This is a genomic window from Serratia sp. YC16, assembly GCF_009707615.1.
GTDB classification, from domain to species: Bacteria; Pseudomonadota; Gammaproteobacteria; order Enterobacterales; family Enterobacteriaceae; genus Serratia; species Serratia surfactantfaciens.
Genome location: NZ_WLYN01000001.1, coordinates 1,248,242 through 1,305,912, shown reverse-complemented (window position 1 = coordinate 1,305,912; position 57,671 = coordinate 1,248,242). Strand labels below are relative to the sequence as shown.

46 protein-coding genes and 1 tRNA gene (2 of these 47 running past the window's edge) are annotated in these 57,671 nt (G+C 60.4%); 19 read left to right on the top strand and 28 right to left on the bottom strand.

The genetic code is table 11. The annotated features are described in order from the left end of the window. A protein-coding gene (ttrA, locus tag GKN89_RS06115) for a tetrathionate reductase subunit TtrA (RefSeq protein WP_154746541.1) crosses the window boundary here: on the top strand, window positions 1–2,720 show its 3' portion. It extends 352 nt beyond the left edge of the window; only the last 2,720 of its 3,072 coding nucleotides appear in the window; its start codon lies off the left edge, out of view; the stop codon is at window positions 2,718–2,720. A 1,004-nt stretch (window positions 2,721–3,724) separates the two neighbouring features. Here ttrA and GKN89_RS06110 read toward each other — a convergent pair. The 3 genes from GKN89_RS06110 to GKN89_RS06100 form a co-directional block, all read right to left on the bottom strand. After that, window positions 3,725–3,801, bottom strand: a tRNA-Pro gene (locus GKN89_RS06110). 78 nt (window positions 3,802–3,879) lie between these two features. Then, entirely contained in the window at window positions 3,880–5,661 is a 1,782-nt protein-coding gene (gene yejM, locus GKN89_RS06105) for an LPS biosynthesis-modulating metalloenzyme YejM (protein WP_154746540.1), read from the bottom strand. Window positions 5,662–5,670: 9 nt separating this feature from the next. Further along, window positions 5,671–5,898: a YejL family protein gene (locus GKN89_RS06100; RefSeq protein ID WP_004935782.1), complete on the bottom strand. Its 228-nt coding sequence runs from the start codon at window positions 5,896–5,898 to the stop codon at window positions 5,671–5,673. Between the two features lie 210 nt (window positions 5,899–6,108). Between GKN89_RS06100 and yejK the strand changes: the two genes are divergently transcribed. Next, complete coding sequence (yejK, locus tag GKN89_RS06095) at window positions 6,109–7,116, top strand: nucleoid-associated protein YejK (protein ID WP_019453646.1); 1,008 nt, start codon at window positions 6,109–6,111, stop codon at window positions 7,114–7,116. Window positions 7,117–7,200: 84 nt separating this feature from the next. Here the strand turns inward: yejK and rplY are convergent, their stop codons facing one another. Then, a complete protein-coding gene (rplY, locus tag GKN89_RS06090; RefSeq protein ID WP_019453645.1) occupies window positions 7,201–7,485 on the bottom strand; it encodes a 50S ribosomal protein L25 in 285 nt (94 codons plus the stop codon). 162 nt (window positions 7,486–7,647) lie between these two features. Continuing rightward, the gene (locus GKN89_RS06085; RefSeq protein WP_154746539.1) at window positions 7,648–9,405 is read right to left on the bottom strand and encodes a DEAD/DEAH box helicase; all 1,758 of its coding nucleotides are present in this window, start codon (window positions 9,403–9,405) and stop codon (window positions 7,648–7,650) included. Window positions 9,406–9,725: 320 nt separating this feature from the next. Between GKN89_RS06085 and rsuA the strand changes: the two genes are divergently transcribed. The 3 genes from rsuA (at window position 9,726) to GKN89_RS06070 (ending at window position 12,616) form a co-directional block, all read left to right on the top strand. Continuing rightward, window positions 9,726–10,442 (top strand): 16S rRNA pseudouridine(516) synthase RsuA, encoded by a 717-nt coding sequence (gene rsuA / locus GKN89_RS06080; protein WP_019453643.1) that lies wholly within the window; start codon window positions 9,726–9,728, stop codon window positions 10,440–10,442. 38 nt (window positions 10,443–10,480) lie between these two features. After that, entirely contained in the window at window positions 10,481–11,677 is a 1,197-nt protein-coding gene (locus tag GKN89_RS06075) for a Bcr/CflA family multidrug efflux MFS transporter (RefSeq protein WP_019453642.1), read from the top strand. Window positions 11,678–12,271: 594 nt separating this feature from the next. After that, window positions 12,272–12,616 carry a YejG family protein gene (locus GKN89_RS06070; RefSeq protein ID WP_025160182.1) on the top strand — a complete coding sequence of 115 codons (345 nt, stop codon included), beginning with the start codon at window positions 12,272–12,274 and terminating at the stop codon, window positions 12,614–12,616. Window positions 12,617–12,624: 8 nt separating this feature from the next. Here GKN89_RS06070 and yejF read toward each other — a convergent pair whose 3' ends face one another. From yejF to GKN89_RS06030, 8 genes are all read right to left on the bottom strand, one after another. Continuing rightward, window positions 12,625–14,226 carry a microcin C ABC transporter ATP-binding protein YejF gene (gene yejF / locus GKN89_RS06065; protein ID WP_154746538.1) on the bottom strand — a complete coding sequence of 534 codons (1,602 nt, stop codon included), beginning with the start codon at window positions 14,224–14,226 and terminating at the stop codon, window positions 12,625–12,627. 1 nt (window position 14,227) lies between these two features. Beyond that, window positions 14,228–15,253: an ABC transporter permease gene (locus GKN89_RS06060; RefSeq protein ID WP_019453639.1), complete on the bottom strand. Its 1,026-nt coding sequence runs from the start codon at window positions 15,251–15,253 to the stop codon at window positions 14,228–14,230. Further along, the gene (locus GKN89_RS06055) at window positions 15,250–16,344 is read right to left on the bottom strand and encodes a microcin C ABC transporter permease YejB (RefSeq protein WP_063919745.1); all 1,095 of its coding nucleotides are present in this window, start codon (window positions 16,342–16,344) and stop codon (window positions 15,250–15,252) included. Before GKN89_RS06055 ends, GKN89_RS06060 begins: the two co-directional genes overlap by 4 nt. Before the next feature lie 9 nt (window positions 16,345–16,353). Next, window positions 16,354–18,165, bottom strand: coding sequence for an extracellular solute-binding protein (locus tag GKN89_RS06050; protein WP_019453637.1), 1,812 nt, complete (start codon window positions 18,163–18,165; stop codon window positions 16,354–16,356). Window positions 18,166–18,254: 89 nt separating this feature from the next. After that, on the bottom strand, window positions 18,255–19,841 hold the full coding sequence (locus GKN89_RS06045; protein ID WP_019453636.1) for a cyclic di-GMP phosphodiesterase: 1,587 nt from the start codon (window positions 19,839–19,841) through the stop codon (window positions 18,255–18,257). A gap of 412 nt (window positions 19,842–20,253) precedes the next feature. Continuing rightward, on the bottom strand, window positions 20,254–20,829 hold the full coding sequence (gene mepS / locus GKN89_RS06040) for a bifunctional murein DD-endopeptidase/murein LD-carboxypeptidase (RefSeq protein ID WP_025160183.1): 576 nt from the start codon (window positions 20,827–20,829) through the stop codon (window positions 20,254–20,256). Window positions 20,830–21,239: 410 nt separating this feature from the next. After that, complete coding sequence (locus GKN89_RS06035) at window positions 21,240–21,950, bottom strand: phosphatase PAP2 family protein (protein WP_063919743.1); 711 nt, start codon at window positions 21,948–21,950, stop codon at window positions 21,240–21,242. 78 nt (window positions 21,951–22,028) lie between these two features. Further along, on the bottom strand, window positions 22,029–23,003 hold the full coding sequence (locus GKN89_RS06030; RefSeq protein ID WP_154746537.1) for a GTP-binding protein: 975 nt from the start codon (window positions 23,001–23,003) through the stop codon (window positions 22,029–22,031). A 318-nt stretch (window positions 23,004–23,321) separates the two neighbouring features. Between GKN89_RS06030 and GKN89_RS06025 the strand changes: the two genes are divergently transcribed. Then, window positions 23,322–23,630 carry a type 1 fimbrial protein gene (locus GKN89_RS06025; protein ID WP_019453631.1) on the top strand — a complete coding sequence of 103 codons (309 nt, stop codon included), beginning with the start codon at window positions 23,322–23,324 and terminating at the stop codon, window positions 23,628–23,630. A 62-nt stretch (window positions 23,631–23,692) separates the two neighbouring features. Here GKN89_RS06025 and GKN89_RS06020 read toward each other — a convergent pair whose 3' ends face one another. After that, a complete protein-coding gene (locus GKN89_RS06020) occupies window positions 23,693–25,165 on the bottom strand; it encodes a mannitol dehydrogenase family protein (protein WP_154746536.1) in 1,473 nt (490 codons plus the stop codon). A gap of 293 nt (window positions 25,166–25,458) precedes the next feature. On the opposite strand from GKN89_RS06020, the gene uxuA reads away from it, so the two are divergent. Then, window positions 25,459–26,649, top strand: a complete 1,191-nt coding sequence (uxuA, locus tag GKN89_RS06015; RefSeq protein ID WP_154746535.1) for a mannonate dehydratase — start codon at window positions 25,459–25,461, stop codon at window positions 26,647–26,649. 42 nt (window positions 26,650–26,691) lie between these two features. Here uxuA and yeiP read toward each other — a convergent pair whose 3' ends face one another. Together yeiP and mtr are read right to left on the bottom strand one after the other, a co-directional pair. After that, the gene (gene yeiP / locus GKN89_RS06010) at window positions 26,692–27,264 is read right to left on the bottom strand and encodes an elongation factor P-like protein YeiP (RefSeq protein ID WP_004935725.1); all 573 of its coding nucleotides are present in this window, start codon (window positions 27,262–27,264) and stop codon (window positions 26,692–26,694) included. Window positions 27,265–27,390: 126 nt separating this feature from the next. After that, window positions 27,391–28,635: a tryptophan permease gene (mtr, locus tag GKN89_RS06005; RefSeq protein WP_019453628.1), complete on the bottom strand. Its 1,245-nt coding sequence runs from the start codon at window positions 28,633–28,635 to the stop codon at window positions 27,391–27,393. Between the two features lie 269 nt (window positions 28,636–28,904). Here mtr and GKN89_RS06000 point away from each other — a divergent pair, with 269 nt between their 5' ends. Continuing rightward, window positions 28,905–29,159, top strand: coding sequence for a YkgJ family cysteine cluster protein (locus GKN89_RS06000; RefSeq protein WP_019453627.1), 255 nt, complete (start codon window positions 28,905–28,907; stop codon window positions 29,157–29,159). Here the strand turns inward: GKN89_RS06000 and GKN89_RS05995 are convergent. The 4 genes from GKN89_RS05995 to GKN89_RS05980 all read right to left on the bottom strand — a co-directional run bounded on the left by GKN89_RS05995 (window position 29,156) and on the right by GKN89_RS05980 (window position 34,790). Continuing rightward, on the bottom strand, window positions 29,156–30,331 hold the full coding sequence (locus tag GKN89_RS05995; RefSeq protein ID WP_025160184.1) for a sugar efflux transporter: 1,176 nt from the start codon (window positions 30,329–30,331) through the stop codon (window positions 29,156–29,158). The genes GKN89_RS06000 and GKN89_RS05995 overlap by 4 nt on opposite strands. A gap of 155 nt (window positions 30,332–30,486) precedes the next feature. After that, window positions 30,487–32,961: a trimethylamine-N-oxide reductase TorA gene (torA, locus tag GKN89_RS05990; RefSeq protein WP_154746534.1), complete on the bottom strand. Its 2,475-nt coding sequence runs from the start codon at window positions 32,959–32,961 to the stop codon at window positions 30,487–30,489. Between the two features lie 12 nt (window positions 32,962–32,973). Beyond that, a complete protein-coding gene (locus tag GKN89_RS05985) occupies window positions 32,974–34,134 on the bottom strand; it encodes a NapC/NirT family cytochrome c (RefSeq protein WP_060559953.1) in 1,161 nt (386 codons plus the stop codon). Between the two features lie 233 nt (window positions 34,135–34,367). Beyond that, the gene (locus GKN89_RS05980; protein ID WP_019453623.1) at window positions 34,368–34,790 is read right to left on the bottom strand and encodes an NUDIX hydrolase; all 423 of its coding nucleotides are present in this window, start codon (window positions 34,788–34,790) and stop codon (window positions 34,368–34,370) included. Window positions 34,791–35,038: 248 nt separating this feature from the next. On the opposite strand from GKN89_RS05980, the gene fruB reads away from it, so the two are divergent. The 4 genes from fruB (at window position 35,039) to GKN89_RS05960 (ending at window position 39,559) form a co-directional block, all read left to right on the top strand. Continuing rightward, window positions 35,039–36,172, top strand: a complete 1,134-nt coding sequence (fruB, locus tag GKN89_RS05975) for a fused PTS fructose transporter subunit IIA/HPr protein (RefSeq protein ID WP_019453621.1) — start codon at window positions 35,039–35,041, stop codon at window positions 36,170–36,172. Continuing rightward, window positions 36,169–37,110 (top strand): 1-phosphofructokinase, encoded by a 942-nt coding sequence (gene fruK / locus GKN89_RS05970; protein ID WP_004935702.1) that lies wholly within the window; start codon window positions 36,169–36,171, stop codon window positions 37,108–37,110. The genes fruB and fruK overlap by 4 nt, the downstream gene beginning before the upstream one ends. A gap of 11 nt (window positions 37,111–37,121) precedes the next feature. After that, window positions 37,122–38,804 (top strand): PTS fructose transporter subunit IIBC, encoded by a 1,683-nt coding sequence (fruA, locus tag GKN89_RS05965; protein WP_154746533.1) that lies wholly within the window; start codon window positions 37,122–37,124, stop codon window positions 38,802–38,804. A 161-nt stretch (window positions 38,805–38,965) separates the two neighbouring features. Beyond that, window positions 38,966–39,559 carry a DJ-1/PfpI family protein gene (locus GKN89_RS05960; RefSeq protein WP_370520167.1) on the top strand — a complete coding sequence of 198 codons (594 nt, stop codon included), beginning with the start codon at window positions 38,966–38,968 and terminating at the stop codon, window positions 39,557–39,559. 19 nt (window positions 39,560–39,578) lie between these two features. Here GKN89_RS05960 and nfo read toward each other — a convergent pair whose 3' ends face one another. Further along, window positions 39,579–40,418, bottom strand: a complete 840-nt coding sequence (nfo, locus tag GKN89_RS05955; protein WP_016926988.1) for a deoxyribonuclease IV — start codon at window positions 40,416–40,418, stop codon at window positions 39,579–39,581. Between the two features lie 89 nt (window positions 40,419–40,507). Further along, window positions 40,508–41,581 (bottom strand): YeiH family putative sulfate export transporter, encoded by a 1,074-nt coding sequence (locus GKN89_RS05950; protein ID WP_154746531.1) that lies wholly within the window; start codon window positions 41,579–41,581, stop codon window positions 40,508–40,510. A gap of 194 nt (window positions 41,582–41,775) precedes the next feature. On the opposite strand from GKN89_RS05950, the gene GKN89_RS05945 reads away from it, so the two are divergent. From GKN89_RS05945 to GKN89_RS05935, 3 genes are all read left to right on the top strand, one after another. Then, entirely contained in the window at window positions 41,776–41,973 is a 198-nt protein-coding gene (locus GKN89_RS05945; RefSeq protein WP_019453615.1) for a hypothetical protein, read from the top strand. A gap of 104 nt (window positions 41,974–42,077) precedes the next feature. After that, complete coding sequence (gene yieE / locus GKN89_RS05940) at window positions 42,078–42,944, top strand: DNA-binding transcriptional regulator YeiE (protein ID WP_063919734.1); 867 nt, start codon at window positions 42,078–42,080, stop codon at window positions 42,942–42,944. A 221-nt stretch (window positions 42,945–43,165) separates the two neighbouring features. Next, complete coding sequence (locus GKN89_RS05935; protein ID WP_025160186.1) at window positions 43,166–44,644, top strand: amino acid permease; 1,479 nt, start codon at window positions 43,166–43,168, stop codon at window positions 44,642–44,644. A 45-nt stretch (window positions 44,645–44,689) separates the two neighbouring features. Here GKN89_RS05935 and GKN89_RS05930 read toward each other — a convergent pair whose 3' ends face one another. Beyond that, window positions 44,690–45,790, bottom strand: a complete 1,101-nt coding sequence (locus GKN89_RS05930) for a GGDEF domain-containing protein (RefSeq protein ID WP_154746530.1) — start codon at window positions 45,788–45,790, stop codon at window positions 44,690–44,692. 362 nt (window positions 45,791–46,152) lie between these two features. Between GKN89_RS05930 and GKN89_RS05925 the strand changes: the two genes are divergently transcribed. Together GKN89_RS05925 and GKN89_RS05920 are read left to right on the top strand one after the other, a co-directional pair. Then, window positions 46,153–47,235, top strand: coding sequence for an iron ABC transporter permease (locus GKN89_RS05925; RefSeq protein WP_025160187.1), 1,083 nt, complete (start codon window positions 46,153–46,155; stop codon window positions 47,233–47,235). After that, complete coding sequence (locus GKN89_RS05920) at window positions 47,232–48,020, top strand: ABC transporter ATP-binding protein (RefSeq protein WP_019453610.1); 789 nt, start codon at window positions 47,232–47,234, stop codon at window positions 48,018–48,020. The genes GKN89_RS05925 and GKN89_RS05920 overlap by 4 nt, the downstream gene beginning before the upstream one ends. Window positions 48,021–48,053: 33 nt before the next feature. Here GKN89_RS05920 and GKN89_RS05915 read toward each other — a convergent pair whose 3' ends face one another. The 5 genes from GKN89_RS05915 to puuR form a co-directional block, all read right to left on the bottom strand. Continuing rightward, a complete protein-coding gene (locus tag GKN89_RS05915; RefSeq protein WP_074055859.1) occupies window positions 48,054–49,001 on the bottom strand; it encodes a siderophore ABC transporter substrate-binding protein in 948 nt (315 codons plus the stop codon). 55 nt (window positions 49,002–49,056) lie between these two features. Beyond that, a complete protein-coding gene (locus GKN89_RS05910; RefSeq protein ID WP_063919731.1) occupies window positions 49,057–51,045 on the bottom strand; it encodes a ligand-gated channel protein in 1,989 nt (662 codons plus the stop codon). Window positions 51,046–51,289: 244 nt separating this feature from the next. After that, the gene (locus GKN89_RS05905; protein WP_019453607.1) at window positions 51,290–52,285 is read right to left on the bottom strand and encodes an ABC transporter permease; all 996 of its coding nucleotides are present in this window, start codon (window positions 52,283–52,285) and stop codon (window positions 51,290–51,292) included. Beyond that, the gene (locus tag GKN89_RS05900; protein WP_063919729.1) at window positions 52,282–53,793 is read right to left on the bottom strand and encodes a sugar ABC transporter ATP-binding protein; all 1,512 of its coding nucleotides are present in this window, start codon (window positions 53,791–53,793) and stop codon (window positions 52,282–52,284) included. The genes GKN89_RS05905 and GKN89_RS05900 overlap by 4 nt, the downstream gene beginning before the upstream one ends. Window positions 53,794–53,950: 157 nt before the next feature. Further along, window positions 53,951–54,508 (bottom strand): HTH-type transcriptional regulator PuuR, encoded by a 558-nt coding sequence (gene puuR, locus GKN89_RS05895; protein ID WP_055317221.1) that lies wholly within the window; start codon window positions 54,506–54,508, stop codon window positions 53,951–53,953. Window positions 54,509–54,903: 395 nt separating this feature from the next. On the opposite strand from puuR, the gene GKN89_RS05890 reads away from it, so the two are divergent. Further along, complete coding sequence (locus GKN89_RS05890) at window positions 54,904–56,322, top strand: glutamine synthetase family protein (protein WP_154746529.1); 1,419 nt, start codon at window positions 54,904–54,906, stop codon at window positions 56,320–56,322. A gap of 535 nt (window positions 56,323–56,857) precedes the next feature. Then, window positions 56,858–57,671 carry the 5' portion of an APC family permease gene (locus tag GKN89_RS05885; RefSeq protein WP_019453602.1) on the top strand. Its footprint extends 554 nt past the window's final position, so 814 of the gene's 1,368 nt are visible here — the first part of the coding sequence; the start codon lies at window positions 56,858–56,860; the stop codon falls past the right edge of the window.

Below are 57,671 nucleotides of genomic sequence, written 5' to 3'. Positions count from 1 at the left end.
CCTTGCCGCTGCAGGAAGCGCTGGCGCAGCTGGGTGGCGAAAGCGGTCTCGATGCCCGTTCCACCGCCTGTGCGCGCGGCGCCACGCTGCTGGAGGGCCTTTACAGTCCGCTGCGCGTACTGGAGCCGATGAAGCGCGTCGGCAAACGCGGCGAAGGCAAGTGGCAGCGCATCAGTTTTGAGCAGCTGATCGAGGAAGTGGTGGAGGGCGGCGATCTGTTCGGCGAAGGACCGGTGGACGGTCTGCGGGCGATCCGCGATCTGGAAACGCCGATCGACGCCCGGCAGCCGGGGCTGGGGCCGAAAGCCAATCAGCTGCTGGTGACCAACGCCGGTGACGACGGGCGCGATAGCTTCCTGCGGCGCTTCGCCCAGAACAGCTTTGGCAGCAAGAATTTCGGCGCGCACGGCGCTTACTGCGGGCTGGCCTACCGCGCCGGCTCCGGTGCGTTGATGAACGATCTGGATAAGAACCCACACGTGAAACCAGACTGGGAACAGGTTGAATTCGCGTTGTTTATGGGCACCTCACCGGCGCAGTCCGGCAACCCGTTCAAGCGCCAGGCCCGGCAACTGGCTAGCGCCAGGCTGCGCAGCGAGTTCCGCTATGCGGTGGTGGCGCCGGCGCTGCCGCTGACCACTACGTTGGCGGACGATCATGGTCATTGGATCCCGGTGTTGCCGGGCACCGACTCGGCGCTGGCGATGGCGATGATCCGTTGGATCCTCGACAACCGGCGCTATCAAGCCGACTATCTCGCCATCCCGTCAGAGGTTGCCATGCAACGCGCCGGCGAGAAGAGCTGGACCAACGCCACGCATCTGGTGATCGCCGAGAGCGAGCATCCGTTGGCGGGCCAACATCTGACGCTCGCCCATCTGAACGGCGCAGGGTCGGCATCGCCGCTGGTGGTCAACGGTGCAGGCGAGCTGGTGGCGGCCGAGACGTGCGACAGCGCTGAGCTGTGGGTCACGCGCAGGGTGACGCTGCACGACGGTGCGCAGGTGGCGGTGAAGAGCGGCTTTCAGTGTTTGAAAGAGGCTGCCGACAAGCTTTCGCCAGAGGCGTACAGCCGAGAATGCGGCGTGCCGGTGGCGCGCATTGCGGCGCTGGCCGAGGCTTTTACCGCCCATGGGCGCAAGGCGGCGGTGATCGCTCATGGCGGGATGATGGCGGCAAACGGGTTTTATAATACCTGGTCGGTGATGATGCTCAATGTGCTGATCGGCAATCTGAGCCTGGCGGGCGGGGTGTTCGTCGGCGGCGGTAAATTTAACGGCTTCGCCGAAGGGCCACGCTATAACCTGGCTGAGTTTCCCGGTCTGGTGAAACCAAAGGGGCTGAATATCGCGCGCAGCAAGGCTGCCTATGAAGCCTCGGACGAATATCGCGAAAAAGTGGCGGCGGGCATTTCGCCCTGGCCGGCCAAAGCGCCCTGGTATCCGTTCGTCGCCGGGCAGTTGACCGAGCTGCTGACCTCGGCGTTGGCGGGGTATCCCTACGGGCTGAAAGCCTGGATCTCGAACATGACCAATCCCTTGTACGGTATCGCCGGTTTGCGCGGCGTAGCGGAGGAACGGCTCAAAGATCCGGCGCGTTTGCCGCTGTTTATCGCTATCGATGCGTTTATCAATGAAACGACGGCGTTGGCCGACTATATCATCCCGGATACCCATAACTTTGAGAGTTGGGGATTTAGCGCTCCCTGGGGCGGCGTCGCCAGCAAGGCCACCACCGCGCGCTGGCCGATAGTGACGCCGGCGACCGCTAAAACGGCGCAAGGGCAACCGATCTCCATGGAGGCGTTTTGCATCGCCGTCGCCAAACGCCTGGCGTTGCCGGGCTTCGGCGATCGGGCGATCGGCGACGGCCAGGGAGGGCTGCTGCCGCTCAACCGCGCCGAGGATTATTATCTGCGCGCCGCCGCCAACGTCGCGTTTGCCGGCAAGGCGCCGGTGCCGGCTGCGAGGGCGGAAGAGCTGGCGCTAAGCGGCGTCGATCGCTTGTTGCCGCAGCTGGCGCAGACGCTGCGCGCCGATGAAATCGACCGCGTAGCGTTTATCTACAGCCGCGGCGGCCGGTTCGCCGCTCATGACAGCGGCCGCCGCGACGGCAGCGTGGGCAATCGCTGGGAGAAACCGCTGCAGATCTGGAACGCGGAAGTGGCGAAGCACCGGCATGCGATCACCGGCGAGCGTTTCAGCGGCTGCCCAACCTGCTATCCGGCGCGTTTGTCGGATGGCCGCGCGGTGGAAGAACTCTACCCGCAACGGCAGTGGCCACTGCGCCTGATGTCCTTCAAATCCAATGTGATGAGCAGCTCCACTGCGGTGATCCGGCGCCTGCACGACGTGAAACCGGTGAACCTGGTGGCGTTAAACCCGGCGGATGGGGCGCATTTCGGCATTCAACACGGCGACCGGGTGCGCATCAGCACGCCGGGCGGCAGCCGGGAGGCGCAGATCAGTTTACTGGCGGGCGTGATGCCCGGCGTGATTGCGGTGGAACACGGCTACGGTCACCGCGAGATGGGGGCCAGCCAGCACTATCTGGACGGTGAGCCGCTGGCGATGGATGAGCGCATCGCCGCCGGCATCAACCTCAACGATCTGGGGTTTGCCGATCCGACGCGCGAAGTGCCGAATACTTGGCTGGATTGGGTGACCGGCGCGGCGGTGCGGCAGGGCATCCCGGCGGCGATCGTTAAACTGCCCGCGTAAACGGCAGGCGAAAAACTGAATTAGCGAGGGTTAATTTATAGTTAATTCTATTCTTTAACCCAAAACTGAACGTCATGCCTGTGTTATGGATTTTTTTATGGGTTTATTTTTTAAGTTTTCTATAAATACTTAATGCGGCGTAAACAAAGGAGCAGTAGGTGACAACGATAATCACAAGTTTTGACAAATTCTCGGGTGCAGAAAACCACGGTTGGTAACCTATTACCCCGGCGCCACTCAGAAAAAAAGAACCGGCCAGGATGGATAAAAAGACAATTAATGAACTGATAATCCTTGTCACCGTTTTAGTCCTGTCTGATATTGTAATGTTATGCTCTTGAAGGTAAAGTCAAACCTTACAAGAACCGCCTATTGAATTCTTGCAGTTTTTTACTGCCAGAATGACTATTCTACCTGTCGTTGTCAACACGGCTGCCGCCATTATTGCCACGGCCACCAGCAATGTAATCCAGCATTGAAGAATCAATGGTTTTCATAAATAACTCCTTTTGATTATTTGATTGATACTATGTAAGCCTTCGTAAGGCTCTTTATAATTAGCTCTTTTCCACAATCGAATCAATGTTTATATTAATGACTGTTTACTCTGTTATGTGACATATTAAAATGTTTTGGAATAGGGACATCCCATGAAGAAAACTTTTTGGATAAAAGCTTGGTTCTCTGGGGCTACGACTTACACATGCCTCGATCTCAGCAAGCATATAGGGGACGATTTCCTTTGTGGCGCAATTTGGCCGTAGTTGGTAGGTATTGTATTCATATTTATCATTTGCTTCAGCGCGCGTACAAAAATGAATGAATTAAGTTAGGCAACCGCCTTAAAGGGAGGCTTAAAAGTAACAAAAGGGAATTCGCACTCATTATGCTACGGAGGGGCCTCGCGCTCTGTCTACGCTCGGCTCAAACCTCCTTCGGAGATTCTCATCCTCTCAATTCGCAGGCGAAAAAAAACCTGCTGTAACAGCAGGTTTTCTTAAATTTGGTCGGCATGAGAGGATTCGAACCTCCGACCCCCGACACCCCATGACGGTGCGCTACCAGGCTGCGCTACATGCCGACGCTATGAAAAATCATACTACCGATTCCCGATGTTAATGCAAGCGCCTCGCCACTTGATTGCTTTAGTTTTAAGCAGTTAGTTGGCGATAAAGCGTTTTACATCGGTCAGCACCTGCAGCAGCAGAGCAAGCTGCGGTTTCTCGTCTTTTATTTCCTCGCCGTTCTGATCGTAGACGCGATAGTTGCCGCTGTTGTCCAGCATCAGCGTCTGCGTCGGCGTGGTGATCACCAGCTGGTTGTTGTCACCGGTGGCAATCCAGTTGTTGCGGCGCTGGGCGGTGAACAGATCCTCGCCCTGCGAATAGTCTTTTGGCGTGGTCTTCACGTGCAGCAACCGTTGCATCAGGGTACGCATCACGTCGTTATGGCCAGTCAGCTTGTTGATGGTCTGCGCCGGCGTACCCGGCCAGTGGATCACCAGCGGCACCTGCAGCTGCGCCTGATTGAAGGCGGTGCCGGCGCCCCATTGCCCTTTGCCGCTGTCGTTGAACTCGACGCCATGCTCGGCGGTGATCACCACCACGGTTTTATCCAGCAGGCCGCGTTGTTTCAGGGTGTCCAGAACCTGGGCTATCTGAGCGTCCACGTCTTGCGCGCCGGTGCGATAACGCTGGATAAAGTCGGCCGGCGCCGGAGTTTTGTCGCCTTCGACCGGCTCTGCGCCGCTGAAGTTGATATAAGAGAACCATGGCTCTTTATCGCCCTGATCCGTCAGCCAACGTTGCCACTGCTGCGTGGTCTGCGCGTCGCTTTGCGGCGCCGGCGTCGGCAGCGAGAAGTCGGTCAACAGAGCCTGACGGTACAGGCTGGCGTTGAAGCCGTCGGACGAGAACAGCCCCAGTTGATAGCCCTGATCGCCGAGCGCGTTGATCAGCGCCGACGGTTTGCGGCCGGCGAGCACGCTGTCCAGATAGGTCGGAGAAATGCCGTAGAACAGGCCGAACAGCCCGGTGTCGGCGTGGTTGCCCGAGCTATAGTGATCGCTGAAGCGCACGTTTTCCTGGGCGAAACGCGTCAACGCCGGCATATCCTGCGCCACGTCTTTGGCGCGAATGCCGTCCACCACGATCATCAGCAGATTATAGTCGCTGCCTTTATCGCTGTAGCTGAGATCGCTGAGCGGATACTCGACCGCCACCGCTTCCGGATTGCCCTGTTGCACCAGGCGGCGCTCATATTCTTGCTGGTCGAGCAGGCCGTGTTTCTCGAGGAATTTGCGCGCGGTCATCGGGTACGAGAGCGGCAGGTTGGCCCGCTGCATGGTGATCGGGCGATAGAAGTTGGCGTCGGCCCAGATGTAAATCAGGTGCGAAGCGAAAAAGGCGCTGATAAACAGCGCCGCCAGCGGCTTGCCGAACCGGCGTCGGTTCAGGCTGCGCAGCTTCTGCCAGCTCCAGGTGCCGAACAGCATCTCCACCAGGAAGATCACCGGCACGCAGATAAACATCAGTTGCCAATCGCGCGACAGCTCGCTTTGGTCCGGGTTGACCACCAGATCCCACACCACCGGATTGAGGTGCAGGTGGAAATGAGAGAACACCTCGCTGTCAACCAGCAACAGCGTGAGCCCGGCGGTGGCCAACGCGGCGGAAATAAATCGCAACAGCCGCTGCGACATCACCACGAAGGTGAGCGGGAAGATCACCAGCAAATAGCCGGCGAACACGATAAAGCTGAAATGCCCCAGCAGGCTGACCAGAGCATAGACCCGGCCCAGCAGGGAAGCGGGCCAGTCGGTGACAAACAGGTAGCGGCTGCCCAGCCCGAGGGCGAGCAGGATGTTGAATAAGGCGAACCAGTGCCCCCAGCTGATCATCTGGGAGACTTTTTCACGATAACGCTGACGGTTTGTCACCATAAGTCAATATTAATGCGCTTTATCTTCACGGACAGAAGCCTGCAGGGCTTCCGCGAACGATCTCGCCAGGGTTTTCCGCTGCGCGGGGGCAACGCTGGTGTTGATCAAATTAGTGACCATGTTGCCCAGCACCATCAGGGAAAGATCGGTGGGGGTATGGTGTTTTTCCAGAACATTGACCAGCTCTGAGAGCAGTTGTTCAACGTGTTCGTCACTGTAACGGGATGATTGTGGCATAAAATTGCGCTTAGTAATCTGCAAAGTGCTCTATCTTACCGTATAGGACAGTGATTTTCCGCTCTTTTATCACTTCCTGTCATTCGGATCCGCGATTGTCGACGGCGAGGCGGCCCATCGCCGCGCCTTTCCGGTTTGCCGCGGTTTTTAGTATTGCAGGGCGGGGCCTTCAGTGTTTGAATACGCGCCTAAAGAACAGGAGGATTTACCATGAGTCTGGATATCGACCAGATCGCTCTGCATCAATTGGTGAAACGCGACGAGCAAACGCTGGACGTGGTGCTGCGCGATTCCTTGCTGCCCAACAACGCGGCGGTGGAAGAAATGATGGCGGAACTGCATCGCGTTTACAGCGCCAAGAGCAAGGCTTTAGGCCTGTTCAACGAAGGCAGCGAGCTGGCGGAGGCGCTGCGCACCTGCCGCAAGGACGATAAGGACTTTCTGGCCTTCAGCCGTGCGGCAACCGGCCGCCTGCGCGACGAACTGGCGAAGTATCCGTTCGCCGAAGGCGGCGTGGTGCTGTTCGGTCAATACCGTTATCTGGCGGTGGAGTATCTGCTGATCGCGGTGCTAAACAGCCGCAACAGCATGCGCGTCAACGAAGAGCTGGATATCAACACCACGCACTATCTGGATATCAACAACGCCGATATCGTCGCGCGCATCGATCTGACCGAGTGGGAAACCAACCCGGAATCGACCCGCTATCTGACCTTCCTGCGCGGGCGCGTGGGCCGCAAGGTCGCCGACTTCTTTATGGATTTCCTGGCGGCCTCCGAAGGGTTGGACACCAAGGCGCAAAACCGCGGGCTGCTGCAGGCGGTAGACGACTACTGCGCCGATGCGCAACTGGACAAGAATGAGCGCCAGTCGGTGCGCCAGCAAGTTTACAGCTACTGCAACGAACAGTTGCAGGCAGGCGAAGAGATCGAACTGCAGGCGTTGTCGCAGGAGCTGTCGCCGGTCGGCGAGAAAGACTTCATGCAGTTTTCCAGCGAGCAAGGGTATGAGCTGGAAGAGAGCTTCCCGGCGGATCGCGGCACTTTGCGCCAGCTGACCAAATTCGCCGGCAGCGGCGGCGGCATCAGCCTGAACTTCGACGCCATGCTGCTTGGCGAGCGCATTTTCTGGGATGCGGCTACCGACACGCTGACCATCAAAGGCACGCCGCCGAACCTGCGCGATCAGCTGCAGCGCCGGACCGGCAGCGGCAAGTAAGCTTGCCGAATCGCAGACAATAAAAAACGCCGCAATTGCGGCGTTCTTTATTTCGGCGTCCCGAAAGGTTCGAAAACGTAGCGATTAAACGCGAACGAAGTCGATGTGAGCCAGTTTTGGCTTGAACGGGTGACGCTGTACAGCCTGAACCTTAACTTTGGTTTCTTTACCGTCGATAACCAGAGTTACTGCTTCGCTGTAGAATTCTGGTTTAGCTTCCATGTTCTTAACAGAATCATGGTCCAATTCGATGGAAACTGCAGCTTCTTTGCCACCGTAAACGATAGCTGGGAATTTGTTTGCTGCACGCAGGCGGCGGCTCGCACCTTTACCCTGGTCTTTACGTACTTCTACATTGATAGTGAACATTGTTTTTTCTCTTAAAAGAAAATTTACCCTGCTACAGGCGACCCAAGTAGCAAGTTCGGAAACCCGCTTTAACGCTGGGCAGGCCCAGGTAAAGCGCGCGGCATTTTAACGGAAAGCCATCCGCAGGGCAATGAAAACCTGCCCAGATTGGGGACAGTTCGCTCAGGCCAATTGATTGGCGCGGCGAAAACGGCCTTGATAATCGAACACTTTCTCGCGCACCTGCCAAAACTGCCCGCGTTTGCGCGCCACCACGAAATCCGGATGGCGCAGCGCCTGCTGTTGCGCCAGCACGTCGGCGGCGGTGTGCCAGGCGAACGGCACGCCCGGCGCGCGCTGGTGCGGGCGCAGGAACAGCATCTCGAACGCTTTGCGCTGCGCCGGCGTCTGCAGGCGGAAGCGCTCGCTGGTGCTGGTGCCGTCCTCATCGTAATAGGTGGCCTTCAGCCATTCGCCCTTGTCGTCGCGGCCGCTCTGTAGCTCCATACCGCCGCAGCGCAGCACCAGCGCGTCTTTCAGCTTCAGCGCCGCTTTCAGCATATCGTCGGGATCGACCAACACTTCCTGGCACTGATGGCAGCGGCGCGCTGCGATGTCGTTCTCCGCGCCGCAGTGCGGGCAGCTCTTGAACCGGAAGCGGTAGTCGCACTGCTCGCGGTGGCCGTCGTCGTCCTCCAGCCAGCCCTGACAGCGGCGGCCGTAGTGCTCGATGATGTCGCCGTTTTCGGTGCACTTGCCCCAGAACAGGTTGGCGAAACCGCAGGCCGGGCAGAACACCTGCACCGGCTGGCTGTCGCCGTGCGGCTTGCTGACGCCGACCTCCGGCGTGAACAGGTCGTGCGGGTTGCCGGCATAGTCGAGGATCAGACAATCCTCTTTGCCGGGCGCCAAACGCAGCCCGCGTCCGACGATCTGCTGGTACAGGCTGACGGACTCGGTCGGGCGCAGGATGGCGATCAGATCGACGTGCGGCGCATCGAAGCCGGTGGTCAACACCGCCACGTTGACCAGGTAGCGCAACTGCTGCTGTTTGAACGCCTCGATCAGCGCATCGCGCTCGGCGGGCGGCGTTTCGGCGCTGACCAGCGCGGCTTCGCCGTTCGGCAGCAGGTCGTGGATCTCGCGGGCGTGCTCGACGGTGGCGGCGAAAATCATCACCCCTTTACGATCTTCGGCGTACTCCACGATCTGGCTGATGATGTGCGGCGTGACGCGGTTTTGCCGCTTCAGCTCGCGGTTCAGGTCCGCTTCGCTGAACAGGCCGTTGCTCCTGGCCTCCAGCCGGCTGAAATCGTACTGCACGATCGGCATGTCCAGCCGCTCCGGCGGCACCAGAAAGCCGTGTTTAATCATATAGCGCAGCGGCAGCTCGTAGATGCAGTCGCGAAACAGGCTGGCGCCGTCGCCGCGGGTGAAACCGTGGTAGTGATATTGGTAAATCCAGCCCTTGCCCAGCCGGTAGGGGGTGGCGGTCAGCCCCAGCAACCGCAATTGCGGGTTGGTTTTCTGCAAGTGCTGAATGATTTGCTGGTACTGGCTGTCGTCGTCGTCGCTGATGCGATGGCATTCATCGACAATCAGCAGCGAAAAGGCGCCGTCGAACAACGGCAGGTTGCGCGCCACCGACTGCACGCTGCCGAACACCACCTTGCCGGCGCTCTCTTTTTGCTGCAGGCCGGCGGCGAAGATGTCCGCCTCCAGGCCGTAGGCGCAGTATTTGGCGTGGTTTTGCGCCACCAGCTCCTTGACGTGCGCCAACACCAGCACCCGCCCGCGGGCGCGCTTCGCCAGCTCGGCGATCACCAGGCTTTTGCCGGCGCCGGTCGGCAGCACGATCAGCGCCGGTTCGGGATGCCGCCGGAAATGGTTAATGGTGGCTTCGACCGCTTCCAGTTGGTAGGGGCGTAGGGTAAAGGCCATAAATGAACGCCGTAGGTTGGAATGGGCCGCCGGGTGCCGGTTTTGTCACCGCTGTTCCCACAGAAATCGTGACATTTTACGCGCTGGGCGGCCGAAAAATTTCTATTATTATGCCTTCCCGGCGCGCGCGGTGCGAGAGGCGTGAAAATTACCCCTGTCGGGCAACGCGTTGTGTCGCTATACTCGTGCGACAGCAATCGCTGTTCCCCCACGCGATTTCCCCCTTGAACCTGCCATTTGCACCCGGTGCAACGGCGGGGGCGTCATATTTTGGCAATACGATCAATGCGATCATAACAACGACAGGCAAAGCAGATCCCATGCGACTGGACAAGTTTTTATCTCAGCAGTTAGGCATCAGCCGTGCGCTGGTAGCGCGCGAACTTCGGGCTAAACGCGTTACCGTGGACGGTGAAATAGCGAAGAGCGGGGCGCTCAAACTGACCCCGGAGCAAGAGGTGGCGTTCGATGGCAACCCGCTGCAGCAGCAGAACGGCCCGCGCTATTTCATGCTCAACAAACCGCAGGGCTACGTTTGCTCCACCGACGATCCCGATCATCCGACGGTGCTGTATTTCCTCGATGAGCCGGTCGCGTACAAACTGCACGCCGCCGGGCGGCTGGACATCGATACCACCGGGCTGGTGCTGATGACCGACGACGGCCAGTGGTCGCACCGCGTCACGTCGCCGCGTCACCACTGCGAGAAAACCTATCTGGTGACGCTGGAGCACCCGCTGGCGGAAGACACCGCGCAACGTTTCGCCGAAGGGGTGCAACTGCACAACGAGAAAGATCTGACGCGGCCGGCGACGCTGGAGCAGGTTGACGAGCATGTGGTGCGTCTGACCATCAGCGAAGGGCGCTACCATCAGGTGAAGCGGATGTTCGCCGCCGTTGGCAACCGGGTGATCGAGTTGCACCGCGAGCGCATCGGCGGCATCGTGCTGGATGACGACCTGGCGCCGGGGGAATACCGCCCCCTGACCGAAGAAGAGATCGCCAGCGTGGGCGCGCCGCACCTGCAGGGCGGATAAACGATCATTGATTGCGGCCGATTAAGGAGTCGTAGAACGTGCAACAGAACCGAACCTCTCATCTCGGTTTGATTTTCATTCTGGGCCTGTTGTCCATGTTGATGCCGTTGGCCATCGACATGTACCTGCCCAGTATGCCGGTGATCGCCGCCCAGTTTGGCGTCGAGTCTGGCAGCGTGCAGATGACGCTCAGCGCTTATATGCTCGGCTTCGCCTTCGGTCAGCTGTTCTATGGGCCGATGTCGGACAGCATCGGCCGCAAACCGGTGATCCTGTGGGGGACGCTGATCTTCGCCATCGCCGGTTGCGCCTGCGCCATGGCGCAGTCGATCGATCAGCTGATCGGGCTGCGTTTCCTGCACGGCCTGGCCGCCGCCGCCGCCAGCGTGGTGATCAACGCCTTGATGCGCGACATGTTCACCAAGGACGAGTTTTCGCGCATGATGTCGTTCGTCATTCTGGTGATGACCATCGCGCCGCTGCTGGCACCGATGATCGGTGGTGCGCTGCTGCTGTGGTTCAGCTGGCACGCCATCTTCTGGACCATGGGCGCCGCGGCGTTGATCGGTTCACTGCTGGTGGCCTTGTTCATCAAGGAGACGTTGCCGAAAGAGCGGCGACAGCGCTTCCACCTGCGCACCACGCTGGGCAACTTCGGTTCGCTGTTCCGACACAAGCGGGTGCTGAGCTACATGCTGGCCAGCGCCTTCTCGTTCGCCGGCATGTTCTCGTTCCTCAGCGCCGGGCCGTTCGTCTACATTGAACTGAACCACGTTTCGCCGCAGCACTTCGGTTACTACTTTGCGCTGAACATCGTCTTCCTGTTCCTGACGACGCTGATCAACAGCCGCAACGTGCGGCGATTCGGCGCGGTCAAGATGTTCAAACTGGGGCTGTTGGTGCAGCTGGCGATGGGGCTGTGGCTGCTGGCGGTGAGCGCCATCGGGCTGGGTTTCTGGGCGCTGGTGATCGGCGTTGCGGTCTATCTGGGGTGCATCGCGATGATCTCGTCCAACGCCATGGCGGTGATCCTGGACGATTTTCCGCATATGGCGGGCACCGCCTCTTCCCTGGCCGGCACGCTGCGTTTCAGCATCGGCGCGCTGGTGGGCGCGGTGCTGTCGATGGCGCCAGGCAAAAGCGCCTGGCCTATGGTCACTTCGATGGCGCTGTGCAGCATTGTGGCGGTGCTGTTCTACCTGTACGCCAGCCGGCCGCGCGATCGCGCGGTCTGACGTTCTCCGGGAGCGGGGCGCGCAGCCCCGTTTCATCATGAGGTTGCGCCCTGCCATTTCATCGTGCAACCGGCAATGAAAATTTTGTTGCTAAATATACGCTAGCTAATCAATTGGCCATTTTCTCACCTGTGTGCTTTTTGTTAAAAATAACCGCTGTCGCGCCGCCCGATATCGGCCGGGCGGCGCGGCGTTCTACCGGCTGGCTGAAGTGGGTGATTTGTATTAGGGGCAATGTAAATCAACCTATTAGCGCCATGGTGTGCGCTAATTAGACAGGGGAAATGTTTCCTCAATGTAAAAATATGGCGACGAAAAAGTAGTCGCATTGCAAGAAAAAAGAGTTGAGATCGCGGCGGGAAAGGGTTACATATAACGCAAAAATGCGAGCTGAGTCGCAAAATGCCGTGAAATAACACCGCACGGCGCGCCAGAAAATGGCACGGCATCGGCTCGCACGGGGTAATGTTAATGGCTTGCGGCAAAATTTACATTTAAATAACATTTGTGCGCGGCAGAGTCGGGAGTCAACGGCTATAACTTAGTTACCCTGTCAGGTAAACGTGTTTCACCTTTTCAAACTAGGGATTTCATGTGGAGAGTATCCAACTTTCGGTAGTGCATCGCTTGCCGCAAAGTTATCGTTGGCTATCCGGTTTCACCGGCGTGAAGGTCGAACCGCTTCCGTTTAACGGAATAGACGAGGATAACAACCTGATTGGGCTGAAGTTGCTCAGCCATGAAGGCGCCGAGGCCTGGCAGGTGATGCAACAGCTTAATCTGTCGTTGCAGGAGATTCAGGTCGACTGCGCGATCGTCGAATGGGAAGGGGAACCTTGCCTGTTCGTACAGCGCAGCGACGAGAGCGCGACGATGTGCCGCCTGAAAAACGTCGGCGCCGCCATCGCCGAACCGCTTAGCGCACAATACCCCTTCTGACTTCGCCGCTAATCCGCCAACTGCAGCAGTTGTCGGGTATAGTCGGCTGCAGGCGCCGCGAAAATGGCCCGGCAGTCCCCTTGCTCAACCACTTCCCCCTGTCGCAGCACGATGACCTGGTGGCACAGCGAACGCACCACCTGCAGGTCATGGCTGATGAACAGATAAGCCAGCCGGTGGCGTTGCTGCAGCGATTTCAGCAGCGTCAGGATCTGCGCCTGCACCGATTTATCCAGTGAAGAGGTCGGCTCGTCGAGGATCAGCAGCTGCGGCTGCAGGATCAGCGCGCGCGCGATGGCGATACGCTGGCGCTGACCGCCGGAAAACTCGGTAGGGTAACGATGGCGCAGCTGCGGATCCAGGCCGACCTCCTGCAACACCTCGATCACGCGCTGCTCCCGCTGCTCGGCGCTAAGCCGCTGGTGCACTTCCAACCCTTCGGCGATGATCTGCTGCACGTTCAGGCGCGGGTTCAGGGCGGAGTAGGGATCCTGGAAGACGATTTGCATCCGGCTGCGGTAGGGCAGCATCTGCTTCATCGTGAGCGGGTGCAACGGTTCGCCGTCGAACCAGATGGCGCCCTGCGAGGCCAGCAGACGCAATAGCGCCAACCCGGTGGTGCTTTTACCCGATCCGGATTCCCCCACCAGCCCCACGCTTTCCCCGGCGCGCAACTCGAAGCTCAACGATTTCAGCGCATAGTGATAATCCACCGTGCGGCGCAGCAGGCCGCGCCGGATGGGGAAGCGTACCTGCAGACCTTCCACCTTGAGCAGCGGCCGCTCGTCGCCGGGGTGCGCGGTGGGCAGCGGCAGCGGTTCGCCGACGTCTTCGGCGGCCAGCAGCTGCTGCGTGTAGGGATGCTGCGGCCGGCTGAACAGCTGTGCGCGGCCGTTTTGCTCCACGCAGCGCCCCTGGCGCATCACCGCCACGTTGTCCGCCAGGCGGCGCACGATATTCAGGTTATGAGTGATGAACAGCAGCCCCATGCCCATTTCTTGTTTCAATTCTTGCAGCAGCGTCAGGATCTGCGCCTGGATAGTCACGTCGAGCGCGGTGGTGGGCTCGTCGGCAATCAGCAGTTTCGGGCGGGTCAATACCGCCATGGCGATCATCACCCGCTGGCGTTCGCCGCCGGACAGCTGATGCGGGTAGTCCTGCAATCGGCTCTTGGCCTGGCGGATGCCGACGCGCTCCAGACACTCGACGATCTCGGCGCGCGCGGCTTCGCGCCGCAGGCCGCGGTGCAGCATCAGCACTTCCGCCAGTTGCTTTTCGATGGTGTGCAGCGGGTTGAGTGACACCATCGGCTCCTGAAAGATCATCGCGATCTGGTTGCCGCGCACCTTGCGCAGCGCCGCTTCCGGCGCATGCAGCAACGAGTCGCCGTTAAACAGGATATCGCCGGCAGGATAGACCACCGGCGGCGCGGGCAGCAGGCGCAGTATCGACAGGGCGGTGACGCTTTTGCCGGAGCCGGATTCTCCCACCAACGCCAGCGTTTCCGCCGGCGCTATTTGCAGCGACAGTTCATTGACTACCGGCGTGAGGCTGTCGCCCTGGCGGAAGGCGATGCTGAGATCCTGGATAGCGAGCAGAGGAGTGGCCATATCAATGCGCCTTGCTGGGGTCAAAGGCGTCGCGCACCGCTTCGCCGATAAAGATTAATAACGACAGCAGTACCGCCAATACCAGGAAGGCGGTGATGCCGAGCCACGGCGCCTGCAGATTGTTTTTGCCTTGCAGCAGCAGTTCGCCGAGCGACGGCGAACCTATTGGCAGGCCGAAGCCGAGAAAATCGAGCGACGTCAGGGTGGTGATCGAGCCGCAGAGGATAAACGGCAGGAAGGTCAGCGTTGCCACCATGGCGTTGGGCAGCATATGGCGGGACATGATGACCCGATCCGACACGCCCATGGCGCGCGCGGCGCGGATATAGTCATAGTTGCGAGTGCGCAGAAACTCGGCGCGCACCACGCCCACCAGGCTCATCCAGCCGAACAGGATAGTGATGCCTAGCAGCCACCAGAAATTGGGCTGAACGATGCTCGACAGCAGAATGATCAGAAACAACGTCGGCATGCCCGACCACACTTCGATAAAGCGTTGCCCCCACAGATCGAAGCGCCCGCCGTAATATCCCTGCGTCGCGCCGACGCACACGCCGATCAGGCTGGAAAACAGCGTCAGCGCCAGGCCGAACAGCATCGAAATGCGAAAACCGTACAGCACACGAGCGAGCACGTCGCCGCCGTTGCTGTCGGTGCCGAGCAGATTGTGGCGCGAAGGCGGCGAGGGGAAGGGCACCTCGGTGGCGAAATTGATGGTGTCGTAACTGAAGCGGATCGGCGCCCAAACCGCCCAGCCGTGCCGTTCGATCTGCCGCTGCACGAACGGATCCTGATAGTCGGCTTCGGTACTCAGCTCGCCGCCGAACGCGGTTTCGCTGTAGTTGATCATAAACGGCAGATACAGCCGGCCTTCATAACGCACCAACAGCGGTTTGTCGTTGGCGATCAGATCGGCGGCCAGGCTGAGGGTGAACAGCACCAAGAAGATCCACAGCGACCAGTAACCGCGGCGGTTGCGGCGAAAACGCGCCCAGCGTGCCTGGTTGATCGGGCTAAGGCGGCTCATTGGCGGGCCTCGAAGTCAATGCGCGGATCGACCAGGGTGTAGGTGATATCGCTGAGGATATTCAACAGCAGGCCGATCAGGGTGAAGATATACAGCGTGCCGAACATCACCGGGTAGTCGCGCTGCAGTGTGGCATCGTAGCCCAGCAGCCCCAGGCCGTTGAGCGAGAACATCACTTCGATCAGCAGCGAGCCGGTGAAGAACATGCTGATAAAGGTGGCCGGAAAACCGGCGATCACCAGCAGCATGGCGTTGCGGAACACGTGGCGGTAGAGGATTTTTTTCTCGTCCAGCCCCTTGGCACGGGCGGTGGTGACGTATTGTTTACGGATCTCGTCGAGGAATGAGTTCTTGGTCAGCATGGTCAGGGTGGCGAAACCGCCGATCACCGTCGCCAGCACCGGCAGCGTGATGTGCCACAGGTAGTCGGCGATCTTCGCCGGCCACGAGAGGGTGTCGAAGTTGCTCGACACCAGGCCGCGCAGCGGGAACCAGTCCAGGTAGCTGCCGCCGGCGAACAGCACGATCATCAGAATGGCGAACAGAAAAGCCGGAATGGCGTAGCCGATGATAATCAGCGTGCTGCTCCAGGTATCGAACGCGCTGCCGTTGTGGACGGCCTTGCGGATGCCGAGCGGGATCGACACCAGATAGATGATCAGCGTGCTCCACAGGCCCAGCGTGATGGAGACCGGCAGGCTCTGGCCGATCAGCTGCATCACTGAAGCGCCGCGAAACAGGCTGTCGCCGAAGTCGAAGCGCATATAGTTCCACAGCATGGTGAAGTAGCGCTCGTGCAGCGGTTTGTCGAAGCCGTAACGCTTAGTGATCTCGGCGATCACCTCCGGATCCAAGCCGCGCGAACCGCGATATTGGCCTTCAGTTGCGGCGGGAACGCCGGCCCGAGCATGGCCCAGACCTTCATTCACGCCGCCGCTGCCAAAACCGCTGCCCTGACCCAGTTCGATGGCGGCGATGGCCTGATCGACCGGGCCGCCGGGGGCGATTTGCACGATAAAAAAGTTGATGGTGATGATCGCCCACAGCGTGGGGATCACCAGTAACAGTCTGCGTATCAGATAGGCTGCCATTCCGACTCCTTATTGCCGTTGAGCCGGTAAACGTGCCGCCTTGTTGACGTCGTACCACCAGTTGTCGAATCCGATCGCATAGGCCGGGCGGATCGGCGGCGTGGAGAACTTGTCCCAATAGGCGTAGCGATCGTGGCTGGAGTACCACATTGGCAGCATATAGCGATTCCAGGTCAGCACCCGATCCAGCGCGCGACCGAGCGGCAGCAGGGCTTTTTCGTCGCCCTGATGGGCGGCGATTTGCCTGACCAGGCTGTCGACCGCCGGATCCTTGACGCCGGGACTGTTGTAACTTGAGTTGACGTACTCTGAGTCCCAAATGATGCGCAAGTCGGCAGTGGGGAACGGCATCGCCTGATACACCGTCGGCATCATGTCGAAATCGCGCTCGCGCATGCGGCGGGTGTACTGCGAAGCGTCGATTTCGCGGATTTGCATCTCGATGCCCAGCCGCTGCAAGTTATGGCGGAACGGCAGCACGTACTGGAAGTTGCTGCCGCTCAGCAGCATCAGTTCAAAGGTGAACGGCTGGCCGGTTTTGGCGTTGACCAGCTTCTGATTTTTGACCACCCAGCCGGCCTCTTTCAGCAGTTGGGTCGCCTTCAGCAGATTTTGCCGGTCGTTACCGCTGCCGTCGGAAGAGGGCGGTTGGTAGATGTTGGTAAACACTTCCGGCGGCACCTGGCCCTTAAGCGGCGCCAGCAAGGCCAATTCGTCGGCGTCCGGATAGCCGCGGGCGGCGTAGGCAGTGTTTTGGAAATAGCTGTCGGTGCGCTGATAGGCGTTGTAATACAGCGCCTTGTTCATCCAGCTAAAGTCGAAAGCCAGAGTGATCGCTTCACGCACGCGCGGATCGGCGAACAGCGGCTTTTGGACGTTGAACGCCAGCCAGCGGGTATTCTGCGCCGCCTGATTCACTTCATCCTGCTTGATGATGTAGTTGCGTGCAAAGTTGCCGCCCTGATATTGGGTGGCCCAGCTCTTGGGCGACGGCTCGATGCGGAAATCGTAAGCGCCGGCCTTGAAGGCTTCCAGCGCCACTTTATCGTCCAGATAATAATCGTAGCGAATGCTGTCGAAGTTGTAACGGCCACGGTTCACCGGCAGATTAGCGGCCCAGTAGTCGCGCACCCGTTGGTAGGTGATGTACTGGCCGAGGCGGTAATCGCTGATTTTATACGGGCCGCTGGCGAGTGGCGGGGTGTTGAGCGGTTCATTGAGCTTATGCTGTTGCCAAAAGGCCGCCGGCAGGATCGGCAGACTGCCGAATAGCGACAGCATCGCCTCTTTGTTCGGCTGTGGGAACTCCATGCGCACCGTCAAGCGCGAGATGGCCTTGACCGTGACGCCTTTGTAAAAAGCACGAAACTGGGGTACACCCTCGGTCATGAATTTGTTGAAGGTGAAGGCCACGTCGGCGGCGGTGATCGGGCTGCCGTCGTGGAAACGGGCGCGGGCGTTGATATCCACTTCGACCCAGCGCAGATCGCCGGGATAACGGGCCGATTCGGCAATCAACGGGTAATAGCTGCCGGGTTCGTCGTCGGACGTTGCGAACAGGGTATCGTAGAGTTGGTCGGTACGCGCACCGGGCACGCCGCGGGTGGCGAAGCGGTTGAAATTGTCGTAGGTGCCGATGGCCGCCAGCCGCACGTCGCCGCCTTTGGGCGCCGCCGGATTGACGTAGTCGAAATGGCTGAAGTCGGTGGCGTATTTCGGTTCACCGAGAAGGGCGAAAGCGTAGCTTTCATTGAGGGCCTCGGCCTGCAGACCGAAGCTCAGTGTCGAAAGCACCAAAGCTGCGAAAATGCGCACGGACATCAGACGGTAAGCTCCTGCTGTGGAATGAAGTACAACCTGCGCCCAGCATAACATTCTTCGGGGAGGCGCAGGGTAAAGATGCTTAAAGATTAACTATTTTTTTCCTGATAATCAAAGACCTGATGCGCCTTACAGTAAGCGACGAAATTGTCGAGGCTCAAGGGCCTGCTGAAGTAATAACCCTGCATGAAGTTGACGCCGTGTTCCTGCAAGAACTGCATTTGCTCGGCGGTTTCCACGCCTTCGGCCACCGTCAGCATTTTCAGCTTTCTCGCCAGCGAAATCACGGCATCCAGCACCGGTGCAGTGACCGTATCCTGGCCGATGGTATTGACGAAGCCGCGATCGATCTTCAGGTAATCCATGGTGAAACGTTCAAGATAAATAAGCGCACTGTGGCCGGTGCCGAAGTCGTCTACCGCGATCTCGATGCCCTGCTTATGCAACCAGTCGAATTCCGCCAGCGCGCTCTCTTCTTCCACCATGCCGCGTTCGGTAATTTCAAACACCAGCGTAAAGTAGTTGCACGGCAACTGCGCCAGCAGTTCATACACGTCCTGGTGGAAGGATGGCGCGCTGAGGTGGGAGGGGGAGATATTGAGGCCGAGCTTGCCGCCTTGCGGTAAGGCTTTGGCCAGCTGCGGCGCATCTTCGGCGATCAGTCTGAACAGGTGGCGGGTGAGCGGCACGATCAGCCCGTTGCTTTCGGCATAAGGGATAAAGATATCCGGCGGAATGCGCCCTTCGATAGGATGCTGCCAGCGAATCAGCGCTTCCAGTCCGCCGATGCTGTTGCTGCCGGTATGAAACACCGGTTGGTATTCGACAAAGAACTCATTGCGCTTGATGCCGCGCAGCAGCGCGCGCTCCGGGCTTTGCCGCAGCAGCAGCATGTAATAGCAGAGCACGCCGATCATCAGCGACAGCACCAGGCTGCCCAGCAGCGTCAGGCGGATGTCATTAGGCGTCAATTTTTCGTTGTAGAACATAATGGTCAGCGGCAGATTGGGCAGCGTCAGGTAATCCGCCTTGCCTTTCGGCAGCTGATCGACCGGCATCAGGTTCGGGCTGAAAGTGGTCAGGGCGCGCTGGCCCATCACGATGGCGATGCCCGGCGCCTGTTCGTCATGCGAGGTGAACAGCAGATAAGGCATCAGATCGATGTCCAGCGTCGCGAGAATACCGGTAGCCGGCTCGCCGGGATGCCGCAGCCAAACCGCCACCGCCGGTTTGTTCGGCACAATCGGCGTGCCCTGCTGCAATTTCATATCCAGAGGCAGAGTCCAGTCGATATCCTGATACAGATTTTTCATCGGCAACATCATGTCGCCGGTGGCGGATGAGCAATAGGCGTAACCTTCCTTCACTAACAGGAAGGTGCGCACGCCGCTGGTGAAGGCCGCCTGATAGGTAATGTCCGACTGGCTGGAGAGGCAAGGCTTGTCCAGCAACGGCATCATTTTTTGCATGACCGCCGTCAGGTGCGAAATATAATCCAGCGAGAACTGCCTGGTGCGAGCTTCAACCTTATGCTGATATTGCGTGCGTTGGTGGTTGATCAAAGAAAGCGTGACCGCGGTAAATAGCGTAAAAAAGACCAGGGCGGCGACGCAGCTCTTAGCCAGACTGCGCTGCCGAAGCGACACGCTGCGGGCGAAAGCCCTTTTCAAGCCCATAATCGAGTCCTCTGCATCAGGGCGTCAGGGTTATTGCGCAGCCATTTAATGGATTGTGCCAACGGCTTTTTTTTCATTTTTGCCTTTCTATCCTGTACCCAGCCGACGGCGCCGTTTAAATGCGAAGCGTCGCTGATAAATATATTGCGCATATTTTAAGCGGTAACGTTTTAAATAACGCCGGGGTGCCGTTGCCGTCATCTGACGATAATAGGCGAGTTTCTCCTCGCCGGCGCGATTTCCTGCCAACAGTTTATCAAAATAATGGTGGGTGGCGGCGGCTTGGTGGGGAAGGTAACGATAATACCCGGCCAAACCCCGGTGATTCGGCGGTTCGACAGCAATAAAAACGCCGCCCGTAGGCGGCGCTTATCGCTCGTTTGGTCTTCAGAAACTTCAAGGCATGGCGCCGTCAGCCGCTGGTCAGCACCCGACGCGCTTCTCGATAACGTTTGTCCCAGTAGTTATCGGTCAGCTTGGAAATCATGACACCACTGCTGGTGGAGGCGTGAACGAACTGGTCGTTGCCTAAATAGATGCCGACATGGCGCCCGGTGGAACCGGCGCGGAACAGCACCAAATCGCCGGCGCGCAGCTTGGTGCGCTGGATTTTCTTGCCGAGATCTTCCTGTTCATAGGTCGAACGCGGTAAATCCATGCCGAACTGTTCGCGGAAGGTGCGCTGTACAAACGCCGAGCAATCGATGCCGCGCTTGGTGTCACCGCCTAAGCGGTAGCGAACGCCTTTCCAGTCCGCGTACTGATCCATAATCTTTGACTTGACGTCAACGTTGCGGACCATCGCTTCGAATTCATCCTGAGAGGCTTGCAGTAAAAGACCGTCTTTGTCATTAACTGCACGCATCTCAGTTTGTGCGTTATTCAAGTTCGAAGTGTGAGTCGAGCTGCACGCTGACAGCATAACCGCAGCGGCAATTGCAGGGATCGCCCGCAAAAAATATCTCAGAAACGGTTGAGATTTGACCATTGTTGTTGTTTTCCCTTGAAGTCCTTAACGACGAAAGTCGCTACCTGAAAAATGCCAAACGGAACGAGCCTAATCTGCACCTGCTGCATCGACAATCAGTTACCGCTGAAAACGTGCGGGAACGCACATTTTTACCGGATTCCATACTGATTCAACTTAAACCAGGCACAAACGCATCCGAGATTACCGGAACAGATAGGGGATTGCGAGCCTTTTTCCCGTCTTTTTTATATGAATTTGTGATGTAACATAATGTAAATCTTCATATAAAAAACGCCAATTGTCCGATGTATGAATCTGGCGTGAAATCAGGTTGTAAAAGCGTTAACGGGCGGCGGTGAAATTTTGCGCGCTGCGCGGGGGGAGAGCACGGGAGGCGTGGACCTCCCGGCATGAGTCATAGACGCAAGTTATGGTTGGCCGGGGCGGTGTTTGCCGGGCAACAGGCGATTCAACCGATCGATAATCCAGTCGCTGCAAGGCGTCATCAACACCCAGCTGGCGCCAACCAGCACCACGGAGAGCGAACCGACGGCGATGTCGGTAAACCAGTGGGCGCCAATCATCACGCGCGGCAATGAAAAGACCAGCGTAATCAGCAAGGCGATGGCAAAGGCGCTGCGGCCGAAATAGCGCAGCATAAAGCAGGAAAAAATAATCAGCATCATGCCGTGGTCGCCGGGGAAACTGTCGCCGGAAGCGTCCTTGGTGGGGATACCGGTCAGCTCGCTAACGCGATTGATATTGTCGAAGGTCAGGGTTGGGCTCGGATGTTTCACCGGCAGCAGGTGACCCAGTTGGTTCAGCACCACAGCGGTCAGCAGCATCACCACGCCGGTGATCACCAGGCGGCGGCGGCCGGCGGCGTCCTGCTTCAGGTAGAAGTACAGGTACAGCAGGCCCATGGCGAGCAGCGAAATCACATCGAACGCCCGGTTATTGGTGATGGCGACCAAGTGCAAAAATGACGGGTCGGTGGCCAGATGGCGGTTAAAGAAGAAGAAGATCGCCGAGTCCAGGGTAAACCAGCCGCCGTGGTTGGCCGGCAGGAACCAGGACAGAAACAGCGCAACGCCCAGTAAGTTGAAGAAGAGAATGAAGGGTAAATTGCGGCGTGTCATGACATAACCTGTTGAAAAAATGAAAATGAAACAAAACCCGGCTGCCCTGCGACAACCGGGGGGGCAACGGTACGAGATTTAACTTAAACGAATCTTAAACAAGGCGGATTGCAGGGCGTTCCAATCGGCATTTTCGCTGTGGATCAGCTCAATGCGGCTATCGAGCGGGGCAGCCGGACGAGTTTCGATGTTGAGATCCTGGCCCTGGCGGTTGATCAGCAGTGTGCCTTCGGGGATGCGCACCACGCCTTTGGCGCGTTCGACCGGTGCCAGCCGCACCCACTCCATAAAACCTACGGTGTCGAACCGGGTTTCGCCGTCAAAAATCCAGCCGCAGCTGGTGAAGCCTTGCCCTTCGTTCAACGCCCGCCGCCAGCGGGCGTTTTCCGGTAGCCGCAACGCCGCCAATCCCTGCGTTTTCGCCTGCCCATGATGATGCTGCGCGTCCGGCAATTCTGTACGATTCGTGCGCGGAAGTGACAACAGCGCGACATCCGCCTCGCCTTGCGCGATAGCGTAGCAGGGCCGCTGCAGCGGATCCTGCGCCGTCCAGGCTGTTAGCGCCAGCCGATCTTCTGCCTGATAGGTATCGCTTTTGCTGGCCAAAATAATGTCGGCTGCGGCCAGCTGATCGCGGAAGTTTTCGTTGTCGCGGTAGCGCGGTTGGCTGAGCTGGCGCGCGTCCAGCAGGCACAGCGTCGCCTGCAGATCGATCCAGCCGGCATAGCTCTCCTGGGTCAGCAGCGACAGGATTTGTTTCGGATGCCCAAGCCCGGTTGGCTCGATCAGCAGCCGGTCCGGTTTGGCCTGCTGCAACAACATATTCAAACCCACCTGCATCGGCAGGCCGTTGACGCAGCACATACAGCCGCCGGGGATCTCTTTGAGCACCGCGCCGCTGTCCGCCAGCAGCGCGCCGTCGATGCCGATTTCGCCGAATTCATTGACCAATACCGCCCAGCGCTCATGCTCGGGTTTATGAGCCAGCAAATGGCGGATGGTGGTGGTTTTACCGCTGCCGAGGAAGCCGGTAATCAGATTGGTTTTGGTCATTAATAATTCCAGGTGCAAAAATTAACTTGCTTAATAAATGAGTTACGCTGCCGGATTGGCAAGGCCGCTGCGATTTAATTTGTGCTCTATCTCTCAAATTTTGCACGTCACCCTGCGCTTTTCAACCGACAAAATCCACTTTTCAGAACAAGAAAGTTCTTAGATAAAACCCTGTATTAGATACGGTTAACTTTTGTTAGTAGCTTGTTTTTACATTGTTAATGACGCGATTAACGATCAAATCCTGCCCCTTTCCTTGCGATTATTCCGAACAAGATCCTCTATGGTTAAATTGGCTTAACTAGAAATGAGGTTGCCATGAATATCTTTCGGTTATTTTTGATCGTAGGAATGTTGTTTTCATGGACGGCAGTGAGTCATGCAGGAGTGGCCGGCGGGGTAATTCGCTTCGTCGGTTCTATCGTTGAAAGTCCTTGCACGGTCAATATTGCAGATTCTAAGGCGAATACGCAATGTTACCGTAACGGCCAGCATTATCAGGCCCAGCAAGCGTTGTCAGGTTTTGATACTACACGCAAAGAACTTCCGCTAAATCTAGGCACAACCGAAATGAAGTGGGTAGACCAACAGAAGAAACTCGCTGTTATGACGGTCGTTTATCGTTAAGTCGTTCCACCATGCCGGCGTAACGTTACGCCGGCATGGTTATTCTCGGCTCTGCAGGCTCCTCACCGCATCACCCACTCCTTCACCGTTTCACGCGCACCGCGATCGCGCAGCGATAAATAGGCTTGCGTCACCGCTTCGCTAAACGCCGCATGCGCCGCCAGCGTTTCGCCGAATACCGATTTCAACGCCAACAGCGCCGTTACGCGCCGTCGATCGTCCGGCGTTGCGGCAACCGTCTGCAGCAGCATGTCTGCCAGCGGATCGCGAATGTCGATCGGCTCACCGGCGTCATCGACGCCGCCGATGTAACGCATCCAGCCCGCCACGCCCAACGCCAGCCCGCTATAGTCGCCGCCGTGCCGCAGATGCCAGCACACGGCATCCAGCAGGCGCTGCGGCAGCTTCTGCGTGCCGTCCATGGCGATCTGCCAGGTGAGGTGTTGCAGCGCCGGATTGCTGAAACGCGCGATAAGCTGTGCGGCATAGTCGGGCAGGCTGATGCCGGTGACGCTCAGCGTTGGCGCCTGTTCATCCAGCATCAACCGCAGGGCGGCGCGGCGGTAGTGCTCATCCGCCATGCACTCGTTGATATAGCGGTAGCCGCCCAGGTAGCCTAGGTAAGCCAGGAACGAGTGGCTGCCGTTCAGCATGCGCAGCTTCATGTGTTCAAACGGCAGCACATCGCTGACCAACTGGGCGCCGGCCAACTCCCACGCCGGGCGTCCGGCGGCGAAGTGGTCTTCCACCACCCATTGAATGAAGGGCTCGCAGGCGATGGCGCATTCGTCGCGCACGCCGCCCAGCGCGGCGGCGATCTCATCCAGCGTGGCCGGCGTGGCGGCCGGCACGATGCGATCCACCATGGTGCAGGGGAAGGTAGCGGCGCTGGCGATCCAATCGGCGAGCGACGGATCCCGCGCCTGCGCCAGATCGAGCACCGCCCGGCGCAGCACATGGCCGTTCTCCGGAATATTGTCGCAGGAGAGCAGGGAGAAGGCGGGCAGGCCGCGTTCGCGCCGCAGCCGCAGCGCTTCCACCAAAATGCCGGGCACGGTCTGCGGCTGATGCGGCCACGCCAGATCGGCGACGATCCCCTGATGCTGCCGATCCAGTCGCCCGTTGCCGGGCTCGATGCAGTAGCCTTTTTCGGTAATGGTCATCGAGACGATCGCCACCTGCGGTTCGGCCAGCTTCTCCAGCACCGCGGCGATGCCCTCCAGCTTGCGGTGCAGGCTCTCACGCACCGCGCCGATCACGATGGCCTGATGACCGTCCGCGCCTTTCTCCAGCACGCTGTACAGATGATCCTGCTGTCGCAGCGCCTCAAACAGCGGTACGCCGCCGGACAGACTGATCTCGCAAATGCCCCAGTCGCCGCCTTGGGCGTTCAGCACCCGATCGGTCAGCAGCGCCTGATGCGCGCGGTGGAACGCACCGAAACCAAGGTGCACGATGCGGCTGCGCAGGGCTCGGCGGTCATAGCTCGGTTGCCGGACGGCGCCCGGCAGCGGGGTGTTGGCGATCGTTTTCATCTCATCTCCAAAGCCTGTAAGACAGCTGGTTGGCCCCTTGCGTCAAGTTAGCGGACCAGTTTGTCGCCCTATCAACAAGGGCGCGCTGACGATATAAAACTGCGGCCAGTGTAGAGCTGTCAGCCAGTCAAATAAATTGGCCTGTCCAAAATAAGCCAGATTCGTGAAGTGGATCAACCAATCAAGGGTTCGGTTTTGACAGTGGAGGGCGAAAGAGTAAGGTAAAGATAGCTGACATCTAAATTAAACTGGTATAACAGCATTGCGGTGCGAGACAGGCATAAGGATAAAACATGGAACAAACATGGCGTTGGTATGGCCCGAACGATCCGGTCTCTTTGGACGACGTACGTCAGGCCGGGGCGACCGGGGTGGTGACGGCGCTGCACCATATCGCGAACGGCGAGGTCTGGCCGATCGACGAGATCCGCGCGCGGCAGGCGCTGCTGGCGGAAAAGGGGCTGGTGTGGTCGGTGGTGGAAAGCGTACCGGTGCATGAGGAGATCAAAACCCACAGCGGCGACTGGCGGCGGCATATCGTCAACTATCAACAGACGCTGCGCAACCTGGCGGCCTGCGGCATCGACACCGTCTGCTACAACTTCATGCCGATCCTCGACTGGACGCGCACCGATCTGGCCTATCCGCTGCCGGACGGTTCCAAAGCGCTGCGTTTCGATCAGACCGCCTTCGCCGCGTTCGAGCTGCATATCCTGCAGCGCACCGGTGCCGAGGCGGACTATACGTCAGAGGAGCGCAGTCAGGCGGCGGCCTATTTCGCCGCCATGAGCGAGGAGGAAAAAAAACGGCTGACAGGCAACATTATCGCCGGGCTGCCGGGAGCGGAAGAAGGCTATACGTTGGAGCAGTTCCGCCGGCGGTTGGCGGAATATGATGGCATCGACAAGGTGCGGCTGCGCGAGAACATGGCGGTCTTTCTGCGCGCCATCGTGCCGGTGGCGGAAGAGGCCGGCATCCGGCTGGCGGTGCACCCCGACGATCCGCCGCGGCCGATCCTCGGCCTGCCGCGCATCGTTTCCACCCTGGAAGACATGCAGTGGCTGAAACAGACCGTCGACAGCCTCCATAACGGTTTCACGATGTGTACCGGTTCATACGGCGTGCGCGCCGACAACGATCTGGTGCGGATGATTGAAACCTTCGGCGATCGCATTCATTTCACCCATCTGCGCGCCACCTGCCGCGAGGAAAACCCGAAAAGCTTCCATGAAGGGGCGCACCTGCAGGGCGATGTGGACATGGTGGCGGTGATCGAAGCGATCCTGACCGAAGAGTTGCGGCGGCAACGGGCGGGCGATCGGCGGCCGATCCCGATGCGCCCCGATCATGGGCATCAGATGCTGGACGATTTGAAAAAGAAAACCAATCCGGGCTATTCGGCCATCGGGCGGTTGAAAGGGCTGGCGGAGCTGCGCGGCGTCGAGCTGGCGCTCAAGCGGCGCTTTTTCCCGGAATTGCCGTAGCGGAAAGTGACACGGGGCCGAGCATCGGCCCCGTAGGCGCGACTAGTCGGCGCGGCTCATATAGCGGCGTTCGGCGATATGAATGCGGATCTTGTCGCCGGCGCTGAGGTATTCCGGCACGTGGATCACCAGACCGGTCGCCATGGTGGCCGGTTTGTTGCGGGCGCTGGCGGAGGCGCCTTTGATGCCCGGCGCGGTCTCGACGATTTCCATATCCACGGTTTGCGGCAGCTCCAGCGCCAGCACCTGGCCATCCAGCGTCAGCACCTGCATGCCCGGCAGGCCGCCTTCCGGAATGAACAGCAGTTCATCTTCGATCTGGTCTTTCTTGAAGATGTACGGCGTGTAATCTTCGTCGTCCATGAACACGTATTCTTCACCGTCGATATAGGAGAAGTTCACCTTGCGGCGCGACAGGGAAATGGTGTCCAGAATATCGTCGCCCTTGAAGCGTTCTTCCACTTTCAGGCCGGTGCGCACGTCGGAGAAGCGCATTTTGTACAGGGTGCTGGCGCCACGGGCGCTCGGGCTCTGCACGTCGATATCTTTTACCAGCAGCAGTTTGCCGTTGTAGCTGATCGCCATGCCGCGCTTAATTTCGTTAGCTCTTGCCATTTCAATTCATCCGCAATGAAGAGTATTAGAGAAGTTGCGACAAGGTACTCGCGCCGCCGATTTCAGGCAAGAGCCCGGCGTAAAAACAGTGCAGGAAAGGGAGAGCAGGCGCTCTCCCTTCAAGGATTACTGGAAGACCGGCAGCAGGCCGAACAGCGACAGGATATGCGCGGCGGCGTTGATCAGCCCGAACAGGATGACGAACAGAATCACGGCGCGGCCGCCCGGTGCGCGGTAACCCGCCTGCGGGTAGCGGCGGCGGCTGGCGCGCGCCATCAGCGCCGGCACGATCACCGCCCAGATGGTGGCCGCCAGCCCGGCGAAGCCGATGGCGTACAGGAAGCCGTTCGGGAACAGCAGCGCGGCCAGGGTCGGCGGCACGAAGGTCACCAGAGCGGTCTTGCTGCGCCCGACGGCGTCGTCCTTGAACTTGCAGAAGTCCGCCAGATAATCGAACAGGCCCAGCGACACGCCGAGGAACGAGCTGGCCAGCGCCATATAGGAGAAGGCGTTCAGCAGTTGACTGACGGTCTGGCTGCTGGAGACGTTGCCCATTTGCTTGAGCAGGCTGCCGATATTGCCGCCTTCGGCGATCACTTGTTTAAAGGCGTCGCGCGCGATATTGCCCTGAATCACATACTGCCACAGGATGTAGATAGCCAATGCCAGCAGGGTGCCGTACACCAGGCTGCGCACCACGGAGCCGCTGTCCTTGTGGTAGTACTTCACCAGCCCGGGAATGTTGCCGTGGTAGCCGAACGAGGTCAGCAGGTAAGGCAACGCCGCCAAGGCATAAGGCAGGTAGCTGGCCCGATCGTCGCCGCTGTTGAACAGCACCGCAGGCTGCACGTGGGTGAACATGTCGCCCACCGACATCACGAAGGTGATCACCATGCCGCCGATCAGAATGGTGCTGAGGCGATCGACCGCGCGGGTGGAGAGCCAGACGATAAATGCCACCACCAGTGCGAACACCAGGCCGGCGGTAGTCTGGCCGACGCCGACGATGCCTTCCAGCGTGTGGGCGATGATCGAGCCGCCGGCGGAGATATAGGCGTAGGTCAGGATGTACAGCACGAATGCCACCGACAGGCCATTCACGGCGTTCCAGCCTTTACCCAGCAGATCCTTGACCATGGTGTTGAAGCTGGCGCCGCTCGGGTAGTGCAGCGTGGCTTCGAGGATCATCAGGCCGGACAGCAACATGCAGGCCCAGGTATACACCAGCAGCGCGACGGAGCCGCTGAACCAGACACCGGAAGTGACGATCGGAATGGAAAACATGCCGGCGCCAACGGCGGTACCGGCAATGATCATCGCGCCGCCGAGGACGGAAGGGCGGGCCAGCTTCTGGATGGTGTCCGTAGACATGTGTGCTCCTGAAAGAGGTTCTTTTGTACTAGCTCAATGGTACATTGGTGTATGACGCATGTAAAGCAGGGGGATTGCACGTTTCACGCGTTTTTATCTTTAAAATGAGATGTTTTGGGCGTTTATTCGCCACGTGGCTAAATAAACCGGCGCCAAGCCGCCGCGAGAAGTGTGTAAAGATCGCCGAGCCGCAGGGATTCTGCTGGCGGCCGCCGCGCGCGGCTGCTATTGTCGCGCTTCTTTTCCCCAGCCCACCAGGAGTAGCGCTGATGGACTGTCGCAGCGACTGCGGCGCCTGCTGTATCGCGCCGTCAATATCCAGCCCGATCCCCGGCATGCCGAACGGCAAGCCCGCCAATACCCGCTGCATTCATTTGGATGAACAGCTGCGCTGCGGCCTGTTTCACTCGCCGCTGCGGCCGAAGGTGTGTGGCAGCCTGCAGCCGAGCCGCGACATGTGCCACGATCACCGCGATCAGGCGTTGATCTATCTCGCCAGGCTGGAAGCGGACACTGCGCCCTAAGCCTCCTTCAGCTTCCACAGACACAGCGTCGCCCCTGCCGCCATCGCCAGCGCGGCGTAAAACACCGCATGATAGCGCCAGATTTCCGCCACCGCGCCGGCGAGGGCGCCGGCAATGATCCAGCCCACCCGGATGGTATTGGTGAACAACGTGGTGGCGGTGCCGGCCTGACCGGGCATCAAATCCTGGAAATAGAGCATGCCGATCCCCGCCAGCACGCCGATAAACGCCGCATTCAGCAGCTGCAGAGCGATGAGTTGCCCGCTGCCGGTGATAAACAGCAGGCCAGCGTAGAACAGCACGCCGGCGACCACCGCCACGCGCATCAGGAAACGCTTGCCGCAGCGTTTCGCCGCCAGCCCGGCGAGCAGCATGATGGGGATCTCCAGCCCGGCGGCGGCGCCCATCAGTATCCCGGCCAGCCGTTCCGGCAGCCGCAATTCGTGCACCACATACAGCGGCATCGTGATCAGGTACATGCTGTTGGCGGTCCACATCAGGGTGCAGGCGGCGAACAACAGCAGCGAATCGCGGCGATGTTGGCGCGGCGCGGCCAGCGGGGCGCCCGCCGCCACGGCCTTTGGCATCGAAGGCAACCGCTGCCACACCAGCAGGCCGCACAGCACAAAGGCTGCCGCGCCCGCCAGATACAGGGTTTTGAAGCCGAATCCCAGCGCCAGCGCAAAGGCGATCGGCGGACCGATCACCCAGGCGAGGGAGACCTGGGCGCGCATGATGGAGGTGAACATCACCGCCTCGCGTCCGGAGCGATCGGCGTGCTCGCGCGCCAGCGCAAACATCTGCGGGTTAGCGGTGGAACCGAAGCTGGTGAGCAGTACGCCGACGAGCAGCAGCAGGTAATAGTTGCGGCTCCAGGCGAACAGCGTGAACCCCAGCGCGCCCAGCATGCAGCAGAGGAAAATCAGTGATTTGCGGTCGCCTTTTTTATCCGAACGGCCGGCTAGAAACTGGCTGACCAAAATGCCGATCACCGCGCTTCCGGTAAAGAACAGCCCGACCAGCGCCGGCCGCACCTTAACCTCGGTTTCCAGAAACAGACTCAGCGTCGGGGTTTGCAAAGCGCCGGCGATGCCGGTCAGGAACGCCACCGCCAAAAAGGCCAGCGAAGTGAGGTCGGGCGCGCGTCGCGTTACTGCGGATGAAGTCGGCATGGCGGTTGAGAATTCGTCGAAAAAGGGAGGTCGCGCGCATCATACGCCCGTTGAAAAGAAACGCAAACCGCTATCCAGCGGCGTAGGGTAAGCGAATATTTCGCGCGGCGACGAGAAAAAAGGGGCGCACCGCGCCCCGGATACTTGCCGATAAATCAGGCGCCTTGTGGCACCGCGTGCGCGGTGTTTTTCAGCGCCGGCCCCTGATACTTCTCGATCTGCAGCTGTGCCATCTGCCCGCAGTTGCCCTGCGCCAGGCTGGAAGAGCCGATGTCGAAGGTCAGGCAGTTGACGTTGCCGTTCTTGCACAGCGAGCCGGGCTGCGCCGGATCGGCCGGATCGAACCAGGCGCCTTCGCTGATGCGCACCACGCCGGGCCGCACGTCTTCGCTGACCACCGCGCCCACCAGGATCTGGCCGCGATCGTTGAACGCCCGCACCAGATCGCCGCCGCTGATGCCGCGCGGCTGCGCGTCCTGCGGGTGGATCAGGATCGCTTCACGGTCCGCCACCGCGTATTTCTCGCGCAGTGGCGTGTTGTCGAGCTGGGAATGCAGCCGGTTGGTCGGGTGCGCGGTATTGAGCGACAGCGGATATTTGGCCGCTTCCGGCCCGCGATACCACTCGTGCGGCGGCATCCAGGTCGGGATGCCGGGGCAATCCGCATAATGCATTTTGGCGATGGCGTCGGAGTAGATCTCGATCTTGCCCGACGGCGTGCCCAGCGGGTTCAGCAGCGGGTTGTCGCGATAGTCGGCAAAGCGCACCCACTGCGTGTTGGCCTCCGGCACCGGGAAACGCACGTAGTTATTGGATTGCCAGAACATGTCGAACGGCGGCAGCGCCACCCGCGCGGCGCGCGCCTGGTTCTTCATGTCGTCGTACATGCCTTTCAGCCACTGGGTTTCATCCTTGCCCTCGGTGAAGGCTTCCTGCACGCCCAGCCTGGCCGCCATCGCCGAGAAGATGTCGAAGTCGCTGCGCGACTCGTGCTGCGGCGGCACGCATTGATGCATCGGGAACACGTAGAGCTGCGAATAGTCGCCGCCCATCTCCAGATCGTTGCGCTCGTAGCTGGTGGTGGCCGGCAGCACGATGTCGGCATGCTTGGCGGTGGCGGTCCAGTAAGGCTCGTTGACCACGATGGTGTCCGGCCGCTGCCAGGCTTTGACCAGGTTATTGGTGTCCTGATGCTGGTGGAAGGTGTTGCCGCCCGCCACATACACCATTTTCACCTCGGGGTAGGTGACCTTGGCGCCGTTGAAGTCGATGGTTTTGCCCGGATTGCTCAGGCATTCGGCGATGCGCGCCACCGGGATCGGCGCCGGCGAGTTCTTCGGCGCGTTGCCGGCCGAGATGCCGGCGATGATGCCGCCTTTGGCGGTCGGGCTGCCGCCGGAGGAATAGTGGTAGCTGAAGCCGAAGCCGCCGCCCGGCAGGCCGATCTGGCCGAGCATCGCCGCCACCGTCACCAGCAGCCAGTGCTGCTGTTCGCCGTGGTGCTGGCGCTGAATGCCCCAGCCGCCCATGATCATGGTGCGGTGTTTCGCCATCTCGCGCGCCAGTCCGCGCAGCGTATCGGCATCGACGCCGCTGATGTCGGCCGCCCATTCGGCTGTTTTCTCCACGCCGTCGCTCTTGCCCAACAGGTAGGCCTGGAACTTGTCGAAGCCGACGGTGTAGGTTTTCAGGAAGTCCGGGTTATGCAGCTTCTCGGTCAGCAGCGTGTGGGCGATGCCGATCAGCATCGCGCCGTCGGTATAAGGACGCGGGGCGATCCACTGTGCATTGACGAACTTGGCGCTGTCGCTGTGCACCGGATCGATGCTGATCACCCGGGTGCCTTTCTTCTTCAGCGCCTCGAAGCCGGTCTGGCCGACGTGATCCGGCACGTTCCAGCTGTTTTTCAGCGTGACCATCGGGTTGCAGCCCCACAGGATCACCAGCTCGCTGTTCTCGATCACGTTCGGCCAGGCGGTCTGCTGCTCGTAGACCTCCATCGAACCGACCACGTGCGACATGATCACCTGCGCCGCGCCGGTGGAGTAGTCGCCGGCGTAGCCGAGGAAACCGCCGGTCAGGTTCATCAGGCGCTGCAGCAGCGTGCGGCTGTTGTGCAGCATGCCGACGCTTTTCCAACCGTAGGAACCGGCGTAGATCGACTGCGGCCCGTGATCTTTTTGCAGGCGAACGATCTCATTGCACACCAGCTCGGTCGCTTTGTCCCAGCTGACGCGCACCCACTCGTCGCGGCCGCGCAGTTCGGTGCGGCTGCCGGGGCCGCCCTCCAGCCAGCTTTTGCGCACCATCGGGTATTTGATGCGGTTCTCGGCGTGCACCTGATAAGGCGCCATGGTGATCAGCTCATTCGGATACGGATCGTCCTGCACCGGCTGCACGCCGACCATCTTGCCGTCTTGCACGATGGCTTCAAACGCGCCCCAGTGAGCGCCGGTCAGAATGCCTTTCTGCGCCTGACGCAAGACGATGAACTGCGGCAGCGCTTCGCTGATGGCCTGCGCCAGCGCCGCTTTGGGCCATAAGCCCGCCAGCAGCGGGGCGGTGGCCAGCGCGGCGGCGCCGGTCAGGAAGCGGCGGCGGCTCATGGTTAACGGTTGTTGGTTGCTCATTGCGCTTCTCCCTTAAAGCTTGGCCGGTGCGGCAGGTGGCATGTCGCTGGCGTGTTTTTGTACGTATTGCGTCAGCACGCGCAGCTGTTCCTGTGTCAGCGAAGTGCGCGGCGCCATGCCTTTGATGACGCCGATCCATTGGTTGGCGTTGAAGCGATCGAGCGCGGTCAGCCCGTGGCAGCCGGTGCAGTTGGCCGACATCATGTCTGCGGCGTAGCGCCAGATTTTTTGCTGATCGTCGATCAACTGTTTGCGCGGCAGCCACACCTGCAGAGAAACCTGATGCCAGACCAGGCCGGTTTCCGCATCGGTCTGGGTGGCGGCGGTCTTCAGCTGTTGGCGTGCGTCTTCACCCAGCAGCACGCTGAGGATGCGTTTGCCCTGCGCGGCGTAGAACACTTCGCTGACCCCGTCCTGCTGCCAGCCGCTGACGGTGGCCAGCACTTTGTCGCCATCCTGCTTGACCACCTGCACTTCGGTGGACGGCATCAGGTTGCCGGCGTTATGGCTGTCGTTGGCGCCGAGGAAGAACGGCTCGGTGGCGATGGTGTAGAGGGTGGTGGCGTCCGGTGCGGTCAACGCCGCGGCCTTCGCCAGCTCGGCGGCGCCAGCCTGGGTTTCGCCGCTCATGTCCGGCAAGATATGCGCCACGCCCTTGTGGCAATCGATGCAGGTTTCGCCCTGTTTGATCGCCACCGGGTGCTGCAGGCGCGCTTCAGGGCGCTGGGCGGTGATATCCATGGCGTCATAGCTGTGGCAGGAGCGGCAGGTGGCCGAGTCGTTCTCTTTCAGCGTTTTCCAGACCGACTGCGCCATCGCCAGCTTGTGCGCTTCGTATTTCTCCGGCGTATCGATGGTGCCGACCATCTCGCCGTAAATGTCTTTCACCGCGCGGATTTTGGTCCACAGATAATCGATCGGCTGGTGCGGCACGTGGCAGTCGGCGCACTCGGCGCGGATGCCCTTGGTGTTCTGGAAGTGGACGCTGCCCTGATATTCGGCCAACGGTTGTTGCATGGTGTGGCAGGAAACGCAGAAGGCGGTATCGCTGGTTTTATGGAATACGGTGGCGGTCCCGGCCAACAGCGCCGCGCCGAGGATAATCCCCAGCAGCAAAAGCCATAGCCATCCCCACCGACGCTTTTTTTCAAAGCCAGTCAGTTTTTTGCTCATGGTAAACCCGCTTATAATTATGAATTTAAAATAAAATCTTGCCAAAAGGCCGCCGACCGGAGGTCAGAATGCCACGTCGAGTGCAGGGATAATGATAGAAGAGGGTTAACCCCATAGGGTTATCCGTAGTCAAAAAAATGGCGTATATCGCAAAAAATAGCGTTATATTCTAATTTATATAACGGTGGGGCGATGCGGCAGGGGAAGCGAGCGCAGCACGCGCTCGCACTGGATCAGACCGCTGGCAGGTAGGCTTGGCCGCTCAGCCACAGGCGGATAGCGGTGCGGCTGGCTTCGAAATGGGGTTCCGGCAGGGCTTCAGGCGTGCACCAGCGCCACTCGGCGCATTTCTCGGGTTCTTTCAGCTCGGCTGCGCCGCCGGGGTGGGCCACCTGCAGGCAGATAGACACCGTGTGTTTGCCTTCGGCGCGCCAGGTCTGCAGATTGTTGCTGACGCCCACGAAGCGCGGCGGATCGATGAGCAAGCCGGTCTCTTCGGCGATTTCGCGCTGGGCGCACTGCTCGAAGGTCTCCCCGGCCTCCAGATGGCCGCCGGGAATCGACCAAAAGGGCGCGTGGGAACCGCAGCGTTTGCCCAACAAAATCTCGCCTTGCGGGTTGACGATGATCACCCCGACGCCCGTCACTACGTTCATGCTTTTCTCCGTCAGCAAAGTTTCAGCACCAGTATGTCATTTTGCCCCGGCGCTGACCAATGCGCCGGCGAAAGTGTGCGTAAGCTCAAAAATCTGCAATGGCGAAAGGGAGAAAACTTGCTTTCGCCTTGCGCTGCTCACACACTCCTTGAAACGTTTCAGCGTTATCCCGCCGCTTGTGGTCAGCGGATAGCGCTCCTTTTTCTCAATGAAGCTGAAACGATTCAATTCAGCAGGAGAGGAGAATCATGTTCCAGTTGTCACCGCAAGACATTCATCTGGGCGCCGCGGCTACCGGTAAGCAGGAGGCCATCCGTCAGGTGGCCGCCGCCCTGACCGAAGCCGGCTGCGTCAGCGCCGGCTATGTAGACGGCATGCTGCAGCGCGAACTGCAGACGTCCACCTATCTGGGTAACGGCATCGCCATTCCGCACGGCACCACCGATACCCGTGATCTGGTGTTGAAAACCGGCGTGCAGGTGTTTCAGTTCCCGCAGGGCATCACCTGGGGAGAAGGCCAGACCGCCTATGTAGCGATCGGCATCGCCGCCCGTTCCGACGAGCATTTGGCGCTGCTGCGTCAGCTCACCCACGTGCTGAGCGATGACAGCGTGGCGGAGCGGTTGGCGAAAACCACCTCTGCGGAAGAGCTGCGCAGCCTGTTGATGGGCGAGCAGCAGAGCGCCGAATTCCAGTTTGACGTCTCGCTGATTGCGCTCGACGTCGCGGCCGACAGCCTGATGACGCTGCAGGCGCTGAACGCCGGCCGGCTGCAAAAGGTCGGTGCGGTCAATGCGCAGTTCGTCAGCGATGTCATCACCCGCAGGCCGCTGAACCTGGGGCAGGGTATCTGGCTGAGCGACAGCGTTGAAGGCAACCTGGCCAGCGCGGCCACCGTCAGCCGACCGGCGCAGGCTTTCGTGGAAGACGGCGAGCCGGTGGCGCTGCTGCTGACGGTGTCGGTCGCCGACGCGCAGCCGCTGGCGGTGCTCAATTACCTCAGCGATCTGCTGCTGGCCAATAAAGCTGAACGCTTGCTGAAGGCGGATGCCGCTGGCGTGCTGGCGCTGCTGACCAGTGAAGTGGCCGAGGAGAGCAGCGTGCTGAGCGCCGAGTTCGTGATCCGCAACGAGCACGGTCTGCACGCGCGGCCGGGCACGGCGCTGGTTAACGTGATCAAAAGTTTCAACAGTGACATCACCGTCACCAACCTGGACGGCAGCGGCAAGCCGGCCAACGGGCGCAGCCTGATGAAGGTGGTGGCGCTGGGCGTGAAGAAAGGGCACCACCTGCGCTTTACCGCCAATGGAGAAGATGCTGAAGCCGCGCTGAAGGCGATCGGCGAAGCGATTAATGAAGGACTGGGCGAGGGCGCAGCATGAGCAGAAGAGTAGCAACGATCACCTTGAACCCGGCGTACGATCTGGTGGGTTTCTGCCCGCAGATCGAGCGCGGGGAAGTCAACCGGGTAAAAACCGCCGGCCTGCACGCTGCCGGTAAGGGCATCAACGTCGCCAAGGTGTTGAAGGATTTAGGCATCGACGTCACCGTCGGCGGCTTCCTGGGCAAAGACAATCAGGACGGTTTCCAGCTGCTGTTCAGCGATCTGGGGATCGCCAACCGCTTCCAGGTGGTGCCGGGCCGCACCCGTATCAACGTCAAGCTGACGGAAAAAGACGGCGAAGTGACCGACTTTAACTTCTCCGGTTTTGAAGTCACGCCGCAGGACTGGGATCGTTTCGTCAGCGACTCGCTGAGCTGGCTGGGCCAGTTCGATATGGTGGCGGTGAGCGGCAGCCTGCCGGCCGGCGTCGATCCCGATGCGTTTACCGACTGGATGACCCAGCTGCGCGCCAAGTGCCCGTGCATCATTTTCGACAGCAGCCGCGAAGCGCTGGTCGCCGGGCTGAAGGCCTCGCCGTGGTTGGTCAAACCGAACCGCCGCGAGCTGGAAATCTGGGCCGGCCGCCCGCTGCCGGCGCTGGCGGACGTGGTTGAGGCCGCGCATGCGCTGCGCGAGCAGGGCATCGCCCACGTGGTGATCTCCCTCGGTGCGGAAGGCGCGCTGTGGGTTAACGCTTCCGGCGCCTGGATCGCCAAACCGCCGTCCTGTGAGGTGGTCAGCACCGTGGGTGCCGGCGATTCGATGGTCGGCGGCCTGATTTACGGCCTGTTGATGCGCGAATCCAGCGAACACACCCTGCGTTTGGCCACGGCGGTAGCGGCGCTGGCGGTCAGCCAGAGCAACGTCGGCGTGACCGATCGTCCCCAGTTGGCCGCGATGATGGCGCGCGTCGATCTGAAACCTTTCAATCAATAGCAGGAGGCAGAATGAAAACGCTGCTGATGGTAGACAGTTCGTTGGGGCAGGCCCGTGGCCACCTGGCGAAACGCATGCTGGAGGCTGCCGCGGCCAAAACCGGCCTGACGCTGGTCGAGTCGCTGCAGGATGCCGAACTGGTGGTGGTGGCAGGGCAGACTGCGCCTGCTGACGCCGGGCTGAACGGCAAATTGGTGTATGTGGGTGAGGTAGAGCAGGCGGTGCGTGAACCGGAGGCTTTTCTGGCACGGGCCAAGGCCGAAGCTGAAACCTATCAGGCGCCGCAGGCGGCGGCGGTGAAAGCCGCCGGGCAAAAACGCATCGTGGCGATCACTGCCTGCCCGACCGGCGTGGCGCACACCTTTATGGCCGCCGAAGCCATTGAAAGCGAAGCGAAGAAGCGCGGCTGGTGGGTGAAGGTGGAAACGCGCGGCTCCGTGGGCGCCGGCAACGCTATCACTCCGGAAGAAGTGGCGGCGGCGGATTTGGTGATCGTCGCGGCGGACATCGAAGTGGATCTGGACAAATTTGCCGGTAAGCCGATGTATCGCACTTCGACCGGCCTGGCGCTGAAGAAAACCGCCCAGGAGTTGGACAAGGCGCAGGCCGAGGCGGAAGTGTTCCAACCGCAGCAGCGCGGCAACGCGGCGCCGGCGGCGAAAAAGAAAGAGGGCAACGGCCCGTATCGCCACCTGCTGACCGGCGTGTCTTACATGCTGCCGATGGTGGTGGCAGGCGGGTTGTGCATCGCGCTGTCGTTCGTGTTCGGCATCAAGGCGTTTGAAGTCAAAGGCACGCTGGCGGCGGCGCTGATGCAGATCGGCGGCGGCTCCGCCTTCGCGCTGATGGTGCCGGTATTGGCCGGTTTCATCGCCTTTTCCATCGCGGATCGTCCGGGGCTGACGCCGGGCCTGATCGGCGGCATGCTGGCGGTGAGCACCGGCGCCGGTTTCCTCGGCGGTATCATCGCCGGCTTCCTGGCGGGTTACGTCGCCAAGGCGATCAGCAGCAAGCTGCGTCTGCCGCAAAGCATGGAAGCGTTGAAGCCGATCCTGATCATTCCGCTGGTTGCCAGCCTGATCACCGGCCTTATCATGATTTACGTGGTCGGCACGCCGGTGGCGAAGATCATGGAAGGCCTGACCCATTGGCTGCAATCGCTGGGCACCGCCAACGCAGTGCTGCTGGGCGCAATCCTCGGCGGCATGATGTGCACCGACATGGGCGGCCCGGTGAACAAAGCGGCCTACGCGTTCGGCGTCGCGCTGCTCAGCTCCTCGGTGTATGCGCCGATGGCGGCGATCATGGCGGCGGGCATGGTACCGCCGCTGGCGATGGGGCTGGCGACGCTGCTGGCGCGCCGCAAGTTCCCGAAATCCGAACAGGAAGGCGGCAAGGCGGCGTTGGTGCTGGGGCTGTGCTTTATTACCGAAGGGGCGATTCCATTCGCCGCCCGCGATCCGATGCGCGTGCTGCCGTGCTGCATTGCCGGCGGGGCGCTGACCGGCGCGCTGTCGATGGCCTTCGGCGCCAAACTGATGGCGCCGCACGGTGGGCTGTTCGTGCTGCTGATCCCGGGCGCGATTTCGCCGGTGCTGTTGTACCTGGTGGCGATCGCTGCAGGCACGCTGCTGGCGGGGGTGACGTACGCCCTGCTGAAACGTGCTGAAGCGCCGGTAGCCGCCGCGGCGTAAGCCTTGCCGATACCGCAAAACGCGCAGCCTCGAGCTGCGCGTTTTTGTTTGTGTCTTAGTCGGTTAGCACGATTTACCCCTAGCCAAAAATCACAATGCTTTCTACGCTGATAGCGCGACTTTGTTCCTGCGAACAAGGAATGACTCAAGGAGATTCATCAGTGGCTAAAAAAGTGGCGATCGTACTGACATCCGGTTTCGCCGATTGGGAATACGCGCTTATCGCCGGCGTTGGCGGGCCGTTTTATGGCTTGGATGTGGCGTTTTTTGCGCCGGAGGCCGGAAAGCTTCGCTCACAGGGCGGGTTGACGGTGGAAGTGGCTCGCGGCGTCGCCGTATTGGCGGATTGGTGCCCCGAGGTGCTGGTGGTGGTCGGCGGCACCCTGTGGGAAACCGAGCGGGCGCCGGATATCAGCGCGCTGCTCAACGAGCAGCTGCAACGCGGCGCGACTGTGGCGGGCATTTGCGGCGGAACGCTGGCGTTGGCGCGGGCCGGCCTGTTGAACGGCAGGGCGCACACCTCCAACGATGCCGAGTTTTTGACGCGCCATGTGGCGGGCTATACCGGGCAGCGCCGTTTCGTTGCGAGCGCCGCCGCCGTGGCGGATGACCGGGTCATTACGGCGCCGGGATCGGCGCCGGTCAGCTTTACCACCGCGGTGTTCAGGGCTGCGGGCCTGGATGAAGAAACGCTGCGTCAGTTCAGCGCCATGCTGGCGGCGGAGCACGCGGTGAAGGAAACCGCCCGCGCTTAGGCGAGCGGCCAGGGGAGGGTTACTGCTGCGCCTTCAGCCAGGCGATCTCTTCGGCCCAGATATCCGGGTTTACCGTTTCCAGAATCAACGGAATATTGTCGAAACGCGGATCGCGCATGATGTAGCTGAACACCGTTTTACCGATGTTGCCTTCCCCCAGGCTGTGGTGGCGATCGACGCGGCTGTTGAACTCGCTCTTGGCGTCGTTCAGGTGCATGCCGCGCAGGTAGTTGAAACCGACGATGTCGCCAAGCTGCTTAAAGGTGCGCTCGCACTCTTCTTCGGTGCGCAGATCGTAGCCGGCGGCGAAGGCGTGACAGGTGTCGATGCAGACGCCGACGCGGCTTTTGTCTTCCACGCCGTCGATGATCGCCGCCAGATGTTCGAATTTGAAGCCCAGATTGCTGCCCTGGCCGGCGGTGTTCTCGATCACGGCCGTCACGCCGGCGGTTTTATCCAGCGCGATGTTGATCGATTCGGCGATGCGCGCCAGGCACTTGTCTTCATCGATTTGCAGCAGGTGGCTGCCTGGGTGGAAGTTCAGCAGCGTCAGCCCCAGCTGTTCGCAACGCTGCAGCTCGTCGATAAACGCTTCGCGCGATTTTTCCAACGCTTCGGCCACCGGGTGCCCGAGGTTGATCAGGTAGCTGTCGTGCGGCAGGATCTGCCCCGGCCCGAAGCCGTACTGGGCGCAGGCGCTCTTGAACTTATCGATCACGTCGGCGGCCAGCGGCGCGGCCTTCCATTGACGCTGATTTTTGGTGAACAGGGCGAACGCGGTCGCCTCCAATTCGTGCGCGCGGATAACCGCTTGATCCACGCCGCCTGACGCGCTGACATGTGCACCGACAAACTTCATCTTCATTCTCCTGTGTTATCGGTGACATTATGGCATTGATGGCGGGCGGAATAAATGCGGCCCGCCGAAGCGGGCCGCAGAAGGGGAGATTAGAACCAGTGTTGCACCAGCTGATTTATCGCGGCGCCGCCGACCAGCAGCCAGACGAACAGCAGCGTAGCCAACAGAATCGGTTTCATCCCGGCCTGGCGCACGGCGCTGATGTGGGTGGTCAGCCCCAGCGCCGCCATCGCCATCGCCAGCATCCAGGTGTCGGCGGTGATCAGGTGACGCACCAGCGTGGCCGGCAGCAGGTTGAAGGAGTTCAACCCGGCGACGGCGATAAACAGCACGGCGAACCACGGAATGGTGATGGCGGATTTTTCCGCCTTGCCTTCGCCGCCGCGGCTGATGTAGCCCGACAGCAGCAGCAGGAACGGCGCCAGCATCATCACGCGAATCATCTTGGCGATCACCGCCGCGTTTTCGGCGTCAGGGCCGATGGCGTGCCCGGCGGCGACCACCTGAGCCACTTCGTGAATGGTGGAGCCGGCGTAGATGCCGAAGGTTTCCTGGCTGAACGGCAGCCACTGGAAGTGTTCATTCAACTGATACAGCCACGGGTAGGCGAAGATCGCCAGAGTGCCGAACACCACCACGGTCGAGACCGCCACCGCCACTTTGCTGGAGTCGGCCTTCAGCACCGGCTCGGTGGCCATCACCGCCGCCGCGCCGCAAATGCTGCTGCCGGCGCCGATCAGTATCGCGGTCTGGCTGTCGATGCCGAACACTTTTTTGCCGAGCCAACAGGCCAGCAGGAAGGTGGTGGTCAGGGTCAGCGCGTCGATGATGATGCCGCTGGCGCCCACGTCGGCGATCTGCTGAAAGGTCAGCCGGAAGCCGTAAAGGATAATACCCAAACGCAGCAGACGCTGTTTAGCCAACTGTACGCCGCTGTGGCAAGCGGTTTGCCAGCGCGGATACAGCGTGTTGCCCACCAGAATGCCGAGCAGGATCGCCAGCGTCAGCGCCCCCAGCCCCAGCTCCGCCACCCAGGGAATATCGCCGGCCCAGACGGCCAGCGCGGTGAGCGCGCCGGTCAGCAGCAGCCCTGGCACCAGCCGCGGCAGGCCGAACAGCGGAAAGCGTCGCTCGGGATAAGTGTGAGTGGTATCAGTCGCCATAAAAGTCAGTCCTTCAGTCTGTTTCTTGCCGCTAAGAGTACGTTTGGGCTGAATAAAAGAGAAATTGATTATATATTTATAACCTATCTGAATAAGTGGTATGTGTTCAGACATTGGCATAAAGCCGCATTGCGGCTAGGGTGAGGGAGGCGCGGCGAGCCGCCGTCAATTTTCCAACTGAACAGGAGCAGGCGATGGATATCGACGATCAACGCAGAGAGCAGATAGACCTGGAAGTGGGCCGCGCGGTGCGGCGTTTGATTGAAGAGAACAAAGCGGTCGATCGCGATCGCCTGGTGGCGATGCTGCAATTAATACAGCGGGACGAAACCGGCACGCCGCGCGAGGCGGTGCTGGCCGCCGCGGCGCAGCTGGTCGCTTTGGGCAAGTAACGCCGATCGGGCCGTAAACAGGATGGCCTGATCGGGTCGCCCACATCATGCGGACATCATATTTTGGTTCTCTGACGGAACCTTCTTTCAATACCGGGACAGCTATGCATATCACATTGCGTCAACTGGAAGTCTTCACTGAAGTGCTGAAAAGCGGTTCGACCACTCAGGCCTCGGTGGTGCTGGCGCTGTCGCAGTCGGCGGTCAGCGCGGCACTGGCGGATCTGGAGGGGCAGCTGGGCGTGCAGCTGTTCGATCGCGTCGGCAAACGGCTGGTGATCAACGAACATGGCCGGTTGCTGTATCCCAAAGCGCTGGCGCTGTTGGAACAGGCGGGGGAGATCGAGCAGCTGTTTCGCCATGACGGCGGGGCGCTGCGCATCGCCGCCAGCAGCACCATCGGCAACTACATGCTGCCGGAGATGATCGCCCGTTACCGCCGGGATTTTCCGGCCGCGCCGCTGGAGCTGAATGTCGGCAACAGCCAGGACGTGATCGTGGCGGTGGCGGATTTTCGCGTCGATCTGGGATTGATCGAGGGGCCTTGCCATATGCCGGAGCTGGTGACGCAGCCGTGGCTGGAGGACGAACTGGTGGTGTTCGCCGCGCCGGATAACCCGCTGACCCGCGAGCCGCCGACGCTGGAGGCATTGGCCAATGCGCCCTGGATCCTGCGCGAGCGCGGTTCGGGCACTCGCGAGGTGCTGGATCATCTGCTGTTGGCGCATCTGCCACATTTCCAGCTGGTGATGGAGCTGGGCAACTCCGAGGCGATCAAGCACGCGGTGCGGCACGGTATCGGCATCAGCTGCCTGTCGCGGCGGGTGGTGGCCGAACAGCTTGCCAGCGGCGCGCTGGTGGAACTGCCGCTTCCGCTGCCGCCGCTGCGTCGCACCCTGTACCTGATTCGCCATCGGCAAAAGCACATCTCCAACGCGTTGCAGCGTTTTCTCAGCTATTGCGCGCTGTAATCGGCAGCGCGTCACGCCTTCTATCGCCGCGCAGGCCTGAAAAAGCATAAAAATCTGCGCGCGCTCACATTAATGAGAGTAAGTAAGGCCATAAGGGCCGCGGCTAATAATTGCCTCTGAATTATGAAGCTATCTTATATCAGTGCAATGTTGCTAGTTCACCGGCGGGTATTTGTTACAATCCGCCCTCATTTTTCGAAGAGCAGATAGATAGGGAACGAATGGCTCAGCAGGATATAAAAACATCGGGGCAGCAAGCACCCGGATTGCGCCGCGAGCTGAAAGCCCGGCATTTGACCATGATCGCCATCGGCGGCTCCATCGGCACCGGTCTGTTCGTCGCCTCGGGCGCCACGGTTTCTCAGGCAGGCCCCGGCGGGGCGCTGTTGTCCTACGCTCTGATCGGTTTGATGGTGTATTTCCTGATGACCAGCCTGGGCGAACTGGCGGCCTTTATGCCGGTCTCCGGTTCATTCTCTACCTACGGCGCCAAATACGTGGAAGAAGGCTTCGGCTTCGCGCTGGGCTGGAACTACTGGTACAACTGGGCGGTGACCATCGCGGTTGACCTGGTGGCCTCGCAGTTGGTGATGAGTTACTGGTTCCCGGACACGCCGGGTTGGATCTGGAGCGCACTGTTCCTCGGCCTGATGTTCCTGCTGAACTACATTTCGGTGAAAGGGTTCGGCGAGGCGGAATACTGGTTCGCGCTGATCAAGGTCAGCACCGTGATTATCTTCATCGCCGTCGGCGTGCTGATGATCGTCGGCATTCTGAAGGGCGGCGAACACGCCGGCTGGCAGAACTGGACGATAGGAGACGCGCCGTTCGCCGGCGGCTTCTCGGCGATGATCGGCGTGGCGATGATCGTCGGCTTCTCGTTCCAGGGCACCGAACTTATCGGCATCGCGGCCGGCGAGTCGGAAAACCCGGGCAAAAACATCCCGCGCGCGGTGCGTCAGGTGTTCTGGCGTATCCTGCTGTTCTACATCTTCGCCATTCTGATCATCAGCCTGATCATTCCGTACACCGATCCGAGCCTGCTGCGCAATGACGTGAAAGACATCAGCGTCAGCCCGTTCACCCTGGTGTTCCAGCATGCCGGCCTGCTGTCGGCGGCGGCGGTGATGAACGCGGTGATCCTGACGGCGGTGCTGTCCGCCGGTAACTCGGGCATGTACGCGTCTACCCGCATGCTGTTCACTCTGGCCTCGGAAGGCAAGGCGCCGCGCATCTTCGCCAAGCTGTCGAAAGGCGGCGTGCCGCGCAACGCGCTGTATGCGACCTGCGTGGTGGCCGGCTTGTGCTTCCTGACGTCGATGTTTGGCAACCAGTCGGTTTATCTGTGGCTGCTGAATACTTCGGGCATGACCGGCTTCATCGCCTGGTTGGGCATCGCCATCAGCCACTACCGCTTCCGTCGCGGTTACATGCTGCAGGGGCGCGATCTGAACGACTTGCCGTACCGTTCCGGGTTCTTCCCGCTGGGGCCGATCTTCGCCTTCGTGCTGTGCCTGATCATCACCCTGGGCCAGAACTATCAGGCCTTCCTGCAAGACAAGATCGACTGGTACGGCGTGACCGCGACCTACATCGGCATCCCGCTGTTCCTGCTGATCTGGTTCGGCTACAAGCTGTCGCGCGGCACCCGTGTGGTGAAGTACAGCGAAATGGAATTCCCGAAGATGGACGTGAAGTAATTTTCGGTGAGTGATACGCGGCGGGGGCTCCCGCCGCGTTTTATGTTACTTTTTCCCGCCTTTGGCTTCCGCCAGCGCCTGCTGCGCCGAGCTCATCAAACTGTCCACCGTCGCGTAATCCTGCGTCAACGCCAGAATGCCGGCGCTAAGCTGCATGTTCACCTCGCCGAACGCGCCAAAATCGTAGGGCGCCTCCAGCGGCGGCACAATGCGCGCCAGGAACTCGCTTTCCGCCCCGTAGGGCAGATCGTGCACCAGAATCAAAAACAGACCGCCGGTATAGCGGCAGACGTAGTCGCTGGGGCGGATCAGCGTCTTGAGGCGTTCGCCGACGGTGCGCAGTACGTCGTCGCCGATCTGGACGCCGTGGCTTTGGTAGAGCGCCGCCAGCGGGCCGAATTCAAGAATGAACAGGTGGGAGATCGGCTGCGTCGAACCGGGGCGGCAGATGCTGCGCATCACCGCTTCGCCGCCCGAGCGGTTGAGGAAGCCGGTCAGGCGATCGCGGTGTGACGCCAGCTGCTTTTCCCACGCCAGCGTGACGCGCTGCACCAATTGGCGGTGATAGCGAGCGATCATGCCATGGGCCAGCACCAGCCACAGCGGGGCGAGATCCGCCAGGATAAACAGGTTTTGCACCCGTGACAGCGGGGCCGCCAGCAGATAGGGCAGCGTCAGTACGATCACTTCAAGCAGCGCGAAGCGCGGGGCGGCGGCGTGACGCTGCATCAGCCAGCAGGCCAGGGCGGTGATCGTCAGACCGGCGAACAGGATCAGCACGAAGCGGCCCGACAGCATCGCCAGGGCGGCGCTGGCGCCGACCAGCAGCACCCACAGCAGCACCGTCACCAGCATGGCGTTCGGCCAGGCAGGCTGACGTCGGTGCGCCAGCCAGGCGCGCCCGGCGGTCAACAGCAGCAACAGCAGCAGCAAGCCGATGCCGATCGGCCGCTGGCTCAGCCAGGCGTACCCCACCAGCAGCGCGGCCGGCCCCGCGGCATTCAGCCAGGGGGTGAGAGGAGAGGGCGTCAACGTGAGCCGCAGCTGGCGTTGAAACGGCTCGTCATCGGCGTGCAGCGGGCTGTATAACAGCCAGTTCAGCAGCGCAGGACGTTTGGGCGTTACCGCCGGAGATGGACTTCTCATTACTGCCTCGTCAATAAGGCCGCTCTTGCGGCAGCCTGAAGTTTTTTGCACGCGCGGTGCCGTGGTTCTGGATTCTATGTGGTTTTTTCGTGTTTTGTCAGAGTCTGGTCGGATCAGGAATAATTTTCAGAATAATTAACCTAATGGCGGTGAAGAGAGGAAACGCGAGGGGCTGAAAAATGGCGAGTAAAAACAAATTATTACATTTCGACAACGCCGTTTTCACCTATTGATATGATTGATAAGTATTATCGTTTGTTTTATTGTTAACGGCTGCGCGCGGGCGGTCTGCGCGCACTTTCCGGTTCACGGCGGCCGCTTTCGCGCCGCTGTCATCATGGTTGCAACAGGTATCTTAACTAATGAGCGTATCCACCGATCCCATGACTGAAGCCAAGGGGCAACCCGACGCCGGCGTGATGGGGCGTTATCAGCATATTCTTCGCCATCGCCTGTTGATGATGGGCGTGTTGGCACTGGCGATCCTGGGCTCGCTGCTGCTGGATTTCACCATGGGGCCGTCCGGCCTGTCGCTGGCATCCTTATGGCAAACGCTGCTTGACCCCGCCGCGGCCGACGCCGGTACGCGGGTGATCGTCTGGGATATCCGCTTGCCGTATGCGCTGATGGCGGTGGTGGTGGGCTTTGCGCTCGGCCTGGCCGGGGCGGAAATGCAGACCATCCTGAATAACCCGCTGGCCAGTCCCTTTACTCTCGGCGTGTCTTCCGCCGCGGCCTTTGGCGCCGCGCTGGCGATCGTGCTCGGCATCGGCATTCCGGGGATTCCCGATCAGTGGTTCATCTCCGCCAACGCCTTTATCTTTGCGCTGTTCGCCGCGCTGATGCTCGACGGCATCACGCGCTGGACGCGGGTCGCCACCTCCGGCGTGGTGCTGTTCGGCATCGCGCTGGTATTTACCTTCAACGCGCTGGTTTCGATGATGCAGTTCATCGCCAGCGAGGACACGCTGCAGGGGCTGGTGTTCTGGACCATGGGCAGCCTGGCGCGCGCTTCATGGGATAAGCTGGGCATTCTGTTCGGCGTGTTCGCCGTGCTGCTGCCGCTGTCGATGATGAGCTCGTGGAAACTGACGGCGCTGCGCCTGGGTGAAGACCGGGCGGTGAGCTTCGGCATCGACGTGCGTCGCCTGCGGCTGACCACGCTGCTGCGCATCAGCATTCTCTCGGCGCTGGCGGTGGCTTTCGTCGGGCCAATCGGCTTTATCGGCCTGGTGGCGCCGCATATCGCCCGCATGATCTTTGGCGAAGATCATCGCTTCTATCTGCCGGCCAGCGCGCTGATCGGCGCTCTGGTGCTGTCGATGGCCTCGGTGGCGTCGAAAAACCTGGTGCCTGGGGTGATCATTCCGGTGGGTATCGTGACGTCGCTGGTCGGGGTGCCGTTCTTCCTGAGCATTATTCTGCGCCACCGGGGGAACGTATGAATCAGGGCTTGCGGATAGAAAACTTCTCGGCGGGCTACCCGAAACGCCAGGTGATTGACGATCTCTCGGTGCCGATGCTGCCGCGTGGGCAAATCACCGTGCTGCTGGGGCCGAACGGCAGCGGCAAATCGACGCTGCTGCGTTCGCTGGCCGGGCTGAACCCGGCGCAGGGCAAGCTGTGGCTGGACGACGGCGATCTGATGCAGATGCCGTTCGCCCGTCGGGCGGAGAAGGTGGTGTACCTGCCGCAGTCGCTGCCCGCCGGGGTGCATCTGCACGTGCTGGAGTCGATCATCGTGGCGCAGCGCGCCTCGGGCGGCCGCAGCAACGCCGGCAGCGAAGCGGAAGTGATGGCTTTGCTGGAACAGCTGGGCATCGCCCACCTGGCGCTGAGCTATCTCGATCAGCTGTCCGGCGGCCAGAAACAGCTGGTGGGGTTGGCGCAGTCGCTGATCCGCCAGCCTTCTCTGCTGTTGCTGGATGAGCCGCTGAGCGCGCTCGATCTCAACTATCAGTTCCACGTGATGGATTTGGTACGCCGCGAAACCCGCAAGCGCAACATCGTGACGGTGGTGGTGGTGCATGACATCAATATCGCACTGCGTCACGGCGACCACGTGCTGATGCTGCAGGATGGCGATCTGATCGCCGACGGCGCGCCGGATCAGGTGATTACGCCGCAGAGCCTGGCACGGGTCTACGGCGTGCGCGGGCGTATCGAACGCTGCTCGCAGGGCACGCCGCAGGTGCTGATAGACGGCTTGGTAAATCAGCCGACGATTTAATCCAGAAAAAAGCCCGGCATCGCCGGGCTTTCTTTATCGTGCAGTGTGATTGAGCGCCTCGCTCACGCGTTCAACAACGTGCTGGGCGGTGACGATGCCGCCGGACAGATAGACCTCGGCCGCCGGCAGGTAAACCACCTGGCCTTTTTTCACCGCCGTGGTTTTCTTTAGCGCGGTGCCGGTAAGGATCTTCTGCGGCGCCACCGCGTTCGGCCGCCCGGTCGCGGCGTCTCTGTCGATAACGAACAGCCAGTCCGGATTCAGTTTGGCCACCTGCTCAGGCGTCAGTTTGTTGCCGCGCACGTCTTTCTCGTCGGACTGCAACGCAGACGAGAAGCCGAGGGCGTCATAGACGAAGCTGAAACGGCTCTTGGGGGCGTAAGCACTGATCTTGCCGCCGGAGAACAGCACCACCAGTCCGCGCCCGGCCTGGGCGGCCTGCGGTTTGACCGCGGCGATCTGCGCATCCAGCTTATCGACCGCCGCCTGCGCCTGCTGCTGCTTATCGAACAGCTCACCCAGCTGCAGCGTGCGCTGTTTCAGGCTGCCCAACTGATCCTGCGGATCGACGGACATGTTCAACGTCGGCGCCAGCGCGTTCAGCTCGTCATAGGCCTTGGACGCCCGGCCGGCGATCAGGATCAGATCCGGTTTGGCGGCGCGCAGCACGGCCATATCCGGCTCGAACAGGGTACCGGCATTGAGGTATTTGTCGTCCTGATAGCGCTTCAGGTTATCCGGCAAGTTCTTGCGGTTGCCGGGCAGCGCCAGCGGCTCGACGCCCAGCAGCTGCAGCGTTTCCAGCGAGGCGTAATCCAGCACCACGATGCGCTGTGGGTGTTTTTTCACCTCGGTGCTGCCGTTCAGGTGCTGGACATTGACGGTGGCCGGGGCCGCCGGCGCGTCGGTTTTGCTGTGGCAACCCGCCAGCGCCATCGTGGCCAGCAGGGCGATCATCAGGGGGGAGCGGCGTAATTTCATGGGGCTTCCTCACGGTGATGGAATGAAAAGGGCGCGCAGCGCGCGCCCGGGGGCATCAGAAGTTGTAGGTCATGCCGACGGTATAGCGGCGGCCGTCCAGCGTAGTGCGGAAGTGATCGTAATCCACGGTTTTGTCGAGGATGTTGTAAACCCCGCCGGTCAGCTGCAGGTTTTTCGCCGCCTGGTAGCTCAGGCCCGCATCGACGAAGGTGTAGGACGGCGTGCTGGTCGCCATCGAGGTGCGGCTCAGATACTGTGAGGTTTTGCTGCGGAAGTTAACGCGCGACCACAGGCTGAGGTCCTGCGTGGCACGCCAGTCCAGCACGGTATTCAGCATGTGCTTCGGCATCTGGTTGAGTGCCTTGCCCTGGAACTCGCCGCTCTTCTGCTCGGAAGAGGTGTAGGTGTAGTTGGTGTTCCACTTCCAGTCTTTGTTGATCTGCCAGCCGAAGGTGGCTTCTATGCCGCGCATATTGGCTTTGTCGACGTTAACGCGATCGCTGATAAAGTCATAGACATCGTTACCGATCTTACAGTCCGGCGTGTCTTCGCAGCGGCGCACTTCGGTGATTTTGTCTTTAAAGTCGGTGTTGAAGACCGTCACGCCGGCGTTGATGCCTTTCAGGCTATCCCACATCAGGCCGATCTCTTCGCTCAGGCTCTTCTCTGGCTGCAGATCCGGGTTGCCGACGATGATGCCTTTACGCACGCCGCCGCCGGTGACCTGCCCCCAGTTAGGGGAGGATTGGCGCAGATCCGGCGATTTGTAACCGGCGGAGACGCCGCCTTTCAGCGTCCACTGTTCGGTCAGGTGCCAGACGCCGTACATGCGTGGCGTCCAGTGGCTGCCGAAGTTTTCGTCCTGATCCATGCGGATGCCGGTCGTCAGGCTGAAGTCGTTGGTCAGCGCCCATTCGTCTTCAGCGAACAATGCCCAGCTCCAGCGTGTCAGCTTGCTGAGGCCTTGAGCCGATTCAAGCTGGTTACCGCCATCGCCCAGTTTCTCGTAACGATACTGTCCGCCAAGGTTCAACATATGGGAACCCAGTTCGAACTGGTTCTGGGTGTTGAAGATGGTGTTGTAGGCCTTCATGTTACGGCCCGGATTACCGGTTTCTTCGCGTTGAATGTAGCTGGTGGAGTTGCCGAAATCGTAATAGCCGTTGTGGGTCAGCGCGTAGTTGGTGCGCGTATACAGGTTTTCGCTGACTTCGGTTGGGGTGCATTTGCCTTTGCTGCAGCGTTCCGCCACCACCGATTTGCCCGGCGTGCTGTTGCGGTCCTGCAGCGAGCGGCCGATTTCGAAGTCGAATTCGTTTTTCTCGTCCGGCGTCAGGGTGAACACCGCGGTGCCGCTGCGCATGCGCTGTTCGTTGTAACCGTTGACGATTTTATCTTCCGCGCGGCGCGACAGCAGGCCGTTGACCCGCAGGCCCAGCAGGCCTTCAACCAGCGGGCCGGAGGCGTAGGCGTTGGTCTGGAACAGATCGCCGGAATCGCGGTTTTCCTGAAGGGTGGCGTCACCGTGCAGCGAGCCTTTCCACTCGGTACGGGAGGTTTTTCGGGTGATGACGTTGATCACCCCGCCCATGGCGTCGGAACCGTACAGTGAAGACATCGGCCCGCGCACCACTTCGATGCGCTCGATGGCTTCCAGCGGCGGCAGCCAGCCCTGTTCGATGCCGGCGTTGTCGCTGTTCGGCCGGGTGCTGCGGGTGTCGACGCGCTTGCCGTCCACCAGGATCAGCGTGTACTTGGAAGACATGCCGCGAATGCTGATGTCGCTGCTGCTGGCGCCGCCGGTGACTACTACGCCCGGCACGTCTTTCAGCGCGTCGGTCACGTCGCGATAGGCCTTATCTTCGATCTGCTGGCGCGGGATCACCGAGATGGAGGCGGCGGAGTCCTGAATTTTTTGCTGGAAGCCGGAGGCGGTGACGACCATGGTGTCTTGGGTATCGTCCTGCGGCGCGGCCAGTGCGGCGGTGGCGCTGAGTGAGGCGATCACCAGAGCGGCGAGCTTGCTGTAACGTGGCGTTTCCATGAGGTAAACCTTTCCTGGATTGAAGTGAAAGTAATTAACCAATTGAATTTCTAATGAAATAATTCATCGTTCGCTGAGAAATCCGTCGCTTCGTCAGCGTTGCGTGAGGCCATTGTAAGGATTTTTTACTGAATGTAAACGCTAATGATAATTCATATCATTTGTATGCTTGTTATTCTGACGGGAAAGAGTAACCGGATGAATTAAAGGGAAAAGCGGCGCAGCGGACGTGCGCCGGAGAGGATCAGCGTTTCTGGATATAGGTGATGGCCAGCGCCAGCGCCAACACCAGGCCTTTGATAATGTCCATGGCGTAGTAGGGCACCGAGAGCATCACCAGGCCGTTTTGCAGCACGCCGAGGATCACCGCGCCGATCAGGGTGCCGAGCGCATTGGGTTTGCCGGAGCCGGCCAGCGAGAAGCCGATGTAGGCCGCCGCCACCGCATCCATCAGATAGCCGCCGCCGGCGTTGACCTGCGAAGAACCAATACGTGACGCCAACAGGATGCCGCCAAGCGCCGCCAGCCAAGAAGAAATGACGTAAGCGGCCACCCTGTAACGTACGGTGCGAATGCCCGACAGGCGCGCGGCCTCGGGATTGCCACCGATGGCGTACATGCGGCGGCCGTGCTTGGTCAGCGACAGGAACAGCTGCACCGCCACGGTGACCGCCAGCATGATCAGCACGATCACCGGCACCTGACCGAGGGCGGAAAACATCTCCGGGATCAGGCCTTCCGCCATGTTGCCGTTCGGCAGCACCATGTTTTGGGTGATGGAGCCGCCGTAGCTGTAGGTCATCGCCACGCCCTGGATCACGAACAGGCTGGCCAGCGTCGCCAGCATATCGGGAATTCTGAACACCACGATCAGCAGGGCGTTGAACAGGCCGACCAGCGTGCACAGCAACAGCGTCACCACAATGGCGCCGGTGGTGCCGAACCCGTGCCAGACGAACAGCGAAATCACCAGCGCGTTGGCCAACGAGGCGGTCGAACCGACCGACAGATCGAAACCGCCGACCGACAGCGAAATAGAGACGCCGATGGCGATCACCGTCACGATGGCGATCGAACGCAGGATATTGATGATGTTGTTGGCGTCGAGAAAGTTGTCCGACGCCAGGCCAAACAGGGCGATCAGCGCCGCGACGGTCAGCAGCATGCCCCATTTGTAGAGGAAATCGAACAGCTGTTGACGCCAGGGCAGCGCTGGCCGCAGGGCAAATTCTTTACTCACGCAGGGGTTCCTCCGGTGGAATAGAGCAATAAGGTTTCTTCGTCGATGTCGGCGGCGTGCAGCTCCGCCACGATGCGGCCGTCCCACAGCACGCAGATGCGATCGCACAGGCCAACCAGTTCGGCAAACTCGCCGGAGGCGTAAATCACGCCTTTGCCGGCGCGCGCCAGGCCGTCGATCAGGCTGAACAGTTCCCGCTTGGCCTTGATGTCTACGCCCTTGGTCGGCTCATCGAAGATCAGCACCTCGGCGTCGCCGCGTAGCCATTTGCCGATCGCCACTTTTTGTTGATTGCCGCCGGACAGGCGCGCCAGCCGCTGTTGCGGGCCGGAGGCGCGAATGTTCAGGCGCTGCATGATCTCGCGCGCCCAGCGCAGTTCCTGTCGCCGGCTGAACAGGCTCCAGCGCGAGAAGCTGTCGTCGGCGCTGACGCTCAGGTTCATCGGGATCGCCTCATCGATAAAAATGCCTTCTTTGCGGCGCTCTTCCGGCACCAGCGCCAATCCCTGTTCGACCGACAGATGCGGCGCGCGCGGCGCCCAGGGTTGCCCGCGCAGTTCGCCGCGCTCGAGCTGCACGGCGCTGGCGCCGAACAGCGCTTTGCACAGCTCGGTTTTGCCCGCTCCGGCCAGCCCGGCGATGCCGAGGATCTCGCCTTCATGCAGCCGCAGCGAAACGTCGCGCAGCTTGTGGCGATCGCGTAAGCCTTGCACCTGCAGCAGCGTTCGCTCAGGGTGCGGCGGGCGCGGCGGCGGGAAAATGTCGTCCAGCCGATGGCCGAGCATCTTTTCGACGATCTGTTCGCCGCTCAGCCCGCGCATGGCGTCTTCGCTGACGCGGCGGCCGTCGCGCAGCACCGTCAGCCGATCGCAAATGTCGCTCAGTTCGTGGATGCGGTGGGAAATAAATACGATGCCGATGCCTTCGGATTGCAGGCGGCGCACCACGTTAAACAGGCGCTCGCTCTCGGCGCGATCGAGCGGCGCGGTCGGCTCGTCGAGCACCAGAAAACGGCAGCGGTGCGACAGCGCGCGCGCCAGCAGCACCTGCTGTTTTTCCGCCAGCGTGCAGTCCGCCAGGCGTTTGCGCGGGTTGAGCGGCAGCGCCCATTGCTGCAACAGCTGCGCGGCGCGGCGGTGCAGCTCCGCCCAGTTCAGCCAATGCCCCGGCTCGTTCAGCCAGTCCAGCATGATGTTCTCCGCCACCGACAGCGTGGGGATCAGCGCGACGTCGACCTCTTGCTGCACCACGTGAATGCCGTGGCGGCGCGCCTGCAACGGGGAGTGGATCGCCACCGCCTGGCCGTCGATCAGGATTTCGCCGCGATAATGATCGTGGGCGCCGGAGAGGATTGCCATCAGCGTCGACTTGCCTGCGCCGTTGGCGCCGACCAGCGCATGGATTGAGCCGCCCTGCAGCGTGAAGTCCACGTCTTGCAGCGCGTTGAAGCCGGCGAAGGTGATCGAGATATTACACATCTCGAGGCGTGAAGGCGTTGCGGTTGACATAGGGTATTAAGGCCGTTTAGATGTTTAGATGGCTGTTTTGTTCTGTTGTAACACAGATTGCGCCGTTGGCAACCAACAAAATGGCATAACGGAGATGAAAAAAGCGTTGGCGGGCTGGGGCGCAACCCGCGTCAGGCTGCGCCGGTGCGAGAAGCGGTCAGAAGGTGGTGGGGGTGTGTGCGCTGACGATGCGGCAGATGCGCGCCGACGTATTGCTGAAGCTGTGCGGGATGCCGGTGTTGATGGCGTAACTCTGGCCGGCGCTCAGGCAGTAGCTCTGGCCGTTGATGGTCAGCACGATTTCGCCTTCCAGCAGGGTGCCGATCTCTTCTCCCTGATGCTTGATCTTTTCGCCGGTGGTGGTGCCGGGCTGGTAGGTTTCCAGCATCATCGCCAGGTTGCGCGTCGGGCTGCCGTTATGCACCAGTTTCATCGACACCCCCTGGCTGCCGATCTCAATCAGATCCTCGGCGTCGATCACCACGCGCGGCTCGTCGGCGGCTTCCGGTTCGGCAAAGAATTCCGACAGCGACAGACCATACACCTTCAGCAGCTTTTGCAGCGTGCTGATGGCCGGGCTGACCTTGTCCTGTTCGATGGTGCTGATCGCACTGTGGGTTAACCCGGACAGTTCGGCGACCCGGCGCTGCGACAAACCCAATTGCTGACGGATCTGCGACAGGCGCTTGCCCGGTGCCAAGCTGGCTTCGCTCATAGCGGTACTTCCTTCTGGTAGGGGCGACAGGCAGAAATGAATATCGGTATCGGGCGCCTGTCTGGGCGATAACGATGCTGCATGATATCGGTAGTTAGGGCGAGTTTGGAAAATATATTGCCCATGCTCACCTTCAGCGCGGCGGACAAAATAGTTGACGTGAAAATGGCGGCAAGGCCTTTTCGGTCAATATTTTATCAATTTAGCAGCCGGCGGCGAATAATCAAACAGGATTGTAACATTTGCAAACCAATTCTGTTAAGGCTATGTTTCATATTGTGGATGTTATTTTGAGCGCCCAGCAGCGGCGCGGCCTGGCGAGAAATCCTATCATGTGTTGAATCGAACGGCGGACGGGCGCCAGCGCGCCTTCAGAGCATAATGGCGGGTGACGTATGCAAACCAATAGCGCAGCAGTTGAACATTTTGCACAGCATCATGAAGAGAGGCGAAGTAGCGCGTTCCAAAATGAGGTCGCTCATTATTTGGAACGCCATCCCGCCACGCAGTATGTCGATATCCTTCTCACCGATCTTAATGGTTCCTTCCGCGGCAAACGCATACCCGTCTCAGGGTTGAAAAAACTGGAAAAAGGCAGCTACTTCCCCGCGTCGGTGTTCGCTATGGACATCCTCGGCAACGTGGTGGAGGAGACCGGTCTTGGGCAGGAGCTCGGCGAACCGGACCGCGTGTGCCTGCCGGTGCCGGGCTCGCTGACCCCCTCGGCCGCCGATCCTGAGCACATCGGCCAGGTGCTGCTGACCATGCTGGACGAAGATGGCACTCCCTTTGACGTTGAACCCCGCAATGTGCTGAATCGCGTGTGGCAGGCGCTGCGACAGCGCGGCTTGTTCCCGGTGGCAGCGGTAGAGCTGGAGTTTTATCTCATCGATCGGCAGCGGGACGCGGAAGGCGATCTGCAGCCGCCGTGCGCGCCCGGCACCCAGGAGCGCAACACCCAAAGCCAGGTGTATTCCGTCGATAACCTCAACCATTTCGCCGAGGTGCTGAACGATATCGACGCGCTGGCGAAGCTGCAGGGGCTGCCGGCGGACGGCGCGGTGGCGGAGGCCTCACCGGGGCAGTTTGAGGTCAACCTGCGCCATACCGACGATATCTTGCTGGCCTGCGACCATGCGCTGGCGCTGAAACGGCTGGTGCGGCTGGTGGCCGAGAATCACGGCATGCACGCCACCTTTATGGCCAAACCCTATGAGGATTACGCCGGCAGCGGCATGCATGTGCATGTCAGCATGCAGGACGGCGCCGGCAATAACCTGTTCGCCGACGCCGAAGGCGAGGATTCGCCGCTGTTGGAGCAGACGCTGGCCGGGATGATCACCCTGATGCCGGCGTCGATGGCGCTGCTGGCGCCGAACGTCAACGCCTACCGGCGCTTCCAGCCGGGGATGTATGTGCCTATCCAGGCTTCCTGGGGCCACAACAACCGTACCGTGGCGCTGCGCATTCCCTGCGGGGAGGCGGAGAACCGCCGGGTGGAGTATCGCGTGGCGGGCGCCGACGCCAATCCGTATCTGGTAATGGCGGCGATCCTGGCCGGCATGCTGTATGGGCTGGACACCGCGTTACCGTTGCCTGCACCGGTAACCGGCAACGGGCTGGAGCAAGAGGGGCTGGCGCTGCCGATACGCCAGAGCGACGCGCTGTACGAGTTTGAACACCAGCGCGCGCTGACGCACTATCTCGGCGAGCGCTTCACCCACGTCTACCACGCCTGCAAGACCGACGAGCTGCTGCAGTTTGAACGGCGAGTGACGGAGACCGAGATCGACTGGATGTTGAAAAATGCCTGAATAGGCGTATAAAGTAAGAGGTATGTGCGGGCGACCAGCCTGCCGGTAGCGGATTAATTCGCCTGCCGGGCTGGTTTTCCGTTCGATCGACAAAAAGAATTTGTATTTGAGGGTTTCCGGATCTTGTCATCCGGAGGCATTCTGGTGCAAAATATCTCAAATGCAGATAGCCGACGTTTTGAAAGCGTCGGTTATTTTTTTTGCATTAAGTTTTACCAACGTAGCGTTTCATACACCAAGCGAGGCCGGACACCGATCCGGATAGATAAATAGTTTCGTGCACGATCAAACAAAACTTTATGGTCGTGACTCATGAGGATTAGAAAGATGGGGCAATTTTTCACTTTAGCACCGGTGCCCGCCGGTTTCCGCTGTGGCCGCAGCGACTATGGAGCAGCCGAGGTTACCTCGACCCGTTATCCAGCTTACAATCCCCTTCTTTTAGAATTAAGTCGCTCGTTGCGAAGTTTCCCCGCAACCTTAAGTCTTGGCGTGTCCGCCATCCGCAAGGCTCAAGGTAAGGGGGGGCTGACCAATGTCCGATAACACCATCAACGCCGCTCCGGCTCAGCGCACTCAGCTGCGTAAAACCCTGACTTTAGTTCCGGTAGTGATGATGGGCCTGGCTTATCTGCAGCCAATGACCATTTTCGATACCTTTGGCATCGTATCCGGCCTGACCGATGGTCACGTCGCGACCGCGTACGCCTTCGCTCTGCTGGCGATCCTGTTTACCGCCCTGAGCTACGGCAAACTGGTGAAGAAATTCCCTTCCGCCGGTTCTGCCTACACCTATGCCCAGAAAGCCATCAGCCCGCACGTCGGCTTTATGGTGGGCTGGTCATCGCTGCTGGACTACCTGTTCATGCCGATGATCAACATTTTGCTGGCCAAGATTTACCTGGAAGCGATCTTCCCGGGCGTTCCGTCCTGGATCTTCGTGGCGGTGCTGGTCGGGTTGATGACGATTTTCAACCTGCGCGGCATCAAGCTGGTGGCCAACCTGAACTCCATCATCGTGGTGGTGCAGGTGGCGATCATGATCGTGTTCCTCGGCCTGGTGATCAACGGCATCTACCACGGCGAAGGCGCCGGTACGCTGGTCAGCAGCCGTCCGTTCTGGTCCGATAACGCACACGTGGTGCCGATGATTACCGGCGCGACCATCCTGTGCTTCTCGTTCCTGGGCTTCGACGGCATCAGCTCGCTGTCCGAAGAGACCAAAGACGCGGAAAAAGTGATCCCGAAAGCCATCTTCCTGACGGCGCTGATCGGCGGCATCATCTTTATCGTGGTGTCTTACTTCGTGCAGCTGTACTTCCCGGACATCTCGCGCTTCAAGGATCCTG

What these genes read in the sequence shown, in the direction of transcription:
- yejM (WP_154746540.1), bottom strand. Translation starts at nt 5,661, where the DNA reads ATGGTGACAAACCGTCAGCGTTATCGTGAAAAAGTCTCCCAGATGATC.
- GKN89_RS06100 (WP_004935782.1), bottom strand. Translation starts at nt 5,898, where the DNA reads ATGCCACAATCATCCCGTTACAGTGACGAACACGTTGAACAACTGCTC.
- yejK (WP_019453646.1), top strand. Translation starts at nt 6,109, where the DNA reads ATGAGTCTGGATATCGACCAGATCGCTCTGCATCAATTGGTGAAACGC.
- rplY (WP_019453645.1), bottom strand. Translation starts at nt 7,485, where the DNA reads ATGTTCACTATCAATGTAGAAGTACGTAAAGACCAGGGTAAAGGTGCG.
- GKN89_RS06085 (WP_154746539.1), bottom strand. Translation starts at nt 9,405, where the DNA reads ATGGCCTTTACCCTACGCCCCTACCAACTGGAAGCGGTCGAAGCCACC.
- rsuA (WP_019453643.1), top strand. Translation starts at nt 9,726, where the DNA reads ATGCGACTGGACAAGTTTTTATCTCAGCAGTTAGGCATCAGCCGTGCG.
- yejF (WP_154746538.1), bottom strand. Translation starts at nt 14,226, where the DNA reads ATGGCCACTCCTCTGCTCGCTATCCAGGATCTCAGCATCGCCTTCCGC.
- GKN89_RS06060 (WP_019453639.1), bottom strand. Translation starts at nt 15,253, where the DNA reads ATGAGCCGCCTTAGCCCGATCAACCAGGCACGCTGGGCGCGTTTTCGC.
- GKN89_RS06055 (WP_063919745.1), bottom strand. Translation starts at nt 16,344, where the DNA reads ATGGCAGCCTATCTGATACGCAGACTGTTACTGGTGATCCCCACGCTG.
- GKN89_RS06050 (WP_019453637.1), bottom strand. Translation starts at nt 18,165, where the DNA reads ATGTCCGTGCGCATTTTCGCAGCTTTGGTGCTTTCGACACTGAGCTTC.
- GKN89_RS06045 (WP_019453636.1), bottom strand. Translation starts at nt 19,841, where the DNA reads ATGGGCTTGAAAAGGGCTTTCGCCCGCAGCGTGTCGCTTCGGCAGCGC.
- mepS (WP_025160183.1), bottom strand. Translation starts at nt 20,829, where the DNA reads ATGGTCAAATCTCAACCGTTTCTGAGATATTTTTTGCGGGCGATCCCT.
- GKN89_RS06035 (WP_063919743.1), bottom strand. Translation starts at nt 21,950, where the DNA reads ATGACACGCCGCAATTTACCCTTCATTCTCTTCTTCAACTTACTGGGC.
- GKN89_RS06030 (WP_154746537.1), bottom strand. Translation starts at nt 23,003, where the DNA reads ATGACCAAAACCAATCTGATTACCGGCTTCCTCGGCAGCGGTAAAACC.
- GKN89_RS06025 (WP_019453631.1), top strand. Translation starts at nt 23,322, where the DNA reads ATGAATATCTTTCGGTTATTTTTGATCGTAGGAATGTTGTTTTCATGG.
- GKN89_RS06020 (WP_154746536.1), bottom strand. Translation starts at nt 25,165, where the DNA reads ATGAAAACGATCGCCAACACCCCGCTGCCGGGCGCCGTCCGGCAACCG.
- uxuA (WP_154746535.1), top strand. Translation starts at nt 25,459, where the DNA reads ATGGAACAAACATGGCGTTGGTATGGCCCGAACGATCCGGTCTCTTTG.
- yeiP (WP_004935725.1), bottom strand. Translation starts at nt 27,264, where the DNA reads ATGGCAAGAGCTAACGAAATTAAGCGCGGCATGGCGATCAGCTACAAC.
- mtr (WP_019453628.1), bottom strand. Translation starts at nt 28,635, where the DNA reads ATGTCTACGGACACCATCCAGAAGCTGGCCCGCCCTTCCGTCCTCGGC.
- GKN89_RS06000 (WP_019453627.1), top strand. Translation starts at nt 28,905, where the DNA reads ATGGACTGTCGCAGCGACTGCGGCGCCTGCTGTATCGCGCCGTCAATA.
- GKN89_RS05995 (WP_025160184.1), bottom strand. Translation starts at nt 30,331, where the DNA reads ATGCCGACTTCATCCGCAGTAACGCGACGCGCGCCCGACCTCACTTCG.
- torA (WP_154746534.1), bottom strand. Translation starts at nt 32,961, where the DNA reads ATGAGCAACCAACAACCGTTAACCATGAGCCGCCGCCGCTTCCTGACC.
- GKN89_RS05985 (WP_060559953.1), bottom strand. Translation starts at nt 34,134, where the DNA reads ATGAGCAAAAAACTGACTGGCTTTGAAAAAAAGCGTCGGTGGGGATGG.
- GKN89_RS05980 (WP_019453623.1), bottom strand. Translation starts at nt 34,790, where the DNA reads ATGAACGTAGTGACGGGCGTCGGGGTGATCATCGTCAACCCGCAAGGC.
- fruB (WP_019453621.1), top strand. Translation starts at nt 35,039, where the DNA reads ATGTTCCAGTTGTCACCGCAAGACATTCATCTGGGCGCCGCGGCTACC.
- fruK (WP_004935702.1), top strand. Translation starts at nt 36,169, where the DNA reads ATGAGCAGAAGAGTAGCAACGATCACCTTGAACCCGGCGTACGATCTG.
- fruA (WP_154746533.1), top strand. Translation starts at nt 37,122, where the DNA reads ATGAAAACGCTGCTGATGGTAGACAGTTCGTTGGGGCAGGCCCGTGGC.
- nfo (WP_016926988.1), bottom strand. Translation starts at nt 40,418, where the DNA reads ATGAAGTTTGTCGGTGCACATGTCAGCGCGTCAGGCGGCGTGGATCAA.
- GKN89_RS05950 (WP_154746531.1), bottom strand. Translation starts at nt 41,581, where the DNA reads ATGGCGACTGATACCACTCACACTTATCCCGAGCGACGCTTTCCGCTG.
- GKN89_RS05945 (WP_019453615.1), top strand. Translation starts at nt 41,776, where the DNA reads ATGGATATCGACGATCAACGCAGAGAGCAGATAGACCTGGAAGTGGGC.
- yieE (WP_063919734.1), top strand. Translation starts at nt 42,078, where the DNA reads ATGCATATCACATTGCGTCAACTGGAAGTCTTCACTGAAGTGCTGAAA.
- GKN89_RS05935 (WP_025160186.1), top strand. Translation starts at nt 43,166, where the DNA reads ATGGCTCAGCAGGATATAAAAACATCGGGGCAGCAAGCACCCGGATTG.
- GKN89_RS05930 (WP_154746530.1), bottom strand. Translation starts at nt 45,790, where the DNA reads ATGAGAAGTCCATCTCCGGCGGTAACGCCCAAACGTCCTGCGCTGCTG.
- GKN89_RS05925 (WP_025160187.1), top strand. Translation starts at nt 46,153, where the DNA reads ATGAGCGTATCCACCGATCCCATGACTGAAGCCAAGGGGCAACCCGAC.
- GKN89_RS05920 (WP_019453610.1), top strand. Translation starts at nt 47,232, where the DNA reads ATGAATCAGGGCTTGCGGATAGAAAACTTCTCGGCGGGCTACCCGAAA.
- GKN89_RS05915 (WP_074055859.1), bottom strand. Translation starts at nt 49,001, where the DNA reads ATGAAATTACGCCGCTCCCCCCTGATGATCGCCCTGCTGGCCACGATG.
- GKN89_RS05910 (WP_063919731.1), bottom strand. Translation starts at nt 51,045, where the DNA reads ATGGAAACGCCACGTTACAGCAAGCTCGCCGCTCTGGTGATCGCCTCA.
- GKN89_RS05900 (WP_063919729.1), bottom strand. Translation starts at nt 53,793, where the DNA reads ATGTCAACCGCAACGCCTTCACGCCTCGAGATGTGTAATATCTCGATC.
- puuR (WP_055317221.1), bottom strand. Translation starts at nt 54,508, where the DNA reads ATGAGCGAAGCCAGCTTGGCACCGGGCAAGCGCCTGTCGCAGATCCGT.
- GKN89_RS05890 (WP_154746529.1), top strand. Translation starts at nt 54,904, where the DNA reads ATGCAAACCAATAGCGCAGCAGTTGAACATTTTGCACAGCATCATGAA.